Origin of the sequence: Pseudoalteromonas sp. SMS1, from assembly GCF_021530565.1 — a bacterium.
Classification (GTDB): domain Bacteria; phylum Pseudomonadota; class Gammaproteobacteria; order Enterobacterales; family Alteromonadaceae; genus Pseudoalteromonas.
The window spans coordinates 345,638-403,308 of sequence record NZ_JAKGBI010000003.1; the positions used below are offsets into that span (position 1 = coordinate 345,638).

Here is a 57,671-nt window from a genome sequence, read left to right on the forward strand (position 1 = left end):
GGTTAGACAGAGTTCCGACGAGTTTGCAAGACGATTTTGGCCGATATGAATTGACTAAGAATGAACAAGATAAATTTGTATTTAAAGTACCAAGCTTGAGAAATGTCGCCAACACCGCTCCTTATTTTCACAATGGGTCAGTGGATGAGTTGGCTGATGCAATTCGCATAATGGCAAGAGGGCAATTGGGCCTAGAGCTCAGTGACGAGGATGTCGCAGATATTGAGGCACTTTTACATGCTTTTTCTGGTGAATTACCGAGGTCTTTGACAGAGTGAAATATCTAATCGAAGCAATACTGCTGGGGTTGATTTGGTTTTTTGGCTTTGCCGCCATTGATGCCTACCACCTTCTTAACCGACACCAACACGAGTTGGAATTAAAAAGCCGCCTCAATTTAGTGGCCACGGAGCTATCACTCGAAACGCTCTCTGCGATGGATAGCAATATTTATCATTTTGACCGGCACGCGCAAAAGCAATTAGAATTTGAACGCTATCTCAACGAGTTAGATTTAAACAACTTATTGAGCCAAGAGGTGGCCACAGAGTTAGATAAGTTTCAGGTGACTATCGACACCTATATGCAACTGGCCTCGATGCTAAAAACTTCCTACCGATACATCGCGAAACAAGAATTAGAGCACGCGGAATATGCGCCGCAATCACAGAACATTATCAGTGAAGTGGTATCGCTTGTTTCAAACTTGTCGGTGACTAATTCCATTCCTGTCATTGAACGTGTTAAAGCACGACTTGAAGCAATTTTGCCAACGCTTGCGCAATTTGAAAAAACACAGCCTAGATTTAGGATAATGCGACTTCATGTTGAGTTTGTGTTAGAAAATGCGCTGCAGGCCTCAAACTTATTAGTGCCCATTCAACAAAGTGAGATATCTCGTGTCATTTTAAAAGATAACCAGCTACTGGCAGAGAATATCAAAAGTACATACTGGTCGATGATGCGTTCTATTATGCTGCTTTTGGCAGTGGTCTTTTTATTGGTGATCACTGCGTTGGCTCGTTTGATGATGGATTTGAAAAAAGCTAATCAATTGGCTAACCAGGCCGCTGAAACCAAGTCTCTATTTGTATCGAACATGTCCCATGAAATTCGTACACCAATGAATGGCATCCTAGGACTGACAGACATTTTACTGAACACGGAACTTACAGCGATACAGCGAAACTACCTTGAAAAGGTACGCTTTTCGGCTAATGCTCTGACAACGATCATCAACGATATTTTAGACTTTTCTAAGATAGAATCTAAAAAGTTGCATATAGAGCATGTCGCTTTTCAATTTGATGACTTACTCGACAACCTGCGATCACTGATCACCCCAATTGCCAATACTAAAGGCATTAAGTTGATATTTGATCTGGACCCACATCTTAATGAGCAGTATGTGGGCGATCCGGTGAGAATTAATCAGATTATGCTGAACTTTGCGTCCAATGCCGTCAAGTTTACAGAAGAGGGAACGGTTACCCTTAATGTGCGCAAAAAGCGTAAAGAGCAAGATAAAGAGTGGGTCGAAATCTCCATTATCGACACCGGTATTGGTATTGCAGAAGATAAGGTGGCGATGTTATTTGAGCGCTTTACGCAAGCAGAGTCATCAACCACGCGTAAGTACGGAGGCACTGGGTTAGGGCTGACGATTTGTAAATTACTGACTGAGCTGATGCATGGTGAAATACACGTAGAAAGTACCCTTGGACAGGGGTCACTGTTCAGAGTAACTCTGCCATTGGATACTGTAAAAGCGGCGCAACCAGAAGAGTTAACAGAAATACGGGGGTCGATGTTAATCGTTGAAGACGACCCAATTTATTTAGAGGTAAGTACCAACATTGCGCGCTCTTTGGGATTGGCTATTACAGGCGCGACGAGCGGCAGTGAAGCGCAATTGCGCTTAACAGAGTCGCAATTTGATATTTTACTGCTTGACTGGGTACTCCCTGATTATGAGGCTAATGAGTTACTGAAAAAGCTAGAAAGCCTCGATATCTTGCCCAATAAAGTGGTAATTTACACTGCGCATACAGAAGAATTTATCAAGACAGATTTAACCTATCCAATTTTGTATAAACCACTGTTAAAAAGAGACTTAATAGATGTGTTAACGCGCCCTAGTGACGCCGTACACCAGTCTGCCAATACGCATTCGGCGTCGACACATCACCAGGATTTTAGTGAGCAGCCGCCACAACCGACAGGGCATACTTCTTCAGAGGTTTTACAGGGCTCTCAACTGAAAGTGTTGTTGGTTGAAGACAATGAAATCAATCGAATTGTGGCGCTGAAACTGCTTGACCGCATTGAAGGGTTGGCCGTTGAAGTCGCAATTAATGGGCAAGAGGCCGTGGATATTGTTCACGGCTGCGATGGTGCGTTTGATATGGTGTTTATGGATATCCAGATGCCAGTTATGGATGGGGTTGAAGCCACGAAAAAGATCAGGCAAACCTATGATGCAGAAACCCTGACGATCATCGCCTTGACGGCCAACGTCATGCAGTCAGAAATAGACAAATACTTTGCCATTGGCATGAATGGTCATCTTGGCAAGCCATTTAAAATGAGTGAACTAGAAGCGGTGTTTAAGCAACATGCCGATCTAACCGAACTGTGAATTGGTAGATGAATCAAAAAAGTAGCCACATTAAACATCACGTCGTCATTGGTAGGGACACAATGTGGCTACTTTAATTCTCAATCTTAGGTTTCATTTAGCGTTGCTTGAGTGCAAGTAGGTTGTTCATGCCGTAAAGGCCATAGATGTGCTGCATGGCTTCTTCGGTCGCGTGATTGACAGACTCAATCACCGAGTTTAAACCTGTACCGTCCACGGTGGTTCTAAATGGACGCTCAGCTGAAGGCGTTTGTAGCAAACGAAGTATCGCGGTCAGCCACCATTTGTGGACTTGGCGCATCCTCTGCATCATGCCCTTGTTCTGTGCCTGCCCACATTTGCTCTGGCGCATCTGCTAATTCGCCATAACTTTGGGTCACTTGTGTATCGCTAGACCTTAATAAGTTTGCACCAAAGTCAGTGCCAAACCCTCCGGGTTGAACAATGAGAGATTGAATACCGAATTGCGAAAGCTCTACACGATAGTTTTCTGCTAGGCCTTCAACAGCATGCTTAGTCGCGTTATAAGCGCCAAGGAAGGGTAAAACAAACTGCCCGTGTCATTCTTTGTACACCAAACACATTGATATCAAATACACGTTTAAGGTCTTCGATATTAAAACTTTCTTGCCATCCCAGTGTACCCACGCCTGCGTTATTGATGAGCACATCGATTTGGTCTGTCTGCGACAGTGCCAACTCAACACCAGCTGCCACACTGTGATCGTCGGTCACATCTATGTCGATAATTTTAACCCCTTTTGCTTTAAGCTCGTGAGCAATTGACGCATTGCGCCCTTTCGGGTCGCGCATAGTGCCAATAACTTGATAGCCAGCCGCAATTAAGGTGTTTGCAATTAAATAGCCAAAGCCACTGTTGGAACCGGTTACTAATACTGTTTGTGTCATGATTTACTCCAAAAATGATGTGATAAAAAGGGTGTGTGGGTTAGTCCAGCTTTGCGAGTAACGCTTTGGCGACACCCACAGAGGATTTATTATTTTGGTCAGTGATGAGTTCTCGGCCGATCACGATATGGGGCTGCCAATCTTGTTCTGCGCGAGAGTATTGGCCACCAGCTTTGGTAAGTGCATCTTGTGGCCAATAAAAGAGTTCATCACCTCCTAAGTAATACTTTGTCGCAACAGCTTCTTCTGAGTTGCTAAAAGTAGTCATTTTATAGCCATCGTATACCCAACCCTGAGCGGCTTTGGCCTTGCCGTTTGATTTCATTTGCTGTTCGAACTGCTGTGCATTTGGTAAAGCTGAGAGTAGTGCCACAGGGCCATGGCAAACGAGCCCCGTAGGTTTTTGCTTGGCATTAAAGTGGCGTAAAAACTGACCGAGCTGTTCATTACTGACTAAGTCGCCAAGAGGAGCATGGCCGCCGGGGACAAATACGGCATCAAACTGTCCAATGCCGATTTGCTCGATACGAGAGAAGCTCACAACGGGGCTATGTGTTTTATCGTCAATCATTAACTGATTAAAGAGCGCTTTGTGTGCAGCGTAGTTTTCTTGGCTTTCAGTTAAAAAGTGTTCGGGAGTATCAGACACAGGATCCAGCCTTGGCGCCATGCCCTTAGGTGATGCAAATGTGAGTGTATGGCCAGCTTCTAAAAATAATTTGACCGGTTCCATTAACTCATTTAGATAGACACCTGTGTCGTAGTTTGAAGCATTTTTTAAAGTCATTTGTACGGTGTCCGACATCACTATTAATATGTCGTCTGCTAGCGCCAATGGACTGGTTATCCGTCAAGGTAACCAGTTGGTATTGACCCCAAGGGCCGAAGCGCTTAAACCTCAACTTGAGCGTTGGTTGAATGATTTTGAAAAACACATTTTGTTTCAAGAGCAGTTTGATCCCGCAACGTCTTCTCGTGTTTTTTATATTGCAACCAGTGATTTAGTAGAGCAGATGCTTGCAGGACCTTTGCTGACTCACCTTAGCCGCATCGCGCCTAATACGCGGGTGGTATTTACGAAGTTAGATAAACGAGGCTTCGCCAGTCAGATAGAAAGTGGCGAGGTTGACTTTTCTATCAGTGTCATGGAGTCAAACCACCCGAGTCTAATGGTGACGACATTGTATCGGGATGAATTTGTTTCTATCGTTCGACATGGACATCCACTTTTAAAGTCGTCTGATACCGTCCAAGCTTTTTGTCAGTATCCCCATATACTGGCGGCACAGGGAAAGACATTAAAGGGATGGTAGATGATGCGCTGGCAGACGCCGGCCTAGCACGTATCGTGCAGTACAAAGTGGCAAACTTTTCGAGTGCCCCCTATATCGTGGAGGACAGTGATGCCATTTTTACCGCACCGCGCAAATTTATCCACGCGGTTACATCTCGATTTAACGTGACGGAATTTGAAACGCCTTGTGCGATAAAAGGCTATGCGATGAAGCTCTATTGGAATATCAGGAATAAAGATGATCAGGCCATTAATTGGTTGAAAACACAAATAGTGTCTGTCACCGGAGCGCGCGTTTAGTTGAGCTACCCCGTTATGCGGTTGCTTAGCGCAATTTTCTTTTTAAGCGCAATGGGGTTAATTACTATCATTAAAAAATAAATAGGGAAAAGAAAATGCGCACCATTTCTTTCTGTAGTTTGCTATTTTTAGCAGGCTGCACGAGTCATGTATCTGGACAGAAATTCGAACAGGCTAATTGGCGTTATGCGACAGATCCGCATGGCAGTCAGGCCATTTTAAATGAACCATTGGTCCAAGATTCGCGTGTAAAAATTGCGTTTGATAGGGTCCCACGAGTGGATAAAGCTAACAACTCTTGGGTAGAGCTCATCTATGACATCCCCGCTGGTAATTTGAAGGGTATATCGACCATTGAATTAACTTATCAAAGTGATAAACCATTGGTAATTAAGTTATCGCAAAAAGAATATGGTGGTGCGGGTGACAAAAGCTATGCCCATTATCAAGTTGTTTTGCCAACAGCCCTCAGCCCCACTTCTGAGCATGTGGATGTCACACGTTTTACACGCCCAGAGTGGACACCTGTTTGGTCGGAAGATCACGGTGTCGTTAAATCCTCGGTTACCGCGTTATATTTTGTACCGGACTTGACGGACCAAGCTGGTGGTCACGCGCAGCTGACGATTCATAAATTGGTTTTGCGATAATTAATGGTCTCCTAGCAGTAGCGCTTTCTGAGTGGTGAACAAGTCTACCAGCTGTGTTTTAAAGGCGCGGATCCGCGCCACTTCTCTGGAGTCATGGTGTGACAGCATCCAAATATCAAAAGCAATGTCAGGCGTGCATTTGGGCACTCTGATCAGCCCAGCGGTTTTATCACCGATAAAGCAAGGCAGGCGAGCAATGCCTAAACCGGATTTGGCGGCTTCGACTTGCATCGCTGAGTGGTTTAAACGACAAACCGTGCCTAAGTGTGCAAAAGGAGAAGTTTTAATCCACTCAGGAAAGCGTCCCAATTCTCCCCAACCGATGAGTTTAGCTAAGCTGTTTTCAGACCATGGGTCATGCGCGGTTAAGTAGGCTGGGGTGGCGTAGTAACAGGTGGCTATTTTTCCTACCATACGTCCAATTAAAGGTTCTGGTGGCATCTTATTATTGGGCAAAATACGCAATGCAATATCGACATCTCGATCATTTAAATCAATGACCTGACTTGATAGCACAACTTCTACATCGATGTCAGGGTATGATTGACTAAAAGTGGTGATCATAGGCATCAGTAAATGGTTTGCAATGGCATCTGATGTGGTGACACGAATTGCCCCACTGAGTTGGGCATCCAACCCGTGTATCAGATTGTATGCGGTGCCAATGGTTGACTCGGCTTGCTCTGCAAAATGCACTAAAGTTTCTCCTTGTTCCGTTAACGTGAATCCTGACACGTCCCTTTGAAACAATTTAGTCCCTAAACTTGACTCTAATTGGTCTATTCGTCGTGTAATGGTGGAATGACTCGTGCCTAACTGTTGCGCAGTTGCACGGGCACTGCCGCTTCTCACCATGGCCAAAAAATAATGCAGGTCCTGCCAATTGATGTTCGATTTTTGCAACGTGATGTTCCGTTATTATCTGTATCGTAACTTTTTTAGTCCATTTATAGTTACACCAAAGCGTGCCTTTGGCAATTAAATTAACAGTGGGTATCTACATGAACGTACATAATAAACAGACAATTAACGCACCTGTCTCACAGGTTTGGACAATCATCGCTGAAGAGTTTGCGACTGCTTATAAGTGGATGAGTGGTGTTGTACACAGCTATGAAATCAACCATGGACTCAAAGGCGAAACCCCCGTGGCTGGACGGGTATGCAATTTAGAGAATCACGACAATCCGTTTCATGCAGTGGAGAATATTCTTAGGTACGATGAAGCGGCGCGTACGCTAGTTTTTGAAGTAATCCCCGTCAAAGAGCGAGGGCCTCAATTGCCCATTGTGAAAAATAAAGTAACCATCAGATTAACTTCAACTGCTGATGGGAACACCCTAATACATTGGCATAGTCAAGTGACTCTAAAGCTTGTCGGCAAGCTACTTTACCCCATATTAAAGCTTGGTTTGTATAAAGCGTTTGCAAATATTTTGTTAGATTTAAAGGTGTTTGTGGAAACAGGCTATCCGAGCCAGCGAAAAGTTAACTCAGATAAAAAGTTACATGCTATTGCGCCGTAAGGCACAAGAATGGGCGTGATTTCGCATATAAAGTGGCAAAGGTATAGGCAATATGCAAACCATTTCATAACTTAGGGTTGAAAATTCATTATTTTTGTCAATGATTAATAGACTAAGTACTTGCCGAAGTAACAAGCTGAGCTCAGTGGACATGTCCCTGCTTGACGGTGCACTGTCGAGATAAAATACAAGCCTATGCTTTTTGCTGTTAAGTCGTTGAGGGTTATGATTGATGTATTGCCTCCGCTTTGTGTTACGCAGAAAATAGTTGGGCGATAATGAGCATAAAGTATCGTCCAACCCCTTGGTTTTTGCCCGCAGTGTCTGCCTTTTTAGTGCTGGCCATTTTGCTCGTTTTTAGTATTCGAGAGCAATCTAAATTAATTGAAAAAGAGCTTTTTGAAATTAAGGAACAACGCGCGTGGCAGGCGAGTTTTATTGCTGAGCAAATTGAGCTGCGGCTACGTGATGCGTCAGCGTCATCCTATCGATTGGCCAATACCCTAGCCAAGCAGCTTGCACGGCGCACCAACACCTCTTCACAAGCATTAGCACGTATTGTTCAGCCTTATTCTGATGGCTCTATTCGAACGCGAAAATCCGATTTCGATGGCCTGACTCAAGCTGGGATTTTTGTACCTGCCGGCGTCTCCATGAGTGCAGAAAAGTCTCGCATACTGATGATTGCGAAGGAGACCGTGGAAGCATTTGGTCAAGGTGCATTATCGAGTCAGTTCTCCGACACCTGGTTTATGAATGAAGATGGGGGCATTGTCATTTATTGGCCGCAGGAGCCTGATTTTATCTTCAAAGCGCAACAAGGTTTTAGTTACATTAACAGCCACTGGCTTATTCCAAATGCTCCGCCACAGACGTATTGGACACCGTTGGTTCAAGATCCGGTCCCTCGGTTATTGATGTTGTCTGCGGTCACTCCAGTATACGTTGAAGGAGTTTGGCGTGGTGCGGTTGGCCACGACATCACGTTACAAAGCTTGCTTGATAACGCGCAGATACTAAACGGGCACCCGCAGAGTGAATTTATTTTACTCAATGATAAAAACAATATTGTGGCTTCTGATATCGACAAGTTGTTACAAAGTAGCGGGAATAAGCACTTGGTCACATCGCAATTGGCCAGTGATTGGCGCGATGCCTATCAAAAGTTGTGGTCACACAATGAGTCGTATTTGGTGCATAAACAGCGGTTATACACCATGTCTATCATTGACTCTCAGGGGTGGGTGCTGCTCACTTCAATGCCATTGCAACCGGCAATGGACAAAATAAAAAGCGCGTTTACGGCTTTGCAAACGATGGCCTTAGTTAGTATCGCGGCGGAAGTGATGATATTAACGCTTTTATTTGCCTACTTTCATCGGCGCAATAAGGCATATGTGAAACATTTAAAAGATGCATCGCAGTCATTAGCAGAAGAAAAGCAACGCTATGAGACCTTAGTGGATAAAATTCCTTCGATTGTTTATCGCTGCAAAAATGACAAGTACTGGACCATGCTTTACTTAAATGGCGCGGTGGAGTTTGCGACGGGTTATCAAGCCGATGATTTCATCAACAATAAATCATTGGCATTTGCTGATATTATTTATCCCGATGATCAAGGCATGGTGTGGCAGGTAATTCAAGAGGCCTTGGACACACAAGGTCGCTTTAAAGTGGTTTATCGTGTGATTCATCATGATGGCCATATTCGTTGGATGATAGAGCGGGGTGGGTACAGTGAGAATCAGTTACATATCGAAGGGGTAATTACGGACATTACGGATCTCAAGGAAGCGGAACAAAAGCTCAAAGCATCCAATATGACCCTAGATGAGAAAGTCGCGCTGAAAACTGCTGAGCTGCAAAATACGAACCAAGCATTAACGGAAAAAACCGACAAGCTCCAAGACTCGTTACAGGCATTAAAGCAAACCCAACATGAATTGATCGAGGCTGAAAAAATGGTGTCCATGACGAGCATGGTGGTTGGAATGGCACATGAAATCAATACGCCACTTGGCAATATTGCCACCGCCGAGACCACAATAGCATCTAAAGTTGAACAGCTTTTGTATGCAATTGAACATGATCAGCTTAAAAAATCTGAGCTATTAGCCAGTCTAGACGTGATCCAATTGAGTCTTGTGTCTAATGACGCGAGCCTTAAAAAACTGCTGAGTTTAAGTGAGCGTTTTCAAAGTCTACATTATAGCCATGATGTAGAGCTCGAAAGAGGGGCATTTCAATTGGCGCCTTTAACGCTGCAAATTGTTGAAAAGTTTGCTGCGACGCTAGGAAGAAAGAACATCCAGTTGGATATTGATGTGAAAGCTGGGCTACTGTTATCCGGCTCGACAGAGGCCATCGATGAGGTATTAACAAAGTTAATTGAAAACTCGCTAAAACATGGTTTTGCATCCCAAGAAAGTGGTCATATTTGGCTAGAGGCACGCGAAGATGAACACCTCCAAGCGATTGTGATGACCTACCGCGATAATGGTAGCGGCATTGCGCCTAGTATTGAAGGGAATATTTTTATCCCTTTTGCATCCCAAGCACTCAACCAAGGAGGAGGGGGACTCGGGCTTAGCCGAGTCTATAACATTATTAAAACGGAATTTAATGGAAAAATTGAATTGCAAACGCCTGTAGAACAAAATGGTGCTTGTTTTGTGATAACGCTGCCCATTGCGCAGTAACCGTATTGTAAGAGCGTGCGACGCTGATTTATCGGCGTTGTCAGGGTTATTTTTCTGCTTGTAGAAGCTGTTGGTATACCGCTAAAACATCCATCGGCTCAGCACGTGACGTGTAGTCCTCTTCTATAAATGCATATTGCACCGTGCCCGAAGTATCGACAATATAAGTGGCAGGGATTGGCAAAGCAAATTCTGTTCGTGCGGTCCGCTCCAAAAGATCCACCCCCCATTTTAACAGCACGGCTTTGAGTGCATCATTGATCTCATAAACTAACCCAAACTTCTCCATCACAGTAAAGTTGGGATCGAGTAATAGTGGAAAGCTGAGCGCGTTATCTAGTTGGACCTGCTTGGTAAAGCTGAGGGTTTCACCCGATACTGCGATGAGGTTCGGCATGGACGGTTGTTCGGCAATAAGCTGCTCCCAAGCGCGTAGTTCAAGCATACAATAAGGACACCACCCTCCACGAACAAAGGTAATGATCAGTGGCCGCTGTAACAGTGTGGTCAATGAGATCGCTTGTCCACTATTATCGTAGAGTGTGCCATCTGGCATTGGCTCAGAAACTTTGGGACTCGCTCTTAAAGTGCGCTGCTCTTGCAGGAGCGAAATGTTGCGACTGAGAGTCTCTAATATTTCTGGAGGTGCTGACTGTTCATAGGAATGTTTAAAGTCACTCAATGCTTGCGCCAGTGATGCCATAGGGGGTTCTCAGGTGTCATAAAAGTCTACTGTTAAGTGTAGAGTGCGCATCTTATTTCAACAACGTTGGTATAGATTGGCGATAAAACCCCATATACAAATGCACTGTGCTCCCTTATGCTAGTTTTCATTTGTGCTTAGGTATATCAATGATTTTAAACTTCAAAGACCTTTCGCCAAATCGGATCTATCACACCTTGACCCAAACGGTTGTGCCAAGACCCATCGCATGGGTTTTATCAAAAAACACGCAAGGTACGCTGAATTTGGCGCCTTTTTCTTATTTTACCGCCATTAGCTCAGACCCGGCTATTTTAATGTACGCGGTCGGACAAAAGCCGTCGGGTGAATACAAAGATTCTGTAGTTAATGTAGAAGAAAATAATGAGCTGGTCATTCATATTGCGGACAGTGAGCTGGCGCATGACGTGACACAGTCAGCAGCAACTTTGCCAAACGACCAATCTGAACTCGATTTACTCGACCTTCGTTTAGTGGAATTTTCTGGCTTTGGTTTACCCAGAATTGAAAAAGCGAAAGTCGCCTTTGGTTGTAAACTCCATCAGGTCGTTGAAATGGGGGAATTGCCTATGAAGCTGGTCTTTGTTGAGGTGACACAGGCATACATCGACGATGAGATCATTCAACTGGACGAAAAGGGCCGCAGTAAAGTGGATGCGCTTAAGCTAGATCCACTGGCGCGTCTTGGCGGTGCCGAATACGCTAACCTGAAAGCCGTGTTTAAGTCTGCACGGCCACAGTAACCGTGCAGAGACAGTCAGGGGAGTGTATCCCCCCTGACAGCGTTACTTATTGAAAGTTAACAGTTACTTCTTCTGAGCAAATATCACCTAACTGACACACTTTATACGTGTAGCTCGTTGCAGCTGCATTGCGTGAGAAATCACGGTATTTACCCGTGTTGTTAACCGTTCTGATTGCTTCACCATCGCGGTAAATAGTGACTTGGTCGGCGCTGGTGCCCGTCCAAGCAAGCTCTACGCGAATTGACCCAAGACGAGATTTGTTAACTCGTACAACTTCTAACTGAGGGTTATCTGAGCTAACCGAGATAGTTTGAGTTGATGTATTTGTATTACCTTGACTGTCTGTAACCGTAAGCGCGACCTGGTAGTCACCTGAGGCTGCATATGCATGCACAGGGTTTATCGCTGTACTTGTATTACCATCACCGAAATCCCAGGCTCTGCTAACAATATCGTCATTTGCATCAGTACTGGTGTCTGTAAACGTCACGTCTAGGCCATTTTTAGTGAATGCGAATCCAGCAACTGGTGGCACTTCTGATACCTCTCCAATTCCCGTTAACGTAATTGACCAATTGTTTAATGTACCTGAGTCTAAGTTTGCATTATCAACCACTTTTAGTAGCCAATCCCCAGCAGCAGTCTCGCCATTAAATGCATCAGAGCTGATACTACTTACGATATCATCTGCGCTACCACCCGTTCTGTTATGCAGTGTGGCAACAGTGCCCGCTGGTGATGTTAATGTAACAAGTAGGTCGCCAATGTAAGTGTGGCTAATATTCAGCGCTGTGCTACTACCAAAAATAGTGACATCGTCTGCAATCGTGATTGTTGAGGTAACGCCTGCTTGATCATTATCAGGAATGGCAACACTGGTCGTGTTGTCGTAAACGAAGTCTCTCAACCCAGCTGGGAGTACATCTAATTTAAGTAGTTTTTGCTGACTTAACTCGCCAGAAACAGCGTCGACAGTGAAGTTGTAGCTGCCCCATTGCGTCTCGGCAGTTGTTGCCACGCTCAGTACCGCTGTTTCACCCGGTGTCACAGTTGTTTTTGACAGGGTGACACCATTTAAGCCGCCAGCGGCTGACAGGTCAATGTCACCTTGCCAGTTTGCAACTGAAGTGAATGTGAGCTGATAGTCAGCAGTTTGCCCTGCTGTTACCTCTTGAGATACTGGTGTCGCAACCACTCTAAAGCCTGGTGTCGGGTCGGCATCGATCAGCATTTGATGCGCATCTAAGCGTTTACCAGAGACGGTTTTTCCATCTAATGCAGCAATACTTTTACCTGATTGCATCAGTAGCTCTTTCAACTCTAATGTTGTTAGGCTTGGATTGACTGACAGCGCAAGTGCTGCAGCACCCGCAACATGTGGTGTTGCCATTGATGTCCCGGAGAATGATGCATAACCACCCCCTGGCACTGTTGAAAGTACATCGCTACCTGGTGCGCCCATATCAACAGATGTCAGGCCCCACTGAGAGAATGAGGACATCGCATCGGTATGTGTTGTTGATGCAATCGCCATAACGCTGTCTTGATCATAACTTGCAGGGTAACTGGGCGAGATGTCGTTATCGCGTGCACCATTACCTGCTGCAGCGACGAAGAGAATACCAGCTTGCTCACTGGCTGTAATTGAGTCATAGAGTGCTTGGCTGAAGCCACCGCCACCCCAACTGTTGTTGAGTATACTGATATTGTGGCCAGCATTTTTCATTGCCACCATGTAATCAATACATTTGATTGCATCTGCTGTAGAACCACTGCCTGAAGAATTTAGGAATTTACAGCCGATGATGGATACTTCGTGGTTAACACCCACAACCCCTTCACTGTTATTACCAGTTGCACCAATTGTACCTGATACGTGTGTACCATGGCCTTGGTCATCCATTGGGTCGCCACTGTTTGTAATCGCATTGATACCATAGACATCATCAACGTAACCATTGTTATCGTTATCAATGCCGTCACCTGCGATTTCATTTGGGTTAACCCACATATTTGCAGTGAGATCTGGGTGAGTGTAGTCAACACCAGTATCGATAACACCGACAATTACGTCACGAGAGCCAATGCTAATGTCCCACGCTTCAGGTGCGTTGATATCCGCATCATTGGTGCCGCCAGTTTGACCTGTGTTGTGCAAGCCCCACAATTCATCAAAGCGGCTATCATTTGGTAAAGCCATGGCTTTAACTGTGTAGTTAGGTTCTACATAAGAAACAGCTGGGTGCTTTTCTAGCATTTGGATCGCCTGCTTAGACGTCATGCCATTTAATTTGAAATGCGCTAGGCGGCCATTAATAACATTCTGATAGTTATCATCCTTTTCATCCGCATTGCTATCTGAAATACGTGCTTTTACCAAGCTACGTGCTTGTGCACGCATTTCTGCTGTTGCGTCATTCTTAAACACGACAATGACACTGTCATCTGCTGTTTGAGTGGTCGTGTTAATTTGAATTGCAGCGTGAGATGTGAACGCAAACAGTGGCATCAATGCCATTGTTAAAGCTGTAAATTTTGTTTTCATCATTCTTCCAAATGTTAGTTGTTCAGACTAAGTAGATGTATGACTACATAGCTACCTTTTTATGACTTCTTTAAGAACGGATGACGGCATCGTTTTTGGGCAACGAGTACCAACCTAATATATAGAAATGAGGTACATCAAATTGAAATTAGTTCAATATTGAAAATTCATTACTTTTTGTGGTTTTACTGCCGTGTTTTTTTTATTGACTGGTACTTTTTTGGTAATTCTTTGCTGAATCGTGATGAAAAGTTGATGTAATTTTACTCATACTTTTTTTGTATACATTTTCGGGGAAAAGTGTATTTACTATAAAAACAATTATAAGTTAATGATCTTAATTTAGTTTTTTAATCAAAAAAATTTCTCATTTATCTTCGGCTGGTAGCCAATTAGAGTGAATACGTGACACAGTATTTAGTTTATTTCGTGCTGAATAAAATAATCATGAAGTAGATCAAAAACTGATGAATCAATAATTACAGAGCTTCTAATAAGAACAGGACGCATCTTGATTTATTTTCATAAATGCATTTTCGAAAATAGGTCAAATTAATTCAATAGTGCTCTTGCATAGAATGTCGGTTTACAAAAACTTAAGTAAAACGTGTTATGGCAACGACAGGTTTAGGTGCAGTTAAGTGTGGTAACCGTGGGCATGTATTGGTAAATACTCACATTTCAAACGCGAAAAAAACACTAAGGAGAAAAGTGTGAAGTTTTCTAAATCATTAATTAGCTGTGCGTTGGCAATTGCATTCTCTCAGTCTGTAGCAGCTCAAACAGTCGAAGAAACAGGTAAAGCTCAATCTACTTCAAATTTAAGCCAGTTAGAACGTGGTCTAACAACAGGTAATGCACTTACGATCAAACAAGAAGCGGTTGTATCAGGCAATACACTGGCGAGCTTTCAAGAAGGAACAAGTAACCAAACGAATGTCACTACAGTAGGTGACAACAATGAAACGGTGACTAATCAATCCGGTACACAGCATGCCATTATTGTGTCGACAACGGGTGACAATAACACGCAAAGCTATGTACAAAGTGGAGAGGCACATGGTGCTGAATCAACGTTAACGGGTAACTTCAATAATGTGGCGGTTGCACAAAGCGGTGCTGGTCACTTAGGTATTGATAATGAAGTTACAAACCTAATTGTGGGTGACGAGAATGATGTGCAAGTATCTCAAAACTCAGGGGGTCACTGGTACTACAACAAAAATATGCAAGGTAACCAAAATGCGGTTACAGGCATGCAAGCGGGTACTTGGCACGAAATACACATTGATAGCGTCAGTGGTGACCAAAACACGATTACCACAGTGCAAGAAGGTGACTACAACAAATCTGAATTCAAAGCGATTGAAGGCAATGAAAACTCAATTGAAGTGACTCAGCTAGGTGATGATCACCGTGTTGTTATCGAGCAAGTGCTAGGTAATGACAACGAAATTGAATTGGAGCAAAGCGAAGGTAATGATAACAGCATCACCATTGCTGGCATTGTGGGTGAAGACAATGACCTAAATATTGACCAAGAAGGCAATAATAACCAATTTGTGAGTGCATTATACCAAGGTGATGACAATGACGTAACCGTGAGTCAAAGTGGTGATGAGTCTGAAGTGAGTGTTGATGTTTCTGGTAACAACAACGCGTTCACAGCGTCACAGCAAATTGGCAATCAAAACGTACTATACGTTGGGGCGATTGGTGACAACAACGAAGTAAATACCATTCAAACTGGTTCGGAAAACAACACGCACATTGCTGTTTTCAACGGCGACAATAACGATATCGATGTGGGCCAATACGGCAATCAAAATGAGTTTGTATTCCAAACTTCTGAGCCGGATCCAAGCATCGAAGCAAATGATAACAACATCACGCTACTACAGCGCAAAATTGGTAACAGTGCGGCTGTCACGATGGGTTATGTTGCGACAAGCTCTAATAATCAAGTTGATATTGCACAAACAGGTGATCTGAATGCGATTGACCTGTTACTTGAAGGTAGCAACAACATGATTGACCTGATCCAAGAGGGTGACAACAACTTTATTGTTGGCATTGAGTCGAGTGGCTTTGTTGTAAGTGGTAACGACAACGTGGTGTCTATCAGTCAAACGGGTAATGGCAACCTGGTTGAAGGTGGTATTGCAGGTAATGGTCAAAACCTAAGTATTACACAGGTTGGTGACTACAACGTAGCAACAATCATTCAGCAGTAATGAGGAGGGGCCTGTTGGCCCCTTACTTTGGATGAAATCAATATTCGTAATACTTTTTTTAAGCTTGGTGTGTGTTCAGGCTCACGCAAGGCAAGTCGCAGCACATGAAGAGGATGAGTTAGGGGGATTGGTGATAGATCAGAGCATTAGTCGCTTTGGTTACCAATTTTACTTTGATTTTTCTCAATTGTGGCGTGATGTGCCCAACACCTCGGGTGTAAACATCATTATAAAAGAAACTGTATTGCCTCGGGCTGGCACCCGGTTGCAGGTGATGATGAACCGACGCGTTGTGTATAGCACAGCAATGGGACGCCGAGGTGGGTCGTTAGATGACCGAGTTGAAACAGCCTTATTTGCGGTCATGGATGCAATGGCCAGCGAGCGGTATCAGCAGCGCTCTCCAGATCTAGCTGAAAGTGGATGGTAATAATGAAAATAATAACACTGACTCTTTTTTTAATTGTATCTTGCTGGGTTTCTGCAACTGAGATTGTATATAAACCAATTAATCCGTCGTTTGGCGGGAATCCTTTAAACGCCAGCATGTTGCTTAACAAAGCCAACTCACAAAACAAACATCGTGCCCCTGTGATCGAAAAGTCCTATGGAGAGCGGTTTCAAGAATCGCTAGAGCGCACATACCTCAATCGCATGGTAAGAGAAATCTCTGATATGGCCTTTGGTGATGATGTGGAAGACAGTATCTTCAATGAAGACTCGGTATTTGTCAGCGGTGAATATGAAATTCAAGTTATTACTAGCACACCTGACTCAATCACCGTGCAAATAAAGCACATCAACAATGGTGATACTACAATTATTGAAGTGCCGAGGTTTGGCTAATGCGAAGTGTCGTTGTATTTTTAATCTTGGTTTTCGTCAGTGGATGTTCGCAGATGCGCTCTGTTATTCCCCCTGCTCAGAGTCTGCCGCAAGCGTTGTCACAGAGTCATCAATTTCAATCACTCAAGGCGTTGCCTGAGCCGTTAGGTCGGATCCCTGTGGCAGTTTACTCCTTTCGCGACCAAACCGGTCAGTATAAACCCAAAGACAATGTGAGCTCATTTTCCACTGCGGTGACTCAGGGAGCAAACTCGATTCTTACTCAGGCGCTCCATGAAACAGATTGGTTTATACCTGTAGAGCGGGAAGGCCTACAAAATTTATTAACGGAGCGCAAAATCACTCGCGCTGCGATGAGTGATGATCAAAAAGTCGCAGCGCAGTTACCGCCTCTCACCATGGCCAAAATTATTTTTGAAGGGGGCATTATCAGTTATGACTCCAATGTTAAAACTGGCGGTTTGGGGATGGAGTATTTTGGTATCGGGGCATCAGAACTATATCGAGAAGATGTGATCTCCATTTACTTACGTGCTGTGGATGTGCGCACAGGGCAAGTACTGCTGTCAGTGGCGACAACTAAAAAGGTGTTGTCGATGGAAGTGAGAGCCGGTTTTTTCCGTTATGTCAGTTATAAACGATTGGCTGAAGCAGAAGCCGGATACAGTGACAACGAGCCTATGCATATTTGTGTAACACAAGCGATTGAAAAAGCATTGGTAATGTTAGTTGATCAAGGTATAGAAAAAGGTGTTTGGTCGGCGAAATCATCATCCATGTCTTCAACTTAAAGCGACCATGGGCGTATGGCACGCCCATGCATTTTAATGACGTCCCATCAGAATCGTGTTGGTATTGAGGGGGATATGTTTTTGCGCCCAATTGGCTAACTCAATTCGATTTCTTGAATTGGTTTTTTTAAATGCACTATAAATGTGTGTTTTGACCGTATGGCTACTGATATTAAGTGAATCGGCGATATCATCATTTTTCGCGCCGTTGGCGAGTAATTTAATGACTGACTTTTCTCTGGCCGTGAGTAATTCAAGCTCGGTATCTTCGACATCCGGAGAAAGAGCATGCGTAGTTTGAGGCAACTGTTTGATCAGCATGTTAAATGCTTTTGAAATCGAAGTCCGGCAAAACCACAGCTCGCCATTGAGTACACGTTGTATCCCTTTAAAGATATTTTCAACGGACGTAGTTTGGTAAATAACGCCTTTAATATTCGCGAGCAGCGCAGTCTGTTCATTGACAAGATGGGGCTGCGCATTAAATAACAACACATTGTGATTTGCGGCGAGTAAATGTACTTCTGCACTAAGTAAATCTTGGCATTCCCTATGGCTGATATCAACCAGAAATAAATGATGTGTATCGCGTGATGCTGTTTCAGGGAGACGGGTATCAATTTTAATGTGATTGCTTGTGGCTTCTAATATTTTTACAAAGCGGATGAACTCAATGTCTTGAGTATCGGTTTCTTTGTGTGTCAAAACAAAAAGACTAACTTCCTTGTTACTTGCTTGTATCGCATTCATTCGTCCAACAACCTCTTATTGTTCCTATTACCTTAAATATACATATTTTTCACAATAAGTTTAGCTTTAATTTTCATTTTGTTTTTTGCAGTATCAAATGGTGGTTAAAAAGTCGTGGTTTTGTGCCTGTTTTAGAGGAGTTGAACTGGTAATGAATAAGTTTCAAGTAGTTACTCTAACACTACTTGAAACTTTGAGTGTGGTGGACTAGCGATAAAGCCTTGACCAAGCACAGGTTCTATAGCCATTCTTTTCAAAATAAAAACGGTAGCAATTATCATCGTAGTTGGAGTTCCCAACATCTATCCGATATCCGCTAATGTAGGTATTGTGTAAGGATATAAAACGACCATTGTATAAGAGCGAAAAGTGAACGTGCGGACCTGTAGATTGACCACCTTGGCAAAGCGCCATAGAGCGGTTATTGGCATATCTCCCTAACCATGCCCCTGCTGAGATATAGTCTCCGCTGCTGTATTGCAAATTATCCATATGGTAATACTGAGTCGCATAGCCACTTGAATGGGTCACTCGAATGTTGCACGCTGAATACCGTGTCACAGTGCCACCATGCGCGGCTTGTACCCATGGTGTATTGGATCCCCAACCACCAGAACCATTGTTAAAGTCCAAAGAGGAATACGGGTATCCGGATCCCGTGTTGGAATGCGCACCACCACTATACCAAGCATAACCTGAGGGCCAGGGTAAATTCATTGAAAAGTTGACCTGAGGGGCAATATTAGCTGTTTCAAATCTCACTTTTTCAGGGGCAAATAAATCCGTTGAGAATGTGGCTTGGTACTGCTTTGCCAATGAAGCTAACGCGTTACCACTACCTAATAGGCTAGTCAGTGCTGCGGTTGAGGGGTTACTTTTCTCTGTTTTATGTTCGGTTGTGTACAACTCAAATGCGTAAAAGCGTTGACTTAACCTTAACGCGATATCTTCGAGTTGTGCTGCGAACCCGGTTTTCTTTGACCAATTGGCAAAGGGACGTTCAAGGGCTGTTTTATTTGGGTTACTAAGTACTTGGCTTGCTTGCTCCATAAGTGCAAGCAGCAGTTTGGGGTTAATGCTGGTGTGTCCAGCCCAGTGTAAGAGTACTTCTTGGTGTTCTATTAGGTGCGGCGCGGTACTGTATAGTACTGCTTGCCAATCCTCGTTGAGTAATTCATTGGTAAAAATAAATTGTGCTTCATCTACTTGTACAAGTGGGTTGATGGCCAATGCGTGTACATCAGCCTGATCAAAGTGAAAAGGCGCGATGTCTAAGTGTTGGCCTTGTGCTGCACAATGTGCTGATGTGAATAGCAGGGCACAGACTGCCCCTGTGTTTAATTGTCGTGTCATGTTGTATCCTCTTGATTGTTTTTTGTACTGCCATGTACTGTATATCGGTAAGTAATAAATTTGTAAAATAAGAGTAAACATACTAATGGTGATATTTTGTACAAAAATAGATACAAATTGACTGAATAATAAACAAAAATGCAAGAGTGAGAAGGTTGGAAATGGGCCCTTCATATGGTTTTATTAGAAGGGCCTGATAACAGAAAGTTAAGCGTTTTATTGACCTGTTAGTCTGAGGTACTTTTCAGCTAGTGTATCTAGGCTTTCTTGGTGATCTGGGTTGGGTTTTATGCAGTCAATTGGGCAAACACTCACGCAAGTTGGCTGGTCGTAGTGTCCGACGCATTCAGTGCATTTATCGGGATCGATTTCATACACTGTACTGCCCATATAAATGGCCTGATTTGGACACTCCGGATCACACATATCACAATTAATACACTTGCTGGTGATGAGCAGCGCCATAGTTATGCCTTTTTAAAGGGGTTACGCGTATCTTCCTGATTGCCCAAGTTACGCATCAAAATTGCATGTTCAAGGTTGATGTCTTCTGGCAGTGGGATTTTAACGATGTGGCCAGAGCCTTTGGCATCGTGGATTGTTTCACCTTTTTGGTTTTCCATATGCTCCAAGTTAAAGGCGATATTTCCCTGCGGTGTCATGAGTTCTAAACTATGGCCAGTACAAAACTTATTTTTTACATCGATATCGACAAGACCATTGCTATTTCTGCCTAATACTTCACCTACAAACTGTTGTTTGTCCGACACGGAATGGCCGTATTCATAGTTTTGATAATCCTGGTGTGCGTGACGCTTTAAAAATCCTTCGGTGTACCCGCGATGGGCAAGGTTTTCTAATGTACGCAATAAATTTGGATCAAATGGCTTACCAGCGACGGCGTCATCTATGGCTTTGCGGTAAACTTGCGCGGTTCTCGCGACGTAATAAAATGACTTTGTTCTTCCTTCTATTTTAAGACTATGTACGCCCATTTTGGTTAATTGGTCAACATACTGAACTGCACGCAGATCTTTTGAATTCATAATATAGGTGCCGTGTTCGTCTTCAAATGCAGGCATAAACTCACCCGGTCTGCCTTGCTCTTCAAGCATAAAAACCTGCTCCGTTGGCTGGCCTTCTCCCAGTGTTGGGATTACGTCTTTTGGGTTGACCTTGTGTACAACATCTCCAAGCACTGTTTCTTGACCTGGTTTAACGTCATAACTCCAACGACAGGCATTAGTACAGGTGCCCTGATTAGGATCTCGTTTATTAATATAACCAGACAGTAGGCAGCGTCCTGAATACGCCATACACAAAGCCCCATGTACAAATACCTCTAGCTCAGTATTTGGGCAAAGAGTACGGATTTCTGCGATTTCTTCGAGTGACAGCTCACGTGACAGAATGACACGTTCAATCCCTTGGTTAGCCCAAAATTGAACTGAGGCATAGTTTACTGCGTTGGCTTGTACGGATAGGTGAATAGGCATATCTGGCCACTTGTCACGAACGAGCATGATGAGACCGGGATCTGACATAATAAGCGCATCTGGCTGCATAGCGATGACGGGCTCAATGTCTCTTAGATACGTTTTTACCTTACTATTATGTGGTGCGATATTGGATACCACATAGAGCTTCTTATTTTGCTGGTGGGCTTCATTGATGCCTATTTCTAAGTTTGCTAAATCAAACTCATTATTTCTGACACGTAAACTATATCTAGGTTGACCCGCATAAACGGCGTCGGCGCCATACGCAAAAGCGTAACGCATATTCTTTAAACTACCGGCTGGTGAAAGTAGTTCTGGTACAAACATAACTAAACCTCATACATTGAACTGGGTGCAAGCCAGCTGCTGGGGATCTTAAAAAGCGGCGCAGTATAAGTGAGATTTTGCTGTGATATGTTGACTCAGATCAGGTTTAGCAAGGTGCTATCGTCACGCCAATTAAATAAAGCGGGTGCAAAGTGTAGGCTTTTAGTCATAAAGCGCGTATAATTCGCGCCCGTAAATATCAACAATTATTAATGGAGCTAAAAAGATGGCTTTAGAGCGTACTTTTTCAATCGTTAAGCCTGATGCGGTAGCTAAAAACCACATCGGTGCTATCTACAACCGTTTTGAGTCTGCTGGTCTTAAGATCGTTGCTTCTAAAATGGTTCACCTTTCTCAAGAGAAAGCTGAAGGTTTCTACGCAGAGCACAAAGAGCGTCCTTTCTTTGGTGCACTAGTTGAATTCATGACATCTGGTCCAGTAATGGTTCAGGTTCTTGAAGGTGAAGATGCAGTTCGTAAAAACCGTGAAATCATGGGTGCAACTAACCCTGCTGAAGCACTAGCTGGTACTTTACGTGCTGACTATGCAGACAGCATCGACGAGAATGCGGTACACGGTTCAGACGCTCCTGAATCAGCTGCTCGCGAAATCGCTTACTTCTTCAGCGATGAAGAGATCTGCCCACGTACTCGTTAATATCGAGCTGAGCAGAAAAAAAGGGCTCTCGGGCCCTTTTTTAATCTCTTCAATTAACTTGATCGTTTTTAAAAGCAATTGGGGTGTTTCTAAAAGCGATTACATTATTGCGATGTTTGATTGATTTTTGTACAATTGCGCGCTTTTATTTATGTTGTTCAATCCGTCACCTGAACTGAGGTTGTTTCATGGCCACGACTGAGAAAAAAATTAACCTATTAGATTTAAATCGCGAGGGGATGCGCGAATTATTTGCTTCATTTGGCGAAAAGCCATTCCGCGCCGATCAGGTGATGAAGTGGATATACCATTTTGGTATTGATAACTTTGATGATATGAGCAATATCAATAAAAAGTTAAGAGCAAAGCTGCAAAGCCAGTGTGAAATCATCGCGCCTGAGATCTCAGTAAAGCAAGTTGCAAGCGATGGTACAATAAAGTATGCAATGATCTTAGAGGGCGGACAGGAAGTTGAAACGGTTTGGATCCCTGAGAAAGATCGTGCGACATTATGTGTTTCTTCACAAGTTGGTTGCGCATTGGAGTGTACTTTCTGCTCCACAGCACAGCAAGGCTTTAACCGAAACCTCAAAGTTTCTGAAATCATAGGTCAAGTATGGCGTGTGGCGACGGATATTGGTCTTAACAATGGCGATAGCACCAAGCGTCCAATTACCAATGTAGTTATGATGGGGATGGGGGAACCGTTGCTTAACATCAACAATGTGGTGCCAGCGATGGAGCTGATGATGGATGACTGGGCATTTGGTTTGTCTAAACGACGCGTGACACTCAGTACGTCAGGGGTTGTGCCTGCGTTGGATATTTTGAAAGAAAAAATTGATGTTGCTTTGGCCATTTCATTGCATGCGCCAAATAATCCACTCCGTGACGAGCTTGTACCAATCAACAAAAAATACCCAATTGAAGAATTCTTAGCTGCTTGTCGTCGTTATATTGACGGTTCGAAGGCTAATAAAGATGTCACGATTGAATACGTTATGTTGCAAGGGGTTAACGATAGTACTGATCATGCACATGAGCTTGTTCAAGTATTGAAAGGGACGCCGTCAAAAATTAATTTGATCCCGTTTAACCCATTCCCTGGCAACGAGTATGGCCGTTCAAGTAACAGTCGTATCGATCGTTTCTCAAAAGTGTTACAAGCAGCTGGTCTTACCTGTATTGTACGACGTACCCGAGGTGACGACATTGATGCCGCATGTGGTCAACTTGTTGGTGACGTTGTAGACAGAACCAAGCGCGTGGTTAGAAAGCAGCAAAATCAAGACAATGCAATTGCAGTGAAGGTCGGCTAAAAAATAGGTGAAACACGATGGCTTTCAGGTAATATAGAGTCATCGTGTCTTGGCAAAAGGGTGGTTAATGCCTGCTTTTACTGATGTTTTACTTACTAAGCTAACCCGTATGACAATTAAACGCTGGCTTGTTAGTGCGAGCGTGCCTGTTATGTTACTTGGTTTAAGTGGGTGTGTAACTGAAACCCGCTACGCAAATAGCAACAAACCTGTCGTACAAAAAAAGACGGACAATCAAGACGCGGCGAAAACACGTATTGCACTGGCTTTGCAGTATTTAGGCGTAGGTAACAATACCCAAGCAAAGTACAACTTAGATCGCGCGCTGAGCCTAGCCCCCAAACTTCCTGAAAGTCACTACGCGCTTGCTTATTATTTCGAGCAAGTCGGTGAGAATGAAAAAGCCGAAAACTCATATATTCAAGCACTTAAATTCGGTCCAAATGACCCGAATACGCGCAATAACTATGGTACATTTTTGTGTCGTATCGGCGAATATGACAAGGCAACCGAACAATTCTTCAAAGCCATCGATATCCCAAGCTATTTACGCGTGGCCGAAAGTTACGAAAATTTAGCGTTGTGTGCATTGCGCCAGGATAGCTTTGATTTGGCATTGGATTATCTGAAAAGAGCGTTAGATCACAATTCTCAAAGGCAGTCTGTCCTGATATTAACAGCCAGTATTTTTTACGCGAAAAGTGAGCTACATAAAGCTGAGGATGTCCTCAAGCTTTACGCGAATAAAGGCTTTGTCTCTGCAAGAGGTATGTTGCTCGAGCATTTGCTGGTTTCTAGGATGGGGAGGTTACAATATGCGCAAGAGCTTGAAACTTTGTTGCTACAAACATACCCCAACTCTGTAGAAGCGCGTCTCGTTATCAATAATACACTGAACTTAAGTGAATTTGAGCAACTTAAAGAGCAGTATAGAACTGCTCAGCTTGATAAAATCACCAATATTGATGGCACTAGCGCAGTTGCAAACCCTCAGATTAAAATAAAGCGAAAAACGCCAAAGCGTATCTCAAATGAATCCGATGCAGTGATGCAGCAGCGTCCTTCACGCTCGTTAGTAACAGCGACTGTCACGTCTGAGGCAACCAATGCACCCGCAAACAAAGCAGAAAAAGCACCTCAGACAGTATCTGCAGCGTCAGAGACATTCATAACAGATTCACCCGCGCCTCGTAGAGTACAGTTGGCGCCGCCAACCCAACTTGATGTTCAGCCTGTAGGCACGCAAACGCAACAACCTGTGCGATTCGTGTCAGGCGCACCAGAACAAAATGTTGCGCAAGTCGTGTTTCATCGCACAGACCCAAGTGACATTGTTTTTACGCCACAGGTTGGCTTAGCGACGCATGCGCCCGTGCAAGATAGCGGAAAAATGCTGAATGAGGAGATATTTGTACCTAAGGTGCCATCTCACAGTATTAAAATGGGAGAAAACCTATTTAGTTTGTCGGTTAAATATAATATTAAGCTGGAAAAGTTGTTAAAATGGAATGCATTAAAACAGTCTGACCGACTTACTATTGGACAAGTAATTTATTTAAATGATCCAAACACAACGCATTCAATTGTCAAAGGTGAGTCTTTATTCGACATTGCCATTAAGCACAAATTATTGATTGATGACCTAATGCGTTGGAACAGATTAACACCAGATGTTGCCCTTGAGCCTGGGCGACGTATTTTAATAGTAGACCCGAATAACTATATTTTATGAACCAAGAAGAGATTGAAACCGCGGTTGAGACCGTTTCCCTCGGCCAAACCTTAGCTACTGCTAGAGCTCAGCAAAATTTGAGCCTTGAAGACATTGCTGGTCGCTTAAAGCTTAATCACACTCAACTGACCAAGCTTGAGCAAGATGAATATCAAAGCTTAGGGCCTGAAACTTTTGTGAGAGGCTACATAAAAAGCTATAGTGCGTTACTTGGTTTAGATAGCGAGCAGGTTTTGAGTTTGTATCAAAGCCCCCATGTACCAGAGCAAAAACGGAATATGAAAAGCTTCTCGCGACGCACAGAGAAAGAAGCGCATGATAGTCGATTAATGACGGTAAGCTATATTGTCGCGATTGTTTTTGTTGGCTTATCTGCATTGTGGTGGTGGCAAACTGCAAGCAACTCAGACAGCGTCGAGGAATCGAATTTTATTCCAGACACCCGCAGCGCGATTGAAGCACAGGATATCAACGCCAGTGAACAGTCTGCACTTGAGTTTCAGCCAGCTTTGAGCGAGACGGCAAGCGTACCAGACTCACCAGTAGCACCACCCGAGAGCGATGTAAATACATCTGAAGCTGTGCCGACAATGTCATCTTCGCCAGACACAGAGCAAGTTCACGTCGAGGAACAGCAAGCACCGCTGGAGCAGCAAACAGAAACAGCGGACGTGGTAGCCAGTTCGTCAACACCAATGCCCACATCAGCTGCAAATAACGCTGAACCTGCGACCGTCAGTCAAGTCGTTATGCACTTTACAGAAGACAGCTGGGTAGAGATTTTTGACGCGACGCAAGAACGGATTGCATTTGGTGTCAAAAAGGCTGGCTACACGATGACTGTGAGCGGCATGGCGCCGTTTTCTGTTGTGTTAGGGAAGCATCAAGTGGTCAGTATTGAACTGGATGGTCAACCAGTTGATATTTCAGGGTTGCCTCGTAACCGATTAGCAAAATTTAATTTACCGTTAGCAGAGTAGTCGTCATGTTTTCAGAATCACCGATCAAACGAAGAAAATCCACACGGATCAATGTTGGTAATGTGCCAATAGGCGATGGTGCGCCAATCGCTGTTCAGTCCATGACAAATACCGATACACTTGATGTGGACGCCACGGTTGCGCAAATTCGCGCTATTCAAGACGCCGGTGCAGATATTGTGCGTGTGTCAGTACCAACGATGGATACGGCGGAAGCATTTAAAAGCATCAAAGAGCAAGTGGATATTCCACTGGTTGCAGATATTCATTTTGATTATCGCATTGCGCTAAAAGTCGCCCAATATGGGGTGGACTGTTTAAGGATAAATCCTGGCAATATTGGCAGTGAAGACCGTATTCGTGCCGTTGTGGACGCCGCACAAGAGCGTAATATTCCGATTCGTATTGGGGTGAATGGAGGATCTTTAGAGCGAGATCTGCAAGAGAAATATGGTGAACCAACACCTGAAGCACTGCTTGAATCTGCCATGCGTCATGTGGAGATCTTACAGAGACTGAACTTTGACCAATTTAAGGTGTCTGTAAAGGCATCTGACGTATTTTTAGCGGTAGGGGCGTACCGTTTACTGGCGAAAGAAATTGATCAACCTTTACATTTGGGTATTACAGAAGCGGGCGGATTTAGAGCTGGCTCAGTAAAGTCTGCGGTAGGGCTTGGTATGTTGCTTGCTGAGGGCATCGGCGATACGCTGCGTGTTTCTTTGGCCGCAGATCCGGTGCAAGAAATCAAAGTTGGATTTGATATCTTAAAATCACTGCGCATACGCTCTCGAGGCATCAACTTTATTGCTTGTCCCAGTTGTTCTCGCCAAGAGTTTGATGTTGTAAACACAATGAATCAATTAGAAGAACGGCTTGAGGATATTATTTCCCCGATCACAGTGTCAGTGATAGGCTGTGTTGTAAATGGACCAGGTGAAGCGCTTGTCAGTGATTTGGGACTAGCGGGCGCTAATCGCCGTTCAGGGCTATATATCAATGGTGAACGTCAAAAAACGCGTATTGATAACGATAATATTGTAGAGCAGTTAGAAGAACAAGTGCGAGATTATGTTGCAAAAAAAGAAGCGCAACCAAGCATAGACGTAAAAATCATCGAGGAATAATCCACCCCAGTGGTTGAATTTATTTCGTTTACGTTTTAAGCGAGCAGGGTATAATGAGGCATTTTATCGCACTGCACTCAGGACTTTTTAATATCCTGCATTCGTAATTTAGAGAAAAGAATAGTTAATATTTAGGAATTTCAGTGGCAAATCAAATTAAGGCAATTCGTGGCATGAAAGATTGCCTACCGGGTACAACTCAGATCTGGCAAAAAATAGAAACGACTCTCAGAGACACATTAGCAGCGTTTGGATATCAAGAAATCCGCTTTCCTATTGTAGAGTCAACCGATCTGTTTAAGCGCTCTATTGGCGAAGTAACCGATATCGTTGAAAAGGAAATGTACACTTTTGAAGACCGCAATGGCGATAGCTTAACTTTGCGCCCTGAAGGCACAGCGGTGTGTGTAAGAGCCGGTATTCAAGAAGGTTTACTCTATAACCAAGAACAACGCCTTTGGTACATGGGTCCTATGTTCCGCCGAGAGCGTCCACAAAAAGGACGCTACCGTCAATTCCATCAGTTTGGTGTAGAAACGTTTGGTATTGCGACAGCTGACATCGATGCTGAACTTATCATCATGACGGCGCGTTTATGGAAAGCCTTTGGGATCAGTGAACATGTACGTTTGGAACTCAATTCGCTCGGCTCGAATGAAGCACGTGCAGCCTATAAAGAGGTACTAATTGCGTACCTTGAGCAGCATCAAGACAAGTTAGATGAAGACGCTAAGCGTCGTATGTACTCTAATCCTTTACGTGTTTTAGATAGCAAAAACCCTGAAGTACAGGCGGTTGTTGCTGACGCGCCTAAGCTTTCAGAGCATCTTGATGAAGAGTCTCAACAACATTTTGCAAATTTATGTGAACGTTTAGACGCAGCAGGCGTCGAATATCAGGTAAATGAGAATCTAGTGCGTGGTTTGGACTATTACAACCGAACAGTATTCGAATGGGTGACAGACAGTTTGGGCGCTCAAGGCACGGTATGTGCCGGTGGTCGCTATGATGGCCTTGTAGAGCAACTTGGCGGTAAAGGTACCCCAGCCGTTGGTTTTGCAATGGGTATGGAAAGACTGGTTCTGTTACTTGAAGAGTTAAAAAGTGTTGGTGAAATCCGTCGCAACGTGGATGTTTATGTTGCTGCGATGGGAGATGCTGCGAGCATCAAAGCCCCTGCGTTGGCTGATCAGCTTCGAGATGATATCAAAGGGTTACGCGTGCAGGTACATGCCGGTGGTGGTAATTTCAAAAAGCAATTGAAGCGTGCTGATAACAGTGGTGCTGTGGTTGCCTTGATTTTCGGCGACAATGAAATTGCAACCGACACAGTTACAATCAAATACTTACGCGAACAAAAAGAACAAATAACGCTGCCAATGGCTGAGGCACAAGTACTATTGGCCGAATTGGCTGGTTAAGAGGTTAGAATGGAAATTTATTCAACAGAAGAACAACAAGCAGAAGCAATAAAACGCTTTTTTAAAGAGAATGGCACACCTCTGATCATTGGTGCTGTGTTAGGTTTAGGTGGACTGTATGGCTGGAAAGCTTACAACCAAAACCAAATAGCATCTGCGGAAGCGAGCTCAGAAGCTTACAATCAATTAATTGAGAGCGACGATATTTTGGCAAAGAGCGACGCGTTCTTAACTGAAAATGCAGGCTCTAATTATGCTGTTTTAGCTGCATTTGTTGCGGCTAAGGAAGCGGTAGACGCAGGTGAACTTGAACAAGCTGCGACTAAGCTTACGTTCATCGCAGACAATGTTCAAAGCCCAGAATTGAAAGCAACGGCACAACTTCGCTTGGCAAGAGTACAACTTGCTCAGTCAAAGCATGATGAGGCTTTAGCAACGTTAAGTAAGTCAATTCCTGCCTCATTCTCAGCACAAGTTGCGGAAGTGAAGGGTGATATTTACCTATCTCAAGGCGACCAAGAAAAAGCACGTGAGCAATATCAAAAGGCAATAGATGCAGACGGTGCACAAAACAATGCGTTGTTGCAGATTAAGTTGGATGATTTAGCTAAAGCGTCAAACTAAGGAGTCGCCATGAAGAAGTTGACGATGGCCTCACTGGCGCTTTGTATGGCGTCACTTTTAGGGTGTTCTTCAAGTGATGATGAAGAAGAACTCGTATTACCAGAAATTGTAAATCAGTTTGAAACTCAAACGCTATGGCAAGAGTCGTTGGGAGATGGTGTTGAACATTACTTTTCTCGCTTAACGCCAACCACACATAATGAGCGTCTCTTTGTTGCAGAACGAAAAGGGCGAGTTGCGGCTTATAATACAAATACCGGTGATCAACTGTGGGTCGTGGACACGCGCAAAGAAACGTCTTTATGGCCTTGGGCCGATGATGACTCTGCAAAGTTATCTGGCGGTATTTTACAGGCTTACGGTAAACTTTATATTGGCTCAGAACACGGAGAGGTGATTGCGCTTGACCGTGAAACCGGTGAGACGGTATGGCGTAAATCTGTACCGGGTGAAGCTTTGTCGACTCCCAGTGCTGGTGATGGCTTAATCTACGTCAACTTGGGGTCAGGTAAGCTATTGGCACTTCACCCAGATACGGGTGAACAGCGTTGGAGTTACGAACAAGAAGTGCCGGCATTAACGCTGCGCGGCCTTAGCTCCCCGACAACAGCCAACGGTGGTGTACTTGTTGGGGAAGAGAGCGGCAAGCTTACTGTACTCATCGCTGAAAGTGGTTTTTCAGCTTGGAGTACGGATATTGCACTGGCGGAAGGTTCTTCTGAGTTTGAACGTTTAGTTGATGTTGATACAAAACCTGTTGTATCCGGTGCGTATGTGTACACGATAGCGTATAATGGCAAACTCGCTGCACTGGACGTACGTTCAGGCAACGTGGTTTGGGACCGTGAATACAGTAGCTATCGTGATTTAACCATTGAGTTGAATACCATTTACTTGGTAGATAGTGAAGGTGTGCTCTATGCTCTAGATAAAGACTCGGGCACGGAACGTTGGAGCCAATCGGGTTTACGTGGTTGGTACTTAACAGCGCCTGCAATCGCGGGTGATTATGTTGTGGTTGGTGATCAGGAAGGCAACCTGCACTGGCTAGACAAAAAAAACGGTGATTTGGTTTCTCGACAAGAGTTTGATGATTCGGGCTTTTTCGTTGAGCCAATCGTGGTTGACGATAAATTATTCGTCTATACACGCGACGGCGAAATTAGTGCGATAAAAGTTCCTTAGTAGTTACTAAGTAAAAGATTTTTGTAAGGCTTCGCACTGCGAAGCCTTTTGTTGTTTAAAAAAGAGGTAGTCTATGCTTCCTGTGATCGCTCTGGTAGGGCGGCCGAATGTGGGTAAGTCCACATTATTTAATCGATTAACGCGTACTCGTGACGCATTGGTAGCCGACTTTCCTGGCCTGACTCGCGATCGTAAATACGGTCAGGCAGATTACGATGGCTATGAATTCATTGTTGTTGATACTGGCGGTATTGACGGCAGTGAAGAGGGGATCGAAACTGAAATGGCAGAGCAGTCGCTTCTTGCGATTGAAGAAGCTGATATTGTGCTGTTTTTGGTAGATGCCCGTGCCGGCATGACTGTTGCGGATCAAGCGATTGCACAGCACTTACGAAGACAGGAAAAGAAAAGCTTTATTGTTGCGAATAAAACAGATGGCATAGACGCTGATTCAAGCTGTGCTGAGTTTTATCAACTCGCATTAGGTGATATCCATCAAATTGCAGCAGCGCACGGGCGTGGTGTTACCCAACTTCTCGAGGCAACGCTTGGCCCAATTGTCGCTGAACTAGCAAAGCAAGAAGACGACATAGAGCACAGCGACGAACGCATTGCTGAACTGTATCTTGAGGGCGAAGAAGCCCCTGAAGAAGGCAAATCAGGTTTTGAAGATAAACCCGTTAAATTAGCCATCATTGGTCGCCCCAATGTCGGTAAATCGACGCTGACAAACCGTATTTTGGGTGAAGAAAGGGTGATTGTTTATGATATGCCTGGTACCACTCGAGACTCCATTTACATCCCAATGACACGCAACGATCGTGAGTATGTTCTAATTGATACTGCCGGTGTTCGTAAACGTAAGAAAGTCAACGATGTTGTTGAAAAGTTCTCTGTAATCAAGACGCTCAAGGCAATCGAAGATGCAAATGTAATTTTGTTGGTGGTTGATGCGCGTGAAGGCATTTCAGATCAAGACCTAAGCTTACTTGGTTTTGCATTAAACTCAGGCCGCTCTTTGGTTATTGCAGTGAATAAGTGGGATGGCTTGGATAATTATGTGAAAGAGCGTATCAAGTCAGAACTAGACAGAAGACTAGGCTTTATCGACTTTGCGCGCTTGCATTTTATTTCTGCATTACATGGCACGGGTGTCGGGCATTTGTTTGAGTCAGTTGATGAAGCCTATGAATCCGCAACCAAGCGTGTCAGTACCGCAATGTTAAGACGCATCATGGATATGGCGCAGGCGGATCACCAACCACCATTAGTACGTGGTCGCCGTGTTAAATTGAAATATGCGCATGCCGGTGGCTATAACCCACCAAGAATTGTGATCCATGGTAACCAAGTTCATGACTTGCCAGACAGTTACAAACGTTACCTAATGAATTACTACCGCAAAGCACTTAATATTATGGGAACGCCAATTAAAATTGAATTTAGGGAAGGTGATAACCCTTATTCAGGTCGTTCAAATAAAATGACATTGTCTCAAAAACGTAAGTTAAGAGCATTTACAAAAGAACAAAGAAATAAACCTTCTTAAAAAGTGGCGCATTGTGCGCCATTTTTTTTGCCTCCATAAGGCGCATAGGCCTAACTATTTACGCCTCGGTTTTGATAGGCTTTGGCTTATTACTTTACGCTGCTCATTTATTATGCTTTATTAGTATTTATTTGCTTAACTTATTGTTGTGATGCATTTTATTAAAACGGTCATTTATGTCGATGACGTAGAAGAAGTCTTAGATTTTTATTTTCAAGCATTTGGGCTCAATGCCCACTCAGTAACAGAGAATGGTGACTATGGAGAGCTGGAAACTGGCACTGTATTACTTGCGTTTGCGACTCACCCAGTGGCACAGTCTCAATTTAAACAGACATATATTCGTTCACAGCCAAAACAGCCTGCACTGGGTTTTGAGCTGACGCTAGGGTGTGAAAATGTGTCCAGTAGTTATGATAAGGCGGTAGCAGCTGGTGCAGAGCCGTTGTCCGCACCAAGCCAAAAAGGGGTACATACTCAGGCGTATGTACGCGCAATTGAAGGAACCTTAATTGCGTTAGTCAGCGAGTGCGCGAGCTAGACTGACCGGCTCAATTTCAACGCAGACATTATCGTCATTCCAGTTTATACCGATGAGCGCATTGTCGTCTCTTAAATCCTCGATCCATTCATCAAGCAGCGAATCTAAGCTAATCGCAATAGGTTTAAACTCTTCCCACTCGTCTTTACATTGTGCTAGTGCTGCTGATTCATCTGCCCACAATAGCAACACGTCAGATTCTTCAAATTGATTTGATTCAACAATCACGAAGCCGCCGTCTTCTGCTCCAAGGGCCCATACTTGTTCGCTTTGCTTTACTTCAGTCACAAAGTTGACTACTTCTGATTCTAACTCAAGATCATTCATATTAAATTACCAATAAAAAAATTAGCTGCGCGGATCCGTTTGCTGAGCAATGGCATGGCTATGCCATTTTTCTAGGTGAGCTTGTAAACCTTGGTGGGTTGATAAGTCAGCTAGACTTCTGAATTGGATCCAATCTAACAAGCAGTATAAACTGATCTGTAGATACTCGCAGTTCAAAAAAGCATCTGTTGTACATTGCTTATCTAAATAGTTTAATGTTTCAGTTATACGTTCACGCTGCAAATTAAAAAATAACACATCACCTTGGGTGTCTAAGTCCGAGCGCTGTCCGAGTAGCATTTCCACCAGAGAGTCATTACAAGCATTGATGATGGTTAATAAATTCTCTTGGTCCCAGTTCAAATGAGGCAGTGAAAACTTGTTCTGAAGATAGCGAGCAATCGTATTGGAGTCACATATCACTTTCTCGCCACAAATCAGAAAAGGGATTTTTCTAGCTGGGTTGTGCTCAATTAATATTTGCCTCTCATTCTGGTCAAAAATATTAATGATACGATACTCAAAAGACAGGTCATGCAGTGCACAGTACATTCTAAGTCGTCTCACATAAGGAGATGTATCGGAGCCATATAAAATCATCTGTATTCCCTTATTCTATGGTTGATTGAAAACCTAGCATGACAAATCATGTCACGAAAGTACATGTATACTCGTTAAAAGTCTAAAGCAGACGGGAATAAGAACAGGGCGGGTCGGGCAAACCCAGATAAACCAGTTTGCCCTTTAACAGGGTTAGTCTTGTCGACTTGTGACTTCCAGTAGATGATAGCCAAACTGAGTTTGGACTGGGCCTTGTACTTCATTTAGTGGTGCCGAAAAGACGACTTTGTCGAATTCTGGAACCATCATTCCGGGGCCAAACTCGCCAAGTGCACCACCGTCTTGTCCTGAAGGGCAATTAGAAAACTCTTTTGCCAGCGCGGCAAAGTCTTCTCCGTCATCTATTCTCTTTTTGAGTTCTAAACATTGCGCTTCACTATCCACTAAAATATGTCTTGCACTTGCTAATGTCATGTTCTCTCCATGCTTGCCTCAATTTAGTTCATACCTTATTCTAATTCAAAAGTATCAAAAACGCATGCTTTTACCTGATTTCCTTTTCTATCGCGGTGATAATTTCTTCCGATAATGGTTTTGTGCGACTGCCAAAGCGTAGGATCTCTTTTCTATCTGCAGAGACTAAGTATTTGTAAAAGTTCCATTTTGGCGAACCAGCCTGCTCACCTAAGTGCTTAAATATTGGGTTAGCATCATCGCCCCTGACGTCACTGGTTGCCATCATGGTAAAGGTGACCCCATAGTTAATGAAGCACACTTTGGCTGTATCAGCTTCGTCGCGTTCTTCCTGAAAAAAGTCATCTGACGGGAAGCCGATCACAACGAGCCCTTTATCCTTGTATTTTTGGTGCAGTTTTTCTAAATCTTCAAATTGGCCTGTGAAACCACAGTTGCTCGCGGTATTCACCAATAGCAGTGGTTTATCTTTGAATTGGCACAGGTTGACAGATTCTTTCGAGCGTAGTTTTCTGAGCTCCACGTTGGTGAAATCGTCACAATTAGCCAGTGATAGGGGGCTAGCTAGCGCAAATGCGGCAGCCAATAAAGTTTGTTTTATCATCATAATTTCCGTGTTTTTTATTTTATACGCTGATATTTAAAAATAGTTCAATACGCCGCTTGCGCCTTAGCGTGTGCTTGGCATCAATGACTGGTTGGCCATTACAAAGACAGTGTAATTGACCGTTTTGTTACAATAAAATTTTCTTTGCCTTTAATTATTTGAACTACACTGGATCTTACTATGGATACAGGACGTTGCTATGTCGAATAAGGTTTTGATCATAGATAGTAATAGTGTTTTAGCCATGCGCATAAAAGTACTATTTGAGCTATTGGGTAGTGAAGTAGAGCATATTCATTACGAATCTTTAGATGCTGATACTGCCTTTAGTCACTTTGATGTCATTGCTATTGCGCATGGCATTCCGCCAGAGTACTTCGATACTTTAGAGCGCCTCAGTCAGCACGAGAAAATCATTCTTCTTGCGCCCAAGCCTGAAAACTCAGAGCACCTGAGTGCATTTAGCCAGTTAAACAGAGTATTGTCTAATGCTATCGTGATTTACCCTTTTTTCGGCAACAAAGAAATTACGGGGTTGCTTGAGCGAGTATTGGAGATAGGTGAACAAGCGCAGTTGTTGTTGCCTAAGGTCCTCTTGGTTGATCACATGGAAAACAGGCTAAAGCAGCTATCAGTGAGTTTAAGAGGCGCGCAGCTTGATGTAAAAACTGCGAGTTGCGCGAAGGAGGTAGAAACCCTTATTAAACAACATCAGTTTGATTTGCTGATTTGTGATTTTAACCTCGAGCAGGAAACAGGTTTGGATATATTTGATGTGGTACGGCAAGTCCATGTTAATTGTCGTTGTCTGTTAATGACATCTCGAGAAAGTCAGGTCGATATGTTAAAAGCCATCCGTCAAGGTGTTGAAGATGTACTTACCAAACCAGTAGATGAAAACTCGCTATTACAGTCACTGCATAAACTTTGGCAAACTGAACTATTAAGACGACATAATCAAGAGTTGGTTGAACGCCTTCAAGACACGGTAGATGCCCTAATTGAGCGCGACAGTTTACTCAGGGTCATTTATAAACATACGCCAGATCCTATTATGCTTTTTAATCTCAAAGGCTATGTTATAGAAGCCAATGATGCTTGCTTAAACCTGTTTGGATTAACTGCGGAAGAATTGGAAGCGCATTCGATTTTTAATTTATTTGAAAGGCAATCAGTGGCGGTATTGCAAGGTTGCATCGAAACCAGTTTAATTGCACGGCATTTTGATTGTGATTTGGTGCTACCGAGAAATGATGGGTTATCTATTCCTTTAATGGGGACTTTTATAGAAATAGATCACCACGGTGAAATCGCCCTCGCAGCCATTTTCAAAAATGTGGCGCATTTAAAACGTAAACAACAATTACTTGAAGAAGCCAAAGAGGTCTTAGAAGCAGAAGTACAGGCAAGAACCTATCAGTTGCAGTCAGCTAAAGACGCTGCAGAGCGGGCCAATATTAGCAAATCTGAATTTTTGGCAAATATGTCTCATGAGTTGAGAACACCGATGCATTCCATTTTGAGTTTTGCGCGCTTTGGCATTGATAAACTCAAAGCAAAAGAAGCACCGATAGATAAACTAAATAAATATTTGTCTAGAATTGAAACCAGCGGGGAGCGGCTTTTGATGTTGCTCAATAACTTATTGGATCTATCTAAACTGGATGCCGGTCGATTTCCCTTTAATCCGAGCAATAATAATTTTATCTCTTTGCTTCAAGAAGGCATTGAAGATGTTTCTGGCTCGGCAATGGAAAAAGGCATTGTTATTAACCTGCACACCGATGATCAAAGCTTGGTGGTTTTTTGTGATCGGGACCAAATGATTCAAGTTGTTCGAAACCTGCTTGGTAACGCATTGAAGTTCAGCCCTGACAATAGTCAAGTCCAAGTCTACCTCTCTGCGGATGATAGCAAATTGTATTTAACAATTTGCGATCAAGGCGTTGGGATCCCGCATGATGAATTAGAGCACATCTTTGATAAATTTGCACAAAGTAGCAAAACGAATAGCGGAGCCGGTGGTACAGGACTGGGGTTAGCGATTTGTAAAGAATTTATCTTACTGCATAAAGGATGCATTTATGCACGAAATAGTGACTCTGGCGGTGCAGAATTTGTCATTGAGCTGCCAAAAAGTACCTCTGACTAGCAACAGGTAGGATCACTGACTATAACTAATAGTAATAAAACACAAAAGGATATTAACGATGGCATTACAACGAATTTTGGCAGTGGATGACGAACCCTTCAACCTCGAAATCATTGAGGAAATTTTGGAGGATTTGGACTTTGAAGTTAAAACGGCTATCAGTGGACAGGAGTGTTTAGAGGTCGTTGAGGCGTTCGATCCTCAGGTGATTCTATTGGATGTGAGTATGCCACAGATGAGCGGTTATGAGGTATGCAAAGCAATTAAGTCCAATCCAGAATTACAGCACATTATCGTAATGTTCGTATCTGCTCGTGGTTCAGTTGAAGAGCGTATGGAAGGTTATTCAGTTGGCGCTGAAGACTACATCGTCAAGCCATTTGGTCATAGTGAGTTAAAAGCCAAGCTGTTACATCTGGGGCAAATGCTATTAGAAAAAGATATCCTTGAGCAACAAGTAGAAGATGCGACGACCACCGCGTTTAGTGCCATGGCAACAAGTAGTGAAATGGGGCAAATTGTCAACTTTGTTGAGCAGGTAGGCGCCATTCAAGACGTTTCTGAATTGGCAGACGCACTGATAGGCTGTTTGGCAAACTTTGGCTTAAGTTGCAATATTGAAATGCGCGTCGACAGTGAGCGGTTGCACTTTGCTTCGACAGGCATGTGCTCGCCTATTGTGGTTGAGTTGTTTGAAATTTTACATTCGAAAGGCAGGCTTCATGAATTTACGAGCAGGATATTAGTAAATTATGAATTGTTAAGTGTATTAATTTTGAATATGCCTTCAGAAGACCCTGATAAGCACGGTCGTATACGTGACCATATTTGTTTTATCGTGAGTGTGACTGAACAACAGTTAATGTCTATTTTGACAAAAAACCAGCTCATCAGTCAGCAGTCTGAATTAAATGGGGCAATTAAAACAATTCATAGTAAATTCACCGGGCTACTTTCTATGTTAAATAACAACCGTTCTCAGAATGAGGCTATTTTTAAACGGCTACAAGAGTTGTTTGAGTCTCGGATCCCAACAATGGGCTTAGATGAAGATCAAGAGGTGTTTATTTTTCGCCACATAGATGAAGCCATTCAAAGCTCCGTTGCACGTGAGGAAGCAATTTCACAAGTGAAAGACGCATTTACGGAGATCGAAAATGATTTGTGTCTATTGACCAATAAGGATGCAGCGTCGTAGTGCGCTTTATGCATCCCGTGGCAAGCCTTTTTCGACAATGCGAATAAGTCTTGCCTTTTTACGTTCATCTTGTTGTTTTTGCTGTTGCTGAGCTAGTGCCCAGCGAATATGCTCAGCTACCAATGGTGTTGCATGAGTGAGTTTGTCGCTCAACGCTTGCATTATTCGTTCATCGTAACTGGCATTGCCCAATCCCACAGCCAAGTTTCTTAGCCAACGTTCGTGGCCAATTCGCCTAATTGGGCTACCTTCGGTGTTTGTTAAAAATGTCTTTTCATCCCACGCAAATAACTCAAGCATTTCTCTATCTTTGATGGTTTTTCGTGGGTGGAAATCAGCTTCTTCGGTAAGTTGACCGAATCGGTTCCAAGGGCAGACAAGTTGACAATCATCACACCCGTAAATTCGATTCCCCAATAGTGGACGAAATGCTTCTGGAATGGCGCCTTGAAGCTCGATGGTTAGATAAGAGATACAGCGCCGAGCATCGACAACGTAAGGCGCCACAATAGCCCCTGTAGGGCACAAGCTGATGCAGGCATTACATTTACCACAGCCTTCTTCTACTTGTTTTTCGTCGGCAGGGAGTGGTAAATCAACAAATAGCTCACCAAGGAAAAACCATGATCCCGCTTGTTTGTGAATAAGCAGACTATTTTTCCCTCGCCAGCCTAATCCCGCTTTTTCGGCGATTTGCCTTTCTAATACGGGTGCAGAGTCTACGAAAGGTCGAAACCCATATTGCCCAACTTCTTGCTCTATGCGTTGGCCAAGCTTTTTCAATCGATTTCTGAGTACTTTATGATAGTCCCGCCCGAGTGCATAGCGGCTAATGTAGGCGGTTGTACTATTTTTCAGTGCTTTGGCAAAGCTGGCATCTGGGGGGAGGTAGTTCATTTTGACTGACACAATACTCTGTGTACCGGGCACAAGTTCGGCTGGCCTTGCCCGTTTCATGCCATGTGCAGCCATATACTCCATTTCACCGTGATAGCCTAAATCAAGCCACCGCTGTAGCTGGTTTTCGTGTTCACTCAGGTCAATATCACTAATGCCTACTTCAGCAAAGCCTAATTCTTTTCCCCAATACTTAATTTTTTCTGCAAGTTCAGTATAGTTAATAGTAGGTTTGGCTTTATTCACGGAATGTCTATCTTGCAAGGTCAATACACACATAATTTACCACAAATTGCTTACTGTGCCCAAGAAGTAAAGCTTCATGAGGAACAGGCTGCATTAAATTCAGGCACCACGCTCCGCGAGTTGATGCAAAGAGCGGGTCTTGCGCTGTTCGAGCTTATTCGCAATAAAGCGGTGCGAAATATTCTAATCTTTACCGGCAAAGGCAATAATGCCGGTGACGGGTTTGTGCTGGCAAAACGGTGTTTACAAGCACAAATGAACGTCACTGTGTGCGCACTATTTGAGCCTACGTTGCTTAAGGGCGATGCGGCAGAGGCGTATCAATTGTTTTGTCGCAGTGGTGGTAAAGTTGTTGCGTTTAGGTCCTGCTCTGAACATACATATGATGCCATTGTTGATGCGGTATTTGGCACTGGCTTTCGCGGGGAGTTGCCGTGTCATGTGAAAGAAGCTTTTGCGCAATACAACATGAGCAAAGCGTGGAAGCTCGCGGTTGATATACCCAGTGGTATCAATGGCACAACCTCTGAAGTCGCACAAGGTACCTTCCATGCTGATACCACATTAACATTTATAGCACTTAAGCAAGGCATGCTGACCGGCGCAGCCCCCAGCTACGGGGGAGAGGTGTTGCTCGCTGATCTTGGTATTGCAGATGCTTTTGAGCGCCTTTCTCATACAAACTGTTGTTACCCGGGTGGTAAATATTTGCGTTCTTTGCGACCAAGAAGATCGCCAGATAGTTACAAAAATCAATGCGGTCATGTTTTACTTATTGGCGGTGGTAAAGGGATGGCTGGCGCTATCAGGCTAGCCGCCGAAGCCTGTCTGCGTACGGGGGCTGGATTGGTATCTGTGGCGACACACCCTGACAATCAGGAGGCGGTATTACACGGGCGATATGAGCTGATGGTCCATGGGATCTCTGTTGTGGCAGAATTAAAAGTCTTAATGGCCAAGGCGGATGTTGTGGTGATCGGTCCTGGTCTGGGTCAAGATATGTGGGCGCGAAAGCTATTTAATGCGGCGAAACAATTTGAAGGGCCTGTTGTCTGTGATGCGGATGGGATTAATTTGCTAGCACAGAGTCATTTGCCATGGCTGCGCGCGATTTTAACCCCTCATTTAGGTGAAGCAAGGCGCTTGTTGGGCGACTGTGAAGTTGATACGGCAAAACGGTTCGAATTAGCGGAATTGTTGAGTAAGGAGTATGCGGCTTGTATCGTCCTCAAAGGTCCAGGCAGCTTAATTGTCGATGGCAAACGAACAAACATTAATCGCTCGGGGTCACAAGCAATGGCGAGTGCTGGGATGGGCGATGTATTATCTGGTATAATTGCGGGTTTATTGGCACAAGGCTTGAATAGGTTTGAAGCGGCCTCATTAGGTGTGTATATTCATGGTCTTGCAGCTGAGCAAGCTGCTCGTGATGGTCAGCTTGGACTACTCGCGAGTGATTTATTTGTCCATATTAGAGGTATTATGGGATGAACCAAAACGATACTTTGCAGCTTTCACTGGCCGATGAGCTTGCAACTATTGCGCTAGGTAAACGGTTTGCGTCTTCAATTACGGAGGGGGCGGTTTTTTATATGCATGGCGATCTGGGTGCTGGTAAAACCACGATGACCCGAGGTCTGGTGCAAGGTCTAGGGCATGTAGGTAATGTTAAAAGTCCAACCTATACGCTTGTTGAACCTTATGAATTATCAGAACGTGCGGTTTACCACTTTGATTTGTATCGCTTAGGAGATCCCGAAGAACTTGAGTTTATGGGGATTAGGGATTACTTTTCTGCAAATACAGTGTGTATCGTAGAGTGGCCTGAAAAGGGGCAAGGGTACATACCACATCCCGATATTGATGTTTACTTAGCGTATGAAGGGGACGCAAGAAGTGTGACCCTGAAAGCACAAAGTGAACGAGGAAAGCAATTATTAGCAACTATAAGTAGTTATGCGTAGTGCACATAGTAAGTATATAAATATAATAATCATGTTTGTGTTGCTGTTGTTTGCAGCACAAACGTTAGCGAAAAATACCATAAACAATGTGCGTATTAGGCCATCAGCTGAAAGTACGCGCGTGGTTTTTGATTTGTCTAAAAAACCTGACTTTAGTTATTTTGTTTTACAAAAGCCGCTCAGGCTCGTTGTAGACTTTGAGAATACGAAACAACTCCCCAAGCTACCAGGCATACCAAAAAAGCACCGCATCATTGACAAAATCCGCTATAGCAAGCCAAAGAAGAAAAATGCGACTCGGGTCGTGTTCGAGCTTAGTGGGCCAACTAAACCCGTCATTTTTGCACTTGCACCGACAGGATCGAGTTCCGATAGACTGGTGGTGGATTTATACGGACAAAAAAAAGCAGCGCCACCAAAGTCAACAAACAAGAAACGTGATTTAAAGCGAGACAGGGACATTATCATTGCGATTGATGCCGGCCATGGCGGCCAAGACCCAGGTTCGATTGGTCCTTCTGGTACGTTTGAAAAGCATATTACGTTGCAAATTGCCAAGCGCTTAGCCAAGCTGATTGATAAAGAACCTGGTATGTCAGCGCAGCTCACGCGTTCCGGGGATTACTTCCTCAAGTTAAACACCCGTACATCAAAGGCCAGAACCAAACGCGCGGACTTTTTTGTGTCGATTCATGCAGACGCCTTTTCAAGCCCCAAACCAAGGGGCGCTTCAGTGTGGACGCTCTCTTTACGTAGGGCCAACTCTGAAATTGGTAAGTGGCTGGAAAATAAAGAGAAGCAATCGCAGCTACTCGGTGGCGCAGCGGGGGTCATCAAAGACACTGAGAATGAAAAATACCTTGCCAAAGCGTTGTTGGATATGTCGATGGATCACTCCATGAAAACGGGGTTTCAGGTCGCTGAAGAGATTGTCTCTGAGCTAAAAAAAGTTGCAAAATTACATAAGAAGCGCCCTCAGGCTGCAAACTTTGGTGTTTTAAAATCCCCAGATATCCCGTCCATCTTGGTGGAGACTGGATTTATCTCTAACCCGCAAGAGGAAAGGCAATTAAAAACGGCCTATCATCAGCAGCGCTTAGCCAATGCGGTTTTTGTTTCGATAAAGCGCTACTATCAAAAAAATCCACCAGATGATTCTTTGTTTGCAAGACTAAAAGAAAATAAACCGCGTCATCACAAAGTTAAACGTGGGGAGTCATTAAGTTTATTGGCCGCTCGATATGGCACAACTGTATCAGCATTGAAGAAGGCTAATCGATTGAAGAATAACACGCTACATATAGGTCAAGTCTTGACCATACCTAGGGCTTAATATAAATGGCAATAGAGATATTACCTGCGCGATTAGCGAACCAAATTGCGGCTGGAGAAGTGGTTGAACGACCAGCCTCTGTGGTCAAAGAATTGGTTGAAAACAGCATTGATGCCGGCGCAACCCGTATTCAAATTGATATTGAACGTGGTGGCCACAAGTTGATCCGCATTCGTGATAATGGCTCGGGTATTGTCAAAGATGAATTGGCCTTGGCACTTTCGCGCCATGCAACTAGCAAACTCAAAAATTTAGATGACTTGGAAGCAATCGCGTCACTGGGCTTTAGGGGAGAGGCGCTGGCGTCCATTAGTTCCGTCTCCAGGCTTACATTAAGCGCTAAACCGCAATCTCAAGATACCGCCTGGCAAGCGTGTGCGGAGGGACGTGATATGGCTGTTCAAATTCAGCCCACGGCGCACCCAAACGGTACGACCATTGAGGTGAAAGACCTATTCTTTAACACACCTGCTAGGCGTAAGTTTTTGCGTACCGAGAAAACGGAATTTAGCCACATTGATGAACTTGTAAAACGCATTGCTTTGAGCCGTTTTGATATTGCTATTACCTTAACCCACAATCAAAAAGTGGTACGTCAATTTCGGGCGCAATCAAACCCCCGCAGTATTGAGCGAGTGGCGCATGTCGCAGGAAGAGTATTTCAGCGGGAAGCGAGCTTTATCGAATCCGGCTACGAAGGCTTAGAACTGTATGGCTGGGTGTTACCAATAGGGAGCAGCACTCAACCTCAATATACCTATGTCAACGGTCGAATGATGCGTGATAAACTGATTTTGCACGCAATTCGCCAAGCTTTTGAAGAGGCGACTGGTAGCCCAGATACACCTGGGTTTGTGATTTATTTGAACTTGGATCCAAGGCAAGTTGATGTGAATGTACATCCCGCAAAACACGAAGTGAGATTTCACCAAGCGCGATTAGTACATGACTTTATTGTCCAAGCAATTAAACAAGTCGTTGAGCCGCGTTCCCCGTCTTTACTTGCGCCAGCAGTGACGCCTGATCCCTTGCCTCTTGAGCAAATCTCTGAGCCTGTCGTGGCAGAAGAACCGCCGGCTGAGTCAATACACCAAGAATACCGCACACCACTGCGTCATGATGAGGCGCAGATCCGTGAGCCTGTGAGCTTTGATAGTTCCCCCGCTTTTAAGGCACATAATAGTGCCTCGAAAAGTCACTCAAGCGCATCGAGCAATGGTCCAAATAGGCAGGAGAGAGAGTATAATTCAGCTGCCACTCAGCAAAAAAAGGTTAATGTTAATCAGCTCTACCAAGCATTTAGCCACGAAGACAATAGCACTGAACACGTCTCAACCGATTTGGTAACTCAGGCACCGAGAGAAGGCGTTAGTTCGGTTGAAACATGTGTTCAAACTCACTGGATGGCCCTGCCTCAAGGCGGTATTTTACTCCAAACGTCTCAGCAGTTACTTTTGACGCATGGCAAATATGGGCTAAAGACGCTTTGGCAAGATCAAATCGAACTAGATGGCACCTTACTTGGTAAGGCTTTACTGCTTCCTGTTAGAGTGAATCAATCGAAAGCTGAGTCTGCGTTATTACAAAGCATGAACTCTTGGCTAACATTGCTAGGCTTCGAGATGTTGTTTAAAGACAATCATGTCATGGTTAAAAAGCTCCCGGTCAGCTTGTATAGTTTAGATGTGGGACAATGTGTCTCGATACTTGTGGAAACATCCAAAAACGTGTCTGAAGCTGACTCGGATTTGAGTTACTGGATCGATTGGTTGCTGGAAAATACACCAGAAAGTTATTTTGCTTCCCAACATTTTGAGTTGGTTCGTGAAAAAATGCTAAAAAAACAGAAAAGCAGAGCAGCAATTACTGCAAAAGCAGTTAAAATAGAGCCAAATTATATTTTAGATTTACTACCGAAAGGTTATTAGTTTGCAGAATAAACCCGTTATCACTTTAATGGGCCCTACCGCAGCTGGCAAAACTGCGTTGGCCATTGACCTGTGTAAACATCTAGACACTGAGATTATCAGTGTTGATTCGGCGCTTGTATACAAAGGAATGGATATAGGTACGGCAAAGCCTGATCAAAACGAACTGGCGCAAGCGCCTCATCGTTTAATTGATTTGATTGACCCACAAGACAGTTATTCGGTAGCTGATTTTCGCAGAGATGCGATTACGTGTATTGATAAACTTCATGAGCAGGGTAAGGTACCTGTGCTTGTGGGGGGCACAATGATGTATTTTAAAGGCTTAATTGATGGTTTGTCACCATTGCCAGAAGCCTCTGCGTCGGTCCGTGCGGAGCTTGAAATAGAAGCTTCGGAAAAAGGCTGGCCAGTATTGCATGCAGAGTTAATGCAGGTTGACCCCCAAGCTGCCAGAAAAATTAGTGAGAATGACTCACAAAGGATTAATCGGGCTTTGGAGGTGTTCCGTATAACAGGTAAGCCGATGTCAGTATTGCAAAAGGAGAAACAACCTACTTTGCCATACGACTTCCATCAATTTGCTATCGCACCGAGTGATCGTAAAGTGCTGCATGAGCGAATTGAGGAAAGATTTAAAATAATGCTAGAACAAGGGTTTAAAAACGAAGTTTTGGCCTTATATAATCGAAAGGATTTGCACCCTGATTTGCCTTCTATCCGATGTGTTGGATACAGGCAAATGTGGGAACATTTAGCCGGTGAATATGACTATGATGAAATGGTTTTCAGAGGTATCGCCGCAACCAGACAACTAGCAAAGCGGCAATTGACTTGGCTTCGGAGTTGGCCTGAGGTAACTTGGTTAGAAACCGGAGAGCAAGAAAACTTGCAACGAATTTTAAGTTCGCTAAGCTAATAGTAGTTGAACCAATATTTTGTTGATATTTATTCAACTAACTCAACATAATAACACCTAGAACGAAGGATAAGAAAATGGCAAAAGGCCAATCGTTACAAGACCCATTTTTGAATGTCTTGCGTCGTGAGCGCATTCCAGTTTCAATTTTTTTAGTTAACGGCATCAAATTACAAGGTAAAATTCAGTCTTTTGACCAATTCGTAATTTTACTAGAAAATACTGTGAATCAAATGGTATATAAACATGCTATCTCAACTGTTGTTCCTGCAAGGGCCGTCAATTTCCAAAACACACAAGGAAATGAAGGCGCAGAACAAAACGAAGATGGTAATTTTTAATAGATATTAGGAGCATGTTGCTTGTTTGACCGTTATGAAGCCGGCGAACAGGCAGTCTTAGTGCATATAGAGTTTCCAAATGAAGGCGATCGTGAAGATCTGCAAGAATTGGAAATGCTAGTATCTTCTGCTGGTGTTAGTAGTTTGGCGGTTGTGCAAGGCAGCCGTCAGGCACCTCACCCCAAACTGTTTGTCGGAACGGGTAAAGCGGAAGAAATTGCCGAGATTGTCAGAACTTATAAAGCAGACGTCATTATATTTAATCACCAACTCAGTCCTTCTCAAGAACGTAACCTAGAGCATGTCTGCCGTTGTCGTGTTTTGGACAGAACGACACTTATCTTAGATATATTTGCGCAGCGAGCTCGAACGCATGAAGGTAAGTTACAAGTTGAGCTAGCGCAATTGCGGCATATTTCAACTCGGTTAATCAGAGGTTGGACCCACCTTGAAAGACAAAAAGGGGGGATTGGACTTAGGGGACCCGGTGAGACTCAGCTAGAGACGGATCGTCGTTTACTGAGAGAAAGAATCAAGAGTATTCGTAAGCGTTTAGACAAAGTGGCTGTTGTCCGAGAGCAGGGGCGTCGAGCGAGAAGCCGTAATGAAATTCCAACCGTGTCATTGGTGGGGTACACCAATGCTGGTAAGTCAACTCTGTTCAATCGTATAACTAATTCTGAGGTTTATGCTGCTGACCAATTGTTTGCAACACTGGACCCAACCTTAAGAAAGCTCGAAATCGATGATGTCGGAGCGGTCATACTTGCCGATACAGTAGGGTTTATTAGGCATTTACCTCATGATCTTGTGGCTGCGTTTAAGGCTACATTGACTGAAACCAGAGAAGCCGATTTGCAACTTCATGTCGTTGATGTTGCTGATCAGAGAAGAAAAGAGAACATAGAACAGGTACAATCAGTTCTTGAAGAGATTGAAGCGGACGAAATCCCGCAATTGTTAGTGTATAACAAGATTGATTTAGTCGAAGAGATCCAGCCCAAAATTGATAGAGATGATGAGGGAATGCCAATTAGGGTATGGCTTTCTGCTCAGGCAAATGAAGGGATTGAGTTGTTGTCCCAAGCAATCTCTGAACTGCTTGCTAAAAAAATGTTTAGCAACAGATTGGTCCTGCCGCCAGCTTTTGGAAAATTACGGGGGGCGCTTTTCAATCTGAATGCCGTTAATCATGAAAGCTATGATGAGCAAGGCAATTGGTTGCTCGATGTGCGTTTGCCACAAGCGGATTGGGAACGCCTCAAAAAAGAGCAAGGACCAGAAATTGAGCAGTTTATCGCTCAAAATTGAAAAAGTTACTAATTCATCCTAATTCTCTATTAGAATGGGATGAATTTTGATAGATTAAATTTAATTCATTTTATAACAATGGAGTATAGCTATGGCCTGGAACGAACCGGGTAATAATGGCAATGATAACGACCCGTGGAAAAATCGCGGCGGTCGAGATCAAGGGCCACCTGATCTGGACGAGGTATTCCGTAAGTTCAACAATAAGTTTGGCGGTTTATTTGGTGGTAAACCAGGTAATAACAAAGGCGGGCTTGGCGGTGCGGGTGCTACCTTTATTTTCATCATCGCACTTATCGTATGGGCATTAAGCGGTATTTACACTGTAAAAGAAGCCGAGCGTGGTATTGTGCTTCAGTTTGGTAAGTTTGACCGAATTGCTGAGCCAGGTTTACGTTGGAAAATGACATTCGTTGAGCGTGTTATTCCGATTGATATTGAGGCCGTTCGTTCGTTATCTGCCTCTGGTTTTATGCTGACAGAAGACGAAAACGTGGTAAGTGTCGAGTTTGAAGTACAGTATCGTGTTGTAGACCCTACTTTGTACCGTTTCAGCGTAACCGATGCTGATCACAGCTTACAGCAGGCTTTAGATAGTGCACTGCGTTATGTTGTTGGTCATTCACGTATGGACCAAGTACTGACTACGGGCCGTGAGCAAGTACGTCGACGTACTTGGGATGAGCTGAGTAAAATCATTGAGCCTTATAATCTCGGTTTGATCGTCACTGACGTGAACTTTAAAGATTCTAGACCGCCTGCGGAAGTAAAAGATGCGTTTGATGATGCAATCGCTGCGCAAGAAGATGAAGAGCGTTTCATTCGTGAAGCAGAAGCATATGCAAGAGAAATAGAACCTCGTGCACGTGGTCAAGTTACGCGTATGACACAAGAAGCTGAAGCGTACAAAGAACGCGTCATGTTAGAGGCACAGGGTGAAGTTGCTAGATTCGAAAAGCTATTACCAGAGTATGCAGCTGCAAAAGAAGTGACACGTGAGCGTCTGTATATTGAGACAATGGAAGAGATCTTAGGTCGTAGCTCTAAGGTCATTGTTGATGTCAAAGGTGGCAATAACATGATGTATTTACCACTAGATAAGATCATGCAGCAATCTCAGTCGTCTTCAACAGTTACTCTGCCAAGCAGAAATGACATTAATCAATTGCGTCAGTCGTTAGGCCAGTCACGAAATAGTACCGTGAACAGTGGTAATGACCGGTTTTCGCAAGATCGTTTTAACAGTGGGAGATAATATTGATGAGAAACTTTAGCTTTGTCTTATTGATACTAGGTGGCCTACTGGCTTTTTCTTCGGTATTTGTGGTAACCGAAGGTCAAAGAGCAATTGTTATGTTATTCAGTAAAGTGCAAAAAGACAGCCAGGACGACGCTGTTGTTTATGAGCCAGGTTTGCATTTTAAGGTACCATTTTTCAGCCAAGTTCGTCACCTTGACGCGCGTATACAGACGCTAGACGGTGCACCAGACCGTTTCGTAACAAGTGAGAAAAAAGACCTTATCGTTGACTCATTTGTCAAGTGGCGTGTTAGTGACTTTTCGAAATTCTACCTTCGTGCTCGTGGTAACAAGCAGTATGCTGAAACACTGCTTCAGCAAAAAGTGAATAACGGCTTGAGAACAAACTTTGGTTCGAGAACCATCAAAGAAATTGTGTCAGGTGAACGTAGCGAGCTGATGTTAGAAGCGTTGGCACAAGCTTCAGAAAGCGCGCAAGAGCTGGGTATTGAAGTGTTGGACGTACGTGTTAAGCAAATCAACCTACCCAACGAAGTAAGTAACTCGATTTTCGATCGTATGCGTGCTGAACGGACTGCTGTGGCGAAAGAGCACCGCTCAGAAGGTCAAGAAAAGGCAGAAACTATTCGCGCAGAAGTTGACCGTCGTGTGACGGTTATGCTGGCAGATGCAGAGCGAAATGCGAGAACAGTTCGAGGTGAAGGTGATGCAGAAGCTGCGAAGATCTTCGCTTTAGCGTATAACAAAGATCCTGAGTTCTTTGGTTTTATTCGTTCATTAGATGCGTATAAAAAGACCTTCACGAGCAAGAGTGATGTGATGGTGCTTTCACCAGACAGTGAGTTCTTTGACTATATGAAGCAAAAGCAAGTTCCGTAACTGAATTTGCAACAGATTATTGCTTTAAAAGCCCATCATTTGATGGGCTTTTTTGTATTTAATTCAACCGCTTTTGTGAGATATCAAATTGACTGAAGAAAAATCATCCGAAACAGGGTGATTTTCACCTCGCTTTTCTGGTAAAATCTGCGCCTAATTTTTTCTAAGTGATATTGCAATGGGTAAAAACGTCGTTGTATTAGGCACCCAATGGGGTGACGAAGGTAAAGGTAAGGTTGTAGACCTACTAACGGATAAGGCTTCTTTAGTTGTACGCTATCAAGGCGGACACAACGCAGGCCATACTTTGGTAATTAATGGTGAGAAAACAGTATTACACCTAATTCCATCAGGTATTTTACGTGATAACGTAAAGTGTGTGATTGGTAACGGCGTAGTATTAGCACCTGATGCGTTAATGAGAGAAGTTAAAATGCTTGAAGAGCGCGGCGTACCTGTACGTGATCGTCTTCTTATCAGTGAAGCATGTCCTCTAATTCTTCCTTACCATGTTGCGCTAGACCAAGCGCGCGAACTTGCGCGTGGCAATAAAGCAATCGGTACAACTGGTCGTGGTATCGGTCCAGCCTACGAAGATAAAGTTGCGCGCCGTGGCCTTCGTGTTGGCGACTTATTCAACCCAGAGCAATTCGCTGCAAAGCTTAAAGAAGTTATTGAGTACCACAACTTCTCTCTTGAGCACTATTACAAAGTTGAACCTGTTGATTTCCAGAAGACGTACGATGATGCGATGGAAATTGCAGAGATCCTTAAGTCAATGGTTGTTGATGTTACTGAGTTGCTTGACCAGACTCGCGAAAAGGGTGACAACATTCTTTTCGAAGGTGCACAAGGTACACTGCTTGATATCGACCATGGTACATACCCGTATGTTACATCTTCGAACACAACGGCAGGTGGTGTAGCAACAGGTGCTGGTTTTGGCCCATTAAACCTTGATTACGTACTTGGTATTGTAAAAGCGTATACGACGCGCGTGGGTTCAGGTCCATTCCCAACAGAACTATATGACGGTCTAGACAAACAAGATCCAGTAGGTAAACACCTTGGCGAGAAAGGCCATGAGTTTGGTGCAACGACAGGTCGTTTACGCCGTACAGGTTGGTTCGATGCTGTAGCAATGCGTCGTGCAGTACAAATCAATAGCATCACAGGTTTCTGTCTAACTAAATTAGACGTGCTAGATGGTATTGAAACTATCAAGATCTGTACTGGGTATCAGTTAGAAGATGGTACAGTGACAAACGTAACACCGCTCGCTGCTGAAGGTTACGAAAAAGTAACGCCTGTATATGAAGAAATGCCAGGCTGGAGCGAAAATACGTTTGGTGCAACTTCTGTTGAACAATTACCAGAAGCTGCAATTAACTACATCAAACGCTTAGAAGAAATTACCGGTGTGCCAATCGATATTATTTCAACTGGCCCTGACCGCGTAGAAACGATGATTGTTCGCAACCCATTCGGCGAATAATTAATAAAAAGCTGCTTCGGCAGCTTTTTTTATGCCCTCAATAATGAATAGGCTATATTTTGTAGGCTACATTAACTTGGTACAATTTTTGTATCTTAATTACAGGTTCAATAGTGTTTGCCAAAGTATGATGATGACAAAACTACGAAGTATCTTAATTATCGTTGGCGCGGCTTGCTCAATGGGTGTCGTGGCGAACGAACAAATTGAAGCTGTGCCACTTTACACACAGGATGAGTTGATCACGCTCATAAACAAGAACGCTCACCTTGAACGTGTAAAAGATGATGACTGCCAGCTAGTACAAGATATTGAAGCTCGAGCAGAAATAATGGGGCTTCCGTCTTACCAGTTTCTGTATGGTGACATGCTAGCTTATGCGGTGTGTGTTGAACAAGATGTGGAGTTGGGCTTGTATTATATGCGCCAAGCTGCACAGCAAGGTCTAGCCGCAGCATTAGAACAACTTGGGCGCTATTATGATGTTGGCCAACTTGTTCAAGCAGACAAGAAAATGGCAATTGTTTACCTCAGAGAAGCTGCGGCACTTGGCAATTTAAATGCTCAACTTCGCCTTGTTGACTTGTTTAATAAAGGTTTTGGCAGTCCCCGAGATTATGAAGATGCCTATCGATGGCTATTTCACGCGGTTGTGGCTGATAAGGACGTGCACAAAAAAATTGAAATGTCTTTGTCGTCACTGGCGGAGAAAATGCCCGCCAGTGTGATCAAACGAGCCAGATTACCGAATTAAGGCTAGCTACTCAGCTTTTCACCAATGGATGTCTCCTTCGTGGCGGGATCTTTTAAAATAGACATTTTCGGTGGTTGTAATGCCAATATTTTGTCGCCTTGTTCAGGCTGCTTTTTATCTTCCGATGTAAAAGGTCTGATTGACAGTGGTTCGTCTTTTTTCTGTTCGGAGATAATAAACAAAGGAATCGCCTCTTTATTTATCTCCAAATATTGCGCCCAATTAAACTCTTCCGACAGCTTAGTTGCACTAACTTTACCACCCTTTGCCATTAAGCTACTTAGCTTTGCGTAGTTACCCGTTTCACCGAAGAGAATTTGGCGAGACAAAAAGGTGGCGCTATCTTTATTGGCTTTCGCATGATTGGTGGAAGATTTAAGTGAATACACACTATCCTCATCCAGTAAGTGAGAAAAGTACTGCACACCCAAAGCATTGTGGTGCCTATTGGGGGATAATGCTAGCACGGAGCGCAAACTTGTCAGCGGTAAATAACGTTCTGCATGCTCTGATTGGGGGTTACCATAATAACAGGGGAGCCCGTCCATTCTCGCCATTTTGCAGTTTTCCCATGCGGGGTCTGACAAGTACACATCTATATTTTGTTCTTTGAGGCCACATGCAATGGCACGTGCGACATGATTGGCACCAATAATCAGCAGCGTACTCGGGCAGGGTTGACGGACACCGAGCAATCTTGCTAAAGGTGTCGCTGTTAGGCTTTGAAGAATGACTGTCACGATGATGACCGTGAATATCAGGGGAACTATTTTTTGCGCATCGGGGGTACCCGATTGCGCCATACTTAATGCAAACACGGAACCGACCGCAGCTGCAACGATACCGCGCGGGGCTATCCACGCCAGCATTAGCCGGGATTTTAACGGTATGTCGCTATTAAATGTCGACACAGCAATGCTAAGTGGCCTTGCAACAAATAAAACGACTGCTAAAAACCAAAATATACCGCTGTCCAGCATTAATAACTCTTCAACCTTGAGTCGCGCAGCAAGCAGAATAAATAGGCTTGAAATCAAAATCATCGACAGGTCTTCTTTGAATTCAAGAACGGCATCAATTTCTAAGTCATCTTGATTTGCGAGCCAAATACCAAATACCGTAACTGCGAGCAATCCAGACTCATGGCTTAGATGATTGGATAAAGTAAAGCTCATTAAAACTAGTGCGAGAATGCCAAACTTATGTAATTCAAAAGGAAGCCATTCCTTACGTATGATATAACTGGTAAACCACCCCGAAACGAGACCTACACTCAAACCAACCCCAAGCGTGGATAATAATGCAGTGAGTGTGTGACTGAATACGCCGTCTTTGTCGACTAAGCTAACAGCCTCAAATACCAACACGGCGAACAAGGCGCCAATGGGATCGATGACAATCCCTTCCCACCGTAAAATACGATCAATGTCTTTGGTTGGGCGCATAGCGTTGAGCATGGGGGCTATGACCGTCGGGCCTGTGACAACGAGCACAGCCCCCAACACGGCAGCGACGCGCCAATCTAGCTCCAAAATATAAATTGCACAGGCCGTAATAATGACAAAGGTCGTGAGCATACCAACAGAGCATAAATTTCGGACAACTTTTCCGATACCTTTTAGCTCTCTGAAGTGCAGTGTTAGCGACCCTTCAAACAATATAATAGCAACAGACAAAGAAACGACTGGGAAGAGTAAATCACCCAGTAACTTATCTGGGTCCAATACCCCAGTTACCGGGCCTAGCATCAAGCCCGTTAGTAATAAAAACAAAATAGCAGGTACCCGCACAACCCAAGCGAGCCATTGAGCAATCACAGAGCACACGGCAATGGCCGCGATAAAAATAGCTGACATAAACTCTCCAGCTTAGTTAGCGTATTGAATATTAGTATAGTGGTAGCCTCGTTATATCATAGTAAATAAGTCAAAAAAGAGAATAAACGCTTAAAAAATAGATAAATTTCACGAGATAAAAGGCATTCGTCGAAATAAAAAATGGGGCAATAAAAGAGCAATATTCACTTTACCCACACGAAGGTTCTTGCTTATTATCAGAGGCGGTGATTAGAACATCACTGCTTGAGATCAGCAATTTGGGAATGAGAGGAAAAAATGAGTTTAATCGAGGAGCTTGCCAAAAATGCATCTAAAGCTGCAAAGCAGCTCGCAATTTTGAGCACAGAGCAAAAAAATACTGTACTTGTGGAATTGGCTTCAGCTTTAAGAGCGCAGTCTGAGGTTATTTTACAGGCAAATCAGCTAGACCTTGATGCTGCAAAGCAAAATCAGCTGGGTGCGGCGATGGTAGATAGGTTGACATTGACCGCACAGCGCATTGATGAAATGGCGGGGGGTGTAGAGAAAATAGCAGAGTTGCCGGATCCTGTTGGTAGCACGAGAACGCTTGGACGACAGCCTAGCGGCATTATGGTGAAAAAAATGCGTGTTCCATTGGGGGTGGTTTGCATGATTTACGAGGCCCGTCCAAATGTAACTGCGGATGCTGGGGCACTGTGTTTTAAATCGGGTAACGGGGTTATTCTGCGTGGTGGAAAGGAGGCACTTAACAGTGCTCTAGCGATCGCCAAAGTCATGCATCAAGTCTTGAATCAGTTTGGCTTACCTGAAGCGCTCATTACTGTGGTGCCAGATCCAGATCGCGCATTGCTTTTGGAGCTGATGCAGCAGAAGGATGATATTGACTTGATCATTCCACGCGGCGGCGAGGGGTTAATCGAGTTTGTTACAAAAAACAGTGCAATCCCAGTGATCCAACACTTTAAGGGCGTGTGCCACCTTTATGTAGATAGCGAAGCCGACTTAGATATCGCCATGCAACTGTTACTCAATGGTAAAACGCAGCGAACAGGGGTGTGCAACGCATTGGAATGTTTGGTTGTCCATCAAGATATTGCAGAAATATTTTTGCCACACGTTAATAAAGCGCTCATGCAAGCGCAAGTTAATATCAATGCTTGCCATCGGGCCGCACATTATTTTGATACTGCCAATGTGCTGTCTGAAAATGAATTTGGTGAAGAGTACTTGCGTTTGGAAATTGCTGTGCGTGTCGTAGACGACTTTACCGGTGCACTGGCGCATATCGATCGGTTTGGTAGTCATCATACAGAAGTAATATGTACTAAAAATGCAGATACAGCAGCACTATTTCAGCAGTGTGTAGATGCATCCGTCGTCATGGCGAACGCGTCTTCTAGATTTAGCGATGGCGGACAACTTGGCTTAGGTGCGGAGATCGGCATTGCAACGACAAAACTACATGCATATGGGCCTATGGGGCTTGAATCATTAACAACTGAAAAATATTTGGTTGAAGGTGAAGGGCAAATACGAACTTAAAAGTAGAAGTGGTGGAGCTAAGCAGGATCGAACTGCTGACCTCCTGCGTGCAAGGCAGGCGCTCTCCCAGCTGAGCTATAGCCCCACTTTACTTGGGAATATCGCAAAAGAAGTTGGTGGAGCTAAGCAGGATCGAACTGCTGACCTCCTGCGTGCAAGGCAGGCGCTCTCCCAGCTGAGCTATAGCCCCAACATGTCTTTTGGACGAGGCGCAATTTAAATATTTTTTGATGCCACGTCAAGTTTTTTTGCTAAAAAATTTCCTTACAAGCGGTTTACGCTTTGATACACTGAAGAAAATTGATTGTTGGTTACATTATGAAGCGCGCATTACTAATGCTTTTATCTGTGAGTTTAGTTGCTTGCAGTTCTGTGCCTGACCCGGCATTTGAAATTGAAAAGAAAACCTTACACAAAAGAAAAAATGACAAAGGCGAATCTGAGTTCGCATTCATTGTTACTGTTAAGGCAACACCCAGAATGGAGCTTGCTAAAAACAAACCGGTTTCCAAAAAAGAATTAAAACAATTTGCACAGTTTAAGCGCGTCGAAGAATCGCCTGAACTGAAACTGGCATTAGAAGAAACGGCGGTAGAGCTTTTAGAAGACGCTTTGAATAAAGAATCTTATTGCCAAACGGGTTATAACATCGACAATGTATATTGGCGCCAGCGCAGTGTGCAATTGCGTGGGCACTGTTTATGATATTTCCAAGTGCGATTGATATCGCACCAGTTTTACAGGCGCTGGGGATCTCATATTTAAGTTATGAGCACCCACCCTTGGCAAATTGCGATGTAGCCAAAAGCATTGGGTTACAACGAGAGGGGGTGGCACTTAAGAACCTTTTTTTGAGAGACAACTATGGAAAGCGCCACTTTCTTGTTATTACGTTGGCTGAGAAGCAATTAGATTTAAAAATGCTTTCCAAGCAACAAGCTGTATCACGGCTTGGTTTTTGCTCTACGGAGCGGCTCGCAAAGTATTTAAAAGTCAGGCCAGGGTGTGTTTCTGCGCTTGCAATTTGTAATGATGAATCGCAGCAAGTTGAATTGTGGCTAGATGAGGTGCTTAAAGACGCGTCATTATGGCAATGTCACCCCTTTGAAAATGACAAAACTTGGGTACTGACACTCAAGGATTTGCAAAAGCTCTGGTCTCAAACCGGCCATCAACCGTGTTGGGTTTCCTTGCCTACACGATAGTTTAGCCACGTAAGGTAAGTCCCTAGTAAACAAACCAGCAGCAAACTGAATAAGAACATTTCAAGGCCTCGTGTTTGATAAATTAACCCCGGTAAGAATGAACCAAGTGCGCCTCCACTATAGTAAAAAGACACATACGCGCCATTAGTAATACTTGCATGTGCGGTACTAATTTCGTTTGCTAATGGTGCTGCGCTTGCGTGTATGATGAACATACAGGCACAAAATAGTGTAAAAAGCACTACAAACAGGCTCAAGTCTTGAAGTTGCATGGCACCGATTACGGTGCAATATATTGCAAATACGATTGTGAGAACTTGCCAGTTATTTTTGTGCAGTTTCGTTAAATAGGGAGCGCACATTGAGATTAAAGCACCGATTAGATAACCACTGTAAACCCAGCCGATGAGTGTTGGATCTGTTAAATTGTACTCATTACTTAATATGAAAGGTAAATAGTTCAGCAGCGCAGAGAAACAGAAGAACATACAAAATACGGCGCAATAAAGGCGCAGCAAAGGCATATGTTTAAGCGGCTTCAGATATTCATGAGGTGAAGAGATCCGTGGAGGTGCAGTGTGGTGATTGTTAGGAAGCTGAATACGCAGTGCAAATAAAAGTAAAAGTAAAGCGTTAAACCAATAGAAACTTTCCCAGTTCCACCATGTTGCAAAGTTTGCAGCCAGTACTCGACCGAAAAACCCCCCGATAATTGTGCTGCCTACATACCAAGTCATATTTTTTCTTAGGCACTGTCCTTGCCAATTTTGACCGATATAGCTGGTCATTGCAGTTAATGCGGCAGGAAGGATGAGGCCCTCAATAAACCGTAACAATAAGAAGAGCTCAAAATGTTGTTGAAGGGGGATAAGTGCACAGCAAAGTGACAATAATATCATGGCTACTTTGAGCAGTTTGAGTTTTGAGTAGGTGGCCAGCACTAGCCCATAGCAAAGTGGTGCAATCGCCAACGGCAGCATGGTCACGGACATTAACAGCCCTGTTTTAGCAGGTGTGGTTGCATATTGCTGAGCAAATTGTGCAAGCAGCGGCTGAGGTGCGTACAACACAAAAAATATGACCACTGAACAGAGCATTAGATGAAATATCGACATTTTTATTCTATTGATAAATAACCAAGCTAATTATCTACTTTTGACGCAAGAAAACCTCATTAATGTAATAAAAACTTGTTGTGCATCATAATTTTTTTTACTCAGTTTGATAGATTTTGCTTTGTCACACGATAAATAGAACATTGCGTGCATCACCCTGTGTTTAAACTTGCGTTAGACATGACGAAACTATTTAGATTTACTGAGTTTGGTATTAAAATAGCAGCAAGTTTAGATTGATGGAGTGGCACGATGGGTTCTCTACAGGATCAGCTTTTAAAAGCAGGCTTGACGACCGAGCACAAAATGAAAGTCGCTAAAACGGAAAAGCGCAAGCAGAAGAAGAAAAAGAAGAAGGGCGCTACGAGCGACC

55 protein-coding genes, 2 tRNA genes and 1 pseudogene (2 of these 58 running past the window's edge) are annotated in these 57,671 nt (G+C 43.8%); 39 read left to right on the forward strand and 19 right to left on the reverse strand.

From position 1 onward, the window contains the following. Positions 1-278 carry the final stretch of a cytochrome-c peroxidase gene (locus tag L1286_RS05230; RefSeq protein ID WP_235405848.1) on the forward strand. The gene continues 751 nt to the left of window position 1, outside the view, so the window shows 278 of its 1,029 coding nt (coding positions 752-1,029); its start codon lies beyond the left edge, outside the window; the stop codon is at positions 276-278. Further along, positions 275-2,638, forward strand: a complete 2,364-nt coding sequence (locus L1286_RS05235; protein WP_235405849.1) for a hybrid sensor histidine kinase/response regulator — start codon at positions 275-277, stop codon at positions 2,636-2,638. Before L1286_RS05230 ends, L1286_RS05235 begins: the two co-directional genes overlap by 4 nt. 97 nt (positions 2,639-2,735) lie before the next feature. On the opposite strand, the gene L1286_RS05240 is transcribed toward L1286_RS05235, so the two are convergent. The 3 genes and pseudogenes from L1286_RS05240 to L1286_RS05250 all read right to left on the reverse strand — a co-directional run bounded on the left by L1286_RS05240 (position 2,736) and on the right by L1286_RS05250 (position 4,334). Next, entirely contained in the window at positions 2,736-2,990 is a 255-nt protein-coding gene (locus L1286_RS05240; protein ID WP_235405850.1) for a hypothetical protein, read from the reverse strand. Continuing rightward, positions 2,875-3,547: pseudogene (locus L1286_RS24285) on the reverse strand (SDR family NAD(P)-dependent oxidoreductase). Before L1286_RS24285 ends, L1286_RS05240 begins: the two are co-directional and overlap by 116 nt. Before the next feature lie 40 nt (positions 3,548-3,587). Then, positions 3,588-4,334, reverse strand: coding sequence for a type 1 glutamine amidotransferase domain-containing protein (locus tag L1286_RS05250; RefSeq protein ID WP_235405852.1), 747 nt, complete (start codon positions 4,332-4,334; stop codon positions 3,588-3,590). A 7-nt stretch (positions 4,335-4,341) separates the two neighbouring features. Between L1286_RS05250 and L1286_RS24215 the strand changes: the two genes are divergently transcribed. The 3 genes from L1286_RS24215 to L1286_RS05265 all read left to right on the forward strand — a co-directional run bounded on the left by L1286_RS24215 (position 4,342) and on the right by L1286_RS05265 (position 5,791). Further along, positions 4,342-4,860 carry a LysR substrate-binding domain-containing protein gene (locus tag L1286_RS24215; RefSeq protein WP_235405853.1) on the forward strand — a complete coding sequence of 173 codons (519 nt, stop codon included), beginning with the start codon at positions 4,342-4,344 and terminating at the stop codon, positions 4,858-4,860. Beyond that, entirely contained in the window at positions 4,854-5,141 is a 288-nt protein-coding gene (locus L1286_RS05260; protein WP_235405854.1) for a hypothetical protein, read from the forward strand. Before L1286_RS24215 ends, L1286_RS05260 begins: the two co-directional genes overlap by 7 nt. Positions 5,142-5,236: 95 nt before the next feature. Beyond that, positions 5,237-5,791 (forward strand): hypothetical protein, encoded by a 555-nt coding sequence (locus L1286_RS05265; RefSeq protein ID WP_235405855.1) that lies wholly within the window; start codon positions 5,237-5,239, stop codon positions 5,789-5,791. Here L1286_RS05265 and L1286_RS05270 read toward each other — a convergent pair whose 3' ends face one another. After that, the gene (locus L1286_RS05270; RefSeq protein WP_235405856.1) at positions 5,792-6,694 is read right to left on the reverse strand and encodes a LysR family transcriptional regulator; all 903 of its coding nucleotides are present in this window, start codon (positions 6,692-6,694) and stop codon (positions 5,792-5,794) included. 98 nt (positions 6,695-6,792) lie between these two features. Here L1286_RS05270 and L1286_RS05275 point away from each other — a divergent pair, with 98 nt between their 5' ends. Beyond that, positions 6,793-7,317: an SRPBCC family protein gene (locus tag L1286_RS05275; RefSeq protein ID WP_235405857.1), complete on the forward strand. Its 525-nt coding sequence runs from the start codon at positions 6,793-6,795 to the stop codon at positions 7,315-7,317. 278 nt (positions 7,318-7,595) lie between these two features. Next, positions 7,596-10,019, forward strand: a complete 2,424-nt coding sequence (locus L1286_RS05280) for an ATP-binding protein (RefSeq protein ID WP_235405858.1) — start codon at positions 7,596-7,598, stop codon at positions 10,017-10,019. Between the two features lie 46 nt (positions 10,020-10,065). On the opposite strand, the gene L1286_RS05285 is transcribed toward L1286_RS05280, so the two are convergent. Continuing rightward, a complete protein-coding gene (locus L1286_RS05285; protein WP_235405859.1) occupies positions 10,066-10,722 on the reverse strand; it encodes a peroxiredoxin-like family protein in 657 nt (218 codons plus the stop codon). A 149-nt stretch (positions 10,723-10,871) separates the two neighbouring features. Between L1286_RS05285 and L1286_RS05290 the strand changes: the two genes are divergently transcribed. After that, positions 10,872-11,486, forward strand: a complete 615-nt coding sequence (locus L1286_RS05290) for a flavin reductase family protein (protein WP_235405860.1) — start codon at positions 10,872-10,874, stop codon at positions 11,484-11,486. A 46-nt stretch (positions 11,487-11,532) separates the two neighbouring features. Here the strand turns inward: L1286_RS05290 and L1286_RS05295 are convergent, their stop codons facing one another. Next, the gene (locus L1286_RS05295) at positions 11,533-14,034 is read right to left on the reverse strand and encodes a S8 family serine peptidase (RefSeq protein WP_235405934.1); all 2,502 of its coding nucleotides are present in this window, start codon (positions 14,032-14,034) and stop codon (positions 11,533-11,535) included. Positions 14,035-14,747: 713 nt separating this feature from the next. On the opposite strand from L1286_RS05295, the gene L1286_RS05300 reads away from it, so the two are divergent. From L1286_RS05300 to L1286_RS05315, 4 genes are read left to right on the forward strand one after another with little or no spacing between them, the layout of a single operon-like run. Continuing rightward, entirely contained in the window at positions 14,748-16,268 is a 1,521-nt protein-coding gene (locus tag L1286_RS05300) for a curlin (protein WP_235405861.1), read from the forward strand. 31 nt (positions 16,269-16,299) lie between these two features. Continuing rightward, complete coding sequence (locus tag L1286_RS05305) at positions 16,300-16,698, forward strand: curli production assembly/transport protein CsgE (protein ID WP_235405862.1); 399 nt, start codon at positions 16,300-16,302, stop codon at positions 16,696-16,698. After that, positions 16,692-17,114, forward strand: coding sequence for a curli assembly protein CsgF (locus L1286_RS05310; RefSeq protein WP_235405863.1), 423 nt, complete (start codon positions 16,692-16,694; stop codon positions 17,112-17,114). The genes L1286_RS05305 and L1286_RS05310 overlap by 7 nt, the downstream gene beginning before the upstream one ends. Continuing rightward, positions 17,114-17,905, forward strand: coding sequence for a CsgG/HfaB family protein (locus L1286_RS05315; RefSeq protein WP_235405864.1), 792 nt, complete (start codon positions 17,114-17,116; stop codon positions 17,903-17,905). Before L1286_RS05310 ends, L1286_RS05315 begins: the two co-directional genes overlap by 1 nt. Before the next feature lie 33 nt (positions 17,906-17,938). Here the strand turns inward: L1286_RS05315 and L1286_RS05320 are convergent, their stop codons facing one another. The 4 genes from L1286_RS05320 to trhP all read right to left on the reverse strand — a co-directional run bounded on the left by L1286_RS05320 (position 17,939) and on the right by trhP (position 21,834). Continuing rightward, positions 17,939-18,655 (reverse strand): helix-turn-helix transcriptional regulator, encoded by a 717-nt coding sequence (locus L1286_RS05320; protein WP_235405865.1) that lies wholly within the window; start codon positions 18,653-18,655, stop codon positions 17,939-17,941. 207 nt (positions 18,656-18,862) lie between these two features. Then, positions 18,863-20,008: a M23 family metallopeptidase gene (locus tag L1286_RS05325; RefSeq protein ID WP_235405866.1), complete on the reverse strand. Its 1,146-nt coding sequence runs from the start codon at positions 20,006-20,008 to the stop codon at positions 18,863-18,865. 216 nt (positions 20,009-20,224) lie between these two features. Further along, a complete protein-coding gene (locus tag L1286_RS05330) occupies positions 20,225-20,473 on the reverse strand; it encodes a YfhL family 4Fe-4S dicluster ferredoxin (RefSeq protein ID WP_235405867.1) in 249 nt (82 codons plus the stop codon). Positions 20,474-20,475: 2 nt separating this feature from the next. Further along, complete coding sequence (gene trhP, locus L1286_RS05335; protein ID WP_235405868.1) at positions 20,476-21,834, reverse strand: prephenate-dependent tRNA uridine(34) hydroxylase TrhP; 1,359 nt, start codon at positions 21,832-21,834, stop codon at positions 20,476-20,478. A 226-nt stretch (positions 21,835-22,060) separates the two neighbouring features. Here trhP and ndk point away from each other — a divergent pair, with 226 nt between their 5' ends. From ndk to L1286_RS05385, 10 genes are all read left to right on the forward strand, one after another. Further along, on the forward strand, positions 22,061-22,492 hold the full coding sequence (ndk, locus tag L1286_RS05340) for a nucleoside-diphosphate kinase (RefSeq protein ID WP_063358800.1): 432 nt from the start codon (positions 22,061-22,063) through the stop codon (positions 22,490-22,492). Between the two features lie 188 nt (positions 22,493-22,680). Beyond that, positions 22,681-23,811, forward strand: a complete 1,131-nt coding sequence (locus L1286_RS05345) for a bifunctional tRNA (adenosine(37)-C2)-methyltransferase TrmG/ribosomal RNA large subunit methyltransferase RlmN (RefSeq protein WP_235405869.1) — start codon at positions 22,681-22,683, stop codon at positions 23,809-23,811. A gap of 67 nt (positions 23,812-23,878) precedes the next feature. Further along, a complete protein-coding gene (gene pilW / locus L1286_RS05350; protein WP_235405870.1) occupies positions 23,879-25,543 on the forward strand; it encodes a type IV pilus biogenesis/stability protein PilW in 1,665 nt (554 codons plus the stop codon). Next, positions 25,540-26,523, forward strand: coding sequence for a RodZ domain-containing protein (locus L1286_RS05355; RefSeq protein WP_235405871.1), 984 nt, complete (start codon positions 25,540-25,542; stop codon positions 26,521-26,523). The genes pilW and L1286_RS05355 overlap by 4 nt, the downstream gene beginning before the upstream one ends. Before the next feature lie 5 nt (positions 26,524-26,528). Next, positions 26,529-27,650, forward strand: a complete 1,122-nt coding sequence (ispG, locus tag L1286_RS05360) for a flavodoxin-dependent (E)-4-hydroxy-3-methylbut-2-enyl-diphosphate synthase (RefSeq protein WP_235405872.1) — start codon at positions 26,529-26,531, stop codon at positions 27,648-27,650. 143 nt (positions 27,651-27,793) lie between these two features. Further along, complete coding sequence (gene hisS, locus L1286_RS05365) at positions 27,794-29,071, forward strand: histidine--tRNA ligase (protein ID WP_235405873.1); 1,278 nt, start codon at positions 27,794-27,796, stop codon at positions 29,069-29,071. A 9-nt stretch (positions 29,072-29,080) separates the two neighbouring features. Further along, positions 29,081-29,695 carry a YfgM family protein gene (locus tag L1286_RS05370; RefSeq protein ID WP_235405874.1) on the forward strand — a complete coding sequence of 205 codons (615 nt, stop codon included), beginning with the start codon at positions 29,081-29,083 and terminating at the stop codon, positions 29,693-29,695. Between the two features lie 9 nt (positions 29,696-29,704). Continuing rightward, entirely contained in the window at positions 29,705-30,880 is a 1,176-nt protein-coding gene (bamB, locus tag L1286_RS05375) for an outer membrane protein assembly factor BamB (protein ID WP_235405875.1), read from the forward strand. 73 nt (positions 30,881-30,953) lie between these two features. Beyond that, complete coding sequence (gene der / locus L1286_RS05380) at positions 30,954-32,429, forward strand: ribosome biogenesis GTPase Der (protein ID WP_235405876.1); 1,476 nt, start codon at positions 30,954-30,956, stop codon at positions 32,427-32,429. A gap of 151 nt (positions 32,430-32,580) precedes the next feature. Beyond that, positions 32,581-32,970 (forward strand): VOC family protein, encoded by a 390-nt coding sequence (locus L1286_RS05385; protein ID WP_235405877.1) that lies wholly within the window; start codon positions 32,581-32,583, stop codon positions 32,968-32,970. On the opposite strand, the gene L1286_RS05390 is transcribed toward L1286_RS05385, so the two are convergent. The 4 genes from L1286_RS05390 to L1286_RS05405 all read right to left on the reverse strand — a co-directional run bounded on the left by L1286_RS05390 (position 32,947) and on the right by L1286_RS05405 (position 34,936). Beyond that, on the reverse strand, positions 32,947-33,297 hold the full coding sequence (locus tag L1286_RS05390) for a DUF2750 domain-containing protein (protein WP_235405878.1): 351 nt from the start codon (positions 33,295-33,297) through the stop codon (positions 32,947-32,949). The two genes, L1286_RS05385 and L1286_RS05390, sit on opposite strands and share 24 nt — an antisense overlap. Positions 33,298-33,318: 21 nt before the next feature. Further along, on the reverse strand, positions 33,319-33,897 hold the full coding sequence (locus tag L1286_RS05395; RefSeq protein WP_235405879.1) for a glutathione S-transferase family protein: 579 nt from the start codon (positions 33,895-33,897) through the stop codon (positions 33,319-33,321). Between the two features lie 153 nt (positions 33,898-34,050). Then, positions 34,051-34,332, reverse strand: coding sequence for a peptidylprolyl isomerase (locus L1286_RS05400; RefSeq protein WP_063358812.1), 282 nt, complete (start codon positions 34,330-34,332; stop codon positions 34,051-34,053). 70 nt (positions 34,333-34,402) lie between these two features. Further along, entirely contained in the window at positions 34,403-34,936 is a 534-nt protein-coding gene (locus L1286_RS05405; RefSeq protein ID WP_442961678.1) for a glutathione peroxidase, read from the reverse strand. A 202-nt stretch (positions 34,937-35,138) separates the two neighbouring features. Here L1286_RS05405 and L1286_RS05410 point away from each other — a divergent pair, with 202 nt between their 5' ends. Together L1286_RS05410 and L1286_RS05415 are read left to right on the forward strand one after the other, a co-directional pair. After that, positions 35,139-37,091, forward strand: a complete 1,953-nt coding sequence (locus L1286_RS05410; protein ID WP_235405881.1) for an ATP-binding protein — start codon at positions 35,139-35,141, stop codon at positions 37,089-37,091. A 58-nt stretch (positions 37,092-37,149) separates the two neighbouring features. Further along, complete coding sequence (locus L1286_RS05415; RefSeq protein ID WP_235405882.1) at positions 37,150-38,289, forward strand: response regulator; 1,140 nt, start codon at positions 37,150-37,152, stop codon at positions 38,287-38,289. A 6-nt stretch (positions 38,290-38,295) separates the two neighbouring features. Here the strand turns inward: L1286_RS05415 and queG are convergent, their stop codons facing one another. Continuing rightward, positions 38,296-39,432 carry a tRNA epoxyqueuosine(34) reductase QueG gene (gene queG, locus L1286_RS05420; protein ID WP_235405883.1) on the reverse strand — a complete coding sequence of 379 codons (1,137 nt, stop codon included), beginning with the start codon at positions 39,430-39,432 and terminating at the stop codon, positions 38,296-38,298. 3 nt (positions 39,433-39,435) lie between these two features. On the opposite strand from queG, the gene L1286_RS05425 reads away from it, so the two are divergent. From L1286_RS05425 to L1286_RS05475, 11 genes are all read left to right on the forward strand, one after another. Continuing rightward, positions 39,436-40,923, forward strand: coding sequence for an NAD(P)H-hydrate dehydratase (locus tag L1286_RS05425; RefSeq protein WP_235405884.1), 1,488 nt, complete (start codon positions 39,436-39,438; stop codon positions 40,921-40,923). After that, positions 40,920-41,396 carry a tRNA (adenosine(37)-N6)-threonylcarbamoyltransferase complex ATPase subunit type 1 TsaE gene (gene tsaE, locus L1286_RS05430; protein ID WP_235405885.1) on the forward strand — a complete coding sequence of 159 codons (477 nt, stop codon included), beginning with the start codon at positions 40,920-40,922 and terminating at the stop codon, positions 41,394-41,396. The genes L1286_RS05425 and tsaE overlap by 4 nt, the downstream gene beginning before the upstream one ends. Positions 41,397-41,427: 31 nt before the next feature. Then, a complete protein-coding gene (locus L1286_RS05435) occupies positions 41,428-42,729 on the forward strand; it encodes an N-acetylmuramoyl-L-alanine amidase (protein ID WP_235405886.1) in 1,302 nt (433 codons plus the stop codon). Between the two features lie 5 nt (positions 42,730-42,734). Further along, positions 42,735-44,657 (forward strand): DNA mismatch repair endonuclease MutL, encoded by a 1,923-nt coding sequence (mutL, locus tag L1286_RS05440; protein ID WP_235405887.1) that lies wholly within the window; start codon positions 42,735-42,737, stop codon positions 44,655-44,657. A gap of 28 nt (positions 44,658-44,685) precedes the next feature. Continuing rightward, positions 44,686-45,576 carry a tRNA (adenosine(37)-N6)-dimethylallyltransferase MiaA gene (gene miaA, locus L1286_RS05445; RefSeq protein WP_235405935.1) on the forward strand — a complete coding sequence of 297 codons (891 nt, stop codon included), beginning with the start codon at positions 44,686-44,688 and terminating at the stop codon, positions 45,574-45,576. 77 nt (positions 45,577-45,653) lie between these two features. After that, positions 45,654-45,917, forward strand: coding sequence for an RNA chaperone Hfq (hfq, locus tag L1286_RS05450; RefSeq protein WP_039611821.1), 264 nt, complete (start codon positions 45,654-45,656; stop codon positions 45,915-45,917). A 21-nt stretch (positions 45,918-45,938) separates the two neighbouring features. Further along, positions 45,939-47,228, forward strand: a complete 1,290-nt coding sequence (gene hflX, locus L1286_RS05455; protein WP_235405888.1) for a ribosome rescue GTPase HflX — start codon at positions 45,939-45,941, stop codon at positions 47,226-47,228. Positions 47,229-47,319: 91 nt separating this feature from the next. Further along, positions 47,320-48,483, forward strand: a complete 1,164-nt coding sequence (gene hflK, locus L1286_RS05460; RefSeq protein ID WP_235405889.1) for an FtsH protease activity modulator HflK — start codon at positions 47,320-47,322, stop codon at positions 48,481-48,483. 5 nt (positions 48,484-48,488) lie between these two features. Then, on the forward strand, positions 48,489-49,367 hold the full coding sequence (hflC, locus tag L1286_RS05465; protein WP_235405890.1) for a protease modulator HflC: 879 nt from the start codon (positions 48,489-48,491) through the stop codon (positions 49,365-49,367). Between the two features lie 178 nt (positions 49,368-49,545). After that, a complete protein-coding gene (locus L1286_RS05470) occupies positions 49,546-50,862 on the forward strand; it encodes an adenylosuccinate synthase (RefSeq protein WP_046357992.1) in 1,317 nt (438 codons plus the stop codon). 181 nt (positions 50,863-51,043) lie between these two features. Then, a complete protein-coding gene (locus tag L1286_RS05475) occupies positions 51,044-51,616 on the forward strand; it encodes a tetratricopeptide repeat protein (RefSeq protein WP_235405936.1) in 573 nt (190 codons plus the stop codon). Between the two features lie 2 nt (positions 51,617-51,618). On the opposite strand, the gene L1286_RS05480 is transcribed toward L1286_RS05475, so the two are convergent. Continuing rightward, positions 51,619-53,472 carry a cation:proton antiporter gene (locus tag L1286_RS05480; protein WP_235405891.1) on the reverse strand — a complete coding sequence of 618 codons (1,854 nt, stop codon included), beginning with the start codon at positions 53,470-53,472 and terminating at the stop codon, positions 51,619-51,621. Positions 53,473-53,730: 258 nt separating this feature from the next. Between L1286_RS05480 and L1286_RS05485 the strand changes: the two genes are divergently transcribed. After that, positions 53,731-54,978: a glutamate-5-semialdehyde dehydrogenase gene (locus L1286_RS05485; RefSeq protein WP_235405892.1), complete on the forward strand. Its 1,248-nt coding sequence runs from the start codon at positions 53,731-53,733 to the stop codon at positions 54,976-54,978. Between the two features lie 9 nt (positions 54,979-54,987). Here L1286_RS05485 and L1286_RS05490 read toward each other — a convergent pair. Both L1286_RS05490 and L1286_RS05495 read right to left on the reverse strand, forming a co-directional pair. Beyond that, positions 54,988-55,063, reverse strand: a tRNA-Ala gene (locus L1286_RS05490). 29 nt (positions 55,064-55,092) lie between these two features. Beyond that, positions 55,093-55,168: transfer RNA gene (locus tag L1286_RS05495), tRNA-Ala, on the reverse strand. Between the two features lie 128 nt (positions 55,169-55,296). Here L1286_RS05495 and L1286_RS05500 point away from each other — a divergent pair. Then, a complete protein-coding gene (locus tag L1286_RS05500) occupies positions 55,297-55,683 on the forward strand; it encodes a hypothetical protein (RefSeq protein WP_235405893.1) in 387 nt (128 codons plus the stop codon). Beyond that, positions 55,680-56,183: a prolyl-tRNA synthetase associated domain-containing protein gene (locus L1286_RS05505; RefSeq protein ID WP_235405894.1), complete on the forward strand. Its 504-nt coding sequence runs from the start codon at positions 55,680-55,682 to the stop codon at positions 56,181-56,183. Before L1286_RS05500 ends, L1286_RS05505 begins: the two co-directional genes overlap by 4 nt. Here L1286_RS05505 and L1286_RS05510 read toward each other — a convergent pair. After that, the gene (locus tag L1286_RS05510) at positions 56,150-57,298 is read right to left on the reverse strand and encodes an MFS transporter (protein ID WP_235405895.1); all 1,149 of its coding nucleotides are present in this window, start codon (positions 57,296-57,298) and stop codon (positions 56,150-56,152) included. The two genes, L1286_RS05505 and L1286_RS05510, sit on opposite strands and share 34 nt — an antisense overlap. Before the next feature lie 252 nt (positions 57,299-57,550). On the opposite strand from L1286_RS05510, the gene L1286_RS05515 reads away from it, so the two are divergent. Next, positions 57,551-57,671, forward strand: the 5' portion of a protein-coding gene (locus L1286_RS05515) for a DUF2058 domain-containing protein (RefSeq protein ID WP_235405896.1). The gene runs 419 nt beyond the window's last position; only the first 121 of its 540 coding nucleotides appear in the window; its start codon is at positions 57,551-57,553; its stop codon lies beyond the right edge, outside the window.

What these genes read in the sequence shown, in the direction of transcription:
- L1286_RS05395 (WP_235405879.1), bottom strand. Translation starts at nt 33,897, where the DNA reads ATGATTTTATATGGCTCCGATACATCTCCTTATGTGAGACGACTTAGA.
- der (WP_235405876.1), top strand. Translation starts at nt 30,954, where the DNA reads ATGCTTCCTGTGATCGCTCTGGTAGGGCGGCCGAATGTGGGTAAGTCC.
- hflK (WP_235405889.1), top strand. Translation starts at nt 47,320, where the DNA reads ATGGCCTGGAACGAACCGGGTAATAATGGCAATGATAACGACCCGTGG.
- L1286_RS05325 (WP_235405866.1), bottom strand. Translation starts at nt 20,008, where the DNA reads ATGACACGACAATTAAACACAGGGGCAGTCTGTGCCCTGCTATTCACA.
- L1286_RS05475 (WP_235405936.1), top strand. Translation starts at nt 51,044, where the DNA reads ATGGGTGTCGTGGCGAACGAACAAATTGAAGCTGTGCCACTTTACACA.
- L1286_RS05505 (WP_235405894.1), top strand. Translation starts at nt 55,680, where the DNA reads ATGATATTTCCAAGTGCGATTGATATCGCACCAGTTTTACAGGCGCTG.
- L1286_RS05510 (WP_235405895.1), bottom strand. Translation starts at nt 57,298, where the DNA reads ATGTCGATATTTCATCTAATGCTCTGTTCAGTGGTCATATTTTTTGTG.
- L1286_RS05305 (WP_235405862.1), top strand. Translation starts at nt 16,300, where the DNA reads ATGAAATCAATATTCGTAATACTTTTTTTAAGCTTGGTGTGTGTTCAG.
- bamB (WP_235405875.1), top strand. Translation starts at nt 29,705, where the DNA reads ATGAAGAAGTTGACGATGGCCTCACTGGCGCTTTGTATGGCGTCACTT.
- L1286_RS05290 (WP_235405860.1), top strand. Translation starts at nt 10,872, where the DNA reads ATGATTTTAAACTTCAAAGACCTTTCGCCAAATCGGATCTATCACACC.
- tsaE (WP_235405885.1), top strand. Translation starts at nt 40,920, where the DNA reads ATGAACCAAAACGATACTTTGCAGCTTTCACTGGCCGATGAGCTTGCA.
- mutL (WP_235405887.1), top strand. Translation starts at nt 42,735, where the DNA reads ATGGCAATAGAGATATTACCTGCGCGATTAGCGAACCAAATTGCGGCT.
- L1286_RS05330 (WP_235405867.1), bottom strand. Translation starts at nt 20,473, where the DNA reads ATGGCGCTGCTCATCACCAGCAAGTGTATTAATTGTGATATGTGTGAT.
- L1286_RS05485 (WP_235405892.1), top strand. Translation starts at nt 53,731, where the DNA reads ATGAGTTTAATCGAGGAGCTTGCCAAAAATGCATCTAAAGCTGCAAAG.
- L1286_RS05415 (WP_235405882.1), top strand. Translation starts at nt 37,150, where the DNA reads ATGGCATTACAACGAATTTTGGCAGTGGATGACGAACCCTTCAACCTC.
- L1286_RS05385 (WP_235405877.1), top strand. Translation starts at nt 32,581, where the DNA reads ATGCATTTTATTAAAACGGTCATTTATGTCGATGACGTAGAAGAAGTC.
- ndk (WP_063358800.1), top strand. Translation starts at nt 22,061, where the DNA reads ATGGCTTTAGAGCGTACTTTTTCAATCGTTAAGCCTGATGCGGTAGCT.
- L1286_RS05315 (WP_235405864.1), top strand. Translation starts at nt 17,114, where the DNA reads ATGCGAAGTGTCGTTGTATTTTTAATCTTGGTTTTCGTCAGTGGATGT.
- L1286_RS05425 (WP_235405884.1), top strand. Translation starts at nt 39,436, where the DNA reads ATGTCTATCTTGCAAGGTCAATACACACATAATTTACCACAAATTGCT.
- L1286_RS05470 (WP_046357992.1), top strand. Translation starts at nt 49,546, where the DNA reads ATGGGTAAAAACGTCGTTGTATTAGGCACCCAATGGGGTGACGAAGGT.
- L1286_RS05295 (WP_235405934.1), bottom strand. Translation starts at nt 14,034, where the DNA reads ATGAAAACAAAATTTACAGCTTTAACAATGGCATTGATGCCACTGTTT.
- L1286_RS05240 (WP_235405850.1), bottom strand. Translation starts at nt 2,990, where the DNA reads ATGCGCCAGAGCAAATGTGGGCAGGCACAGAACAAGGGCATGATGCAG.
- L1286_RS05265 (WP_235405855.1), top strand. Translation starts at nt 5,237, where the DNA reads ATGCGCACCATTTCTTTCTGTAGTTTGCTATTTTTAGCAGGCTGCACG.
- L1286_RS05260 (WP_235405854.1), top strand. Translation starts at nt 4,854, where the DNA reads ATGGTAGATGATGCGCTGGCAGACGCCGGCCTAGCACGTATCGTGCAG.
- L1286_RS05355 (WP_235405871.1), top strand. Translation starts at nt 25,540, where the DNA reads ATGAACCAAGAAGAGATTGAAACCGCGGTTGAGACCGTTTCCCTCGGC.
- hfq (WP_039611821.1), top strand. Translation starts at nt 45,654, where the DNA reads ATGGCAAAAGGCCAATCGTTACAAGACCCATTTTTGAATGTCTTGCGT.
- trhP (WP_235405868.1), bottom strand. Translation starts at nt 21,834, where the DNA reads ATGTTTGTACCAGAACTACTTTCACCAGCCGGTAGTTTAAAGAATATG.
- hflC (WP_235405890.1), top strand. Translation starts at nt 48,489, where the DNA reads ATGAGAAACTTTAGCTTTGTCTTATTGATACTAGGTGGCCTACTGGCT.
- L1286_RS05280 (WP_235405858.1), top strand. Translation starts at nt 7,596, where the DNA reads ATGAGCATAAAGTATCGTCCAACCCCTTGGTTTTTGCCCGCAGTGTCT.
- L1286_RS05400 (WP_063358812.1), bottom strand. Translation starts at nt 34,332, where the DNA reads ATGACATTAGCAAGTGCAAGACATATTTTAGTGGATAGTGAAGCGCAA.
- pilW (WP_235405870.1), top strand. Translation starts at nt 23,879, where the DNA reads ATGCCTGCTTTTACTGATGTTTTACTTACTAAGCTAACCCGTATGACA.
- L1286_RS05480 (WP_235405891.1), bottom strand. Translation starts at nt 53,472, where the DNA reads ATGTCAGCTATTTTTATCGCGGCCATTGCCGTGTGCTCTGTGATTGCT.
- L1286_RS05250 (WP_235405852.1), bottom strand. Translation starts at nt 4,334, where the DNA reads ATGACTTTAAAAAATGCTTCAAACTACGACACAGGTGTCTATCTAAAT.
- L1286_RS05500 (WP_235405893.1), top strand. Translation starts at nt 55,297, where the DNA reads ATGAAGCGCGCATTACTAATGCTTTTATCTGTGAGTTTAGTTGCTTGC.
- L1286_RS05320 (WP_235405865.1), bottom strand. Translation starts at nt 18,655, where the DNA reads ATGAATGCGATACAAGCAAGTAACAAGGAAGTTAGTCTTTTTGTTTTG.
- L1286_RS05370 (WP_235405874.1), top strand. Translation starts at nt 29,081, where the DNA reads ATGGAAATTTATTCAACAGAAGAACAACAAGCAGAAGCAATAAAACGC.
- miaA (WP_235405935.1), top strand. Translation starts at nt 44,686, where the DNA reads ATGGGCCCTACCGCAGCTGGCAAAACTGCGTTGGCCATTGACCTGTGT.
- L1286_RS05275 (WP_235405857.1), top strand. Translation starts at nt 6,793, where the DNA reads ATGAACGTACATAATAAACAGACAATTAACGCACCTGTCTCACAGGTT.
- L1286_RS05410 (WP_235405881.1), top strand. Translation starts at nt 35,139, where the DNA reads ATGTCGAATAAGGTTTTGATCATAGATAGTAATAGTGTTTTAGCCATG.
- L1286_RS05405 (WP_442961678.1), bottom strand. Translation starts at nt 34,936, where the DNA reads ATGATAAAACAAACTTTATTGGCTGCCGCATTTGCGCTAGCTAGCCCC.
- L1286_RS05390 (WP_235405878.1), bottom strand. Translation starts at nt 33,297, where the DNA reads ATGAATGATCTTGAGTTAGAATCAGAAGTAGTCAACTTTGTGACTGAA.
- L1286_RS05435 (WP_235405886.1), top strand. Translation starts at nt 41,428, where the DNA reads ATGTTTGTGTTGCTGTTGTTTGCAGCACAAACGTTAGCGAAAAATACC.
- L1286_RS05285 (WP_235405859.1), bottom strand. Translation starts at nt 10,722, where the DNA reads ATGGCATCACTGGCGCAAGCATTGAGTGACTTTAAACATTCCTATGAA.
- L1286_RS05310 (WP_235405863.1), top strand. Translation starts at nt 16,692, where the DNA reads ATGGTAATAATGAAAATAATAACACTGACTCTTTTTTTAATTGTATCT.
- ispG (WP_235405872.1), top strand. Translation starts at nt 26,529, where the DNA reads ATGTTTTCAGAATCACCGATCAAACGAAGAAAATCCACACGGATCAAT.
- L1286_RS05345 (WP_235405869.1), top strand. Translation starts at nt 22,681, where the DNA reads ATGGCCACGACTGAGAAAAAAATTAACCTATTAGATTTAAATCGCGAG.